The 42,348-nt window shown below is 58.2% G+C and carries 41 protein-coding genes, 1 tRNA gene and 1 riboswitch; of the genes, 18 read left to right on the top strand and 24 right to left on the bottom strand.

Features of this window, described 5'->3' with window-relative positions; genetic code table 11:
* The coding region (locus ABL922_RS08635; protein ID WP_349023808.1) for an ABC-F family ATP-binding cassette domain-containing protein at positions 1-1,781 on the top strand (1,781 nt) is incomplete at its 5' end.
* Here the strand turns inward: ABL922_RS08635 and ABL922_RS08630 are convergent.
* Positions 1,782-2,252 carry a DUF6456 domain-containing protein gene (locus tag ABL922_RS08630; protein WP_349023810.1) on the bottom strand — a complete coding sequence of 157 codons (471 nt, stop codon included), beginning with the start codon at positions 2,250-2,252 and terminating at the stop codon, positions 1,782-1,784. It lies immediately after the preceding gene.
* 143 nt (positions 2,253-2,395) lie between these two features.
* Between ABL922_RS08630 and ABL922_RS08625 the strand changes: the two genes are divergently transcribed.
* Together ABL922_RS08625 and ABL922_RS08620 are read left to right on the top strand one after the other, a co-directional pair.
* Positions 2,396-2,959: a helix-turn-helix transcriptional regulator gene (locus ABL922_RS08625; RefSeq protein WP_349023807.1), complete on the top strand. Its 564-nt coding sequence runs from the start codon at positions 2,396-2,398 to the stop codon at positions 2,957-2,959.
* Between the two features lie 124 nt (positions 2,960-3,083).
* Complete coding sequence (locus ABL922_RS08620) at positions 3,084-4,268, top strand: glycosyltransferase (protein WP_349023806.1); 1,185 nt, start codon at positions 3,084-3,086, stop codon at positions 4,266-4,268.
* Here the strand turns inward: ABL922_RS08620 and secF are convergent.
* The 3 genes from secF to yajC are packed head-to-tail and all read right to left on the bottom strand — an operon-like array spanning position 4,265 to position 7,227.
* Positions 4,265-5,245, bottom strand: coding sequence for a protein translocase subunit SecF (gene secF / locus ABL922_RS08615; protein ID WP_349023805.1), 981 nt, complete (start codon positions 5,243-5,245; stop codon positions 4,265-4,267). The two genes, ABL922_RS08620 and secF, sit on opposite strands and share 4 nt — an antisense overlap.
* Positions 5,246-5,261: 16 nt before the next feature.
* Positions 5,262-6,860 carry a protein translocase subunit SecD gene (gene secD / locus ABL922_RS08610; RefSeq protein ID WP_349023804.1) on the bottom strand — a complete coding sequence of 533 codons (1,599 nt, stop codon included), beginning with the start codon at positions 6,858-6,860 and terminating at the stop codon, positions 5,262-5,264.
* 37 nt (positions 6,861-6,897) lie between these two features.
* On the bottom strand, positions 6,898-7,227 hold the full coding sequence (yajC, locus tag ABL922_RS08605) for a preprotein translocase subunit YajC (protein ID WP_349023803.1): 330 nt from the start codon (positions 7,225-7,227) through the stop codon (positions 6,898-6,900).
* 196 nt (positions 7,228-7,423) lie between these two features.
* Between yajC and ABL922_RS08600 the strand changes: the two genes are divergently transcribed.
* Positions 7,424-7,500 (top strand) — tRNA-Pro (locus ABL922_RS08600).
* Between the two features lie 80 nt (positions 7,501-7,580).
* On the opposite strand, the gene ABL922_RS08595 is transcribed toward ABL922_RS08600, so the two are convergent.
* From ABL922_RS08595 to ABL922_RS08575, 5 genes are all read right to left on the bottom strand, one after another.
* Entirely contained in the window at positions 7,581-8,309 is a 729-nt protein-coding gene (locus ABL922_RS08595) for a hypothetical protein (protein WP_349023802.1), read from the bottom strand.
* A 132-nt stretch (positions 8,310-8,441) separates the two neighbouring features.
* Entirely contained in the window at positions 8,442-9,413 is a 972-nt protein-coding gene (locus ABL922_RS08590; protein ID WP_349023801.1) for a nitronate monooxygenase family protein, read from the bottom strand.
* A 31-nt stretch (positions 9,414-9,444) separates the two neighbouring features.
* Positions 9,445-10,221, bottom strand: coding sequence for an SDR family NAD(P)-dependent oxidoreductase (locus tag ABL922_RS08585; RefSeq protein ID WP_349023800.1), 777 nt, complete (start codon positions 10,219-10,221; stop codon positions 9,445-9,447).
* 12 nt (positions 10,222-10,233) lie between these two features.
* Positions 10,234-11,493 (bottom strand): acyl-CoA dehydrogenase family protein, encoded by a 1,260-nt coding sequence (locus ABL922_RS08580; RefSeq protein WP_349023799.1) that lies wholly within the window; start codon positions 11,491-11,493, stop codon positions 10,234-10,236.
* A 23-nt stretch (positions 11,494-11,516) separates the two neighbouring features.
* Positions 11,517-12,632, bottom strand: coding sequence for an acyl-CoA dehydrogenase family protein (locus ABL922_RS08575; protein ID WP_349023798.1), 1,116 nt, complete (start codon positions 12,630-12,632; stop codon positions 11,517-11,519).
* A 294-nt stretch (positions 12,633-12,926) separates the two neighbouring features.
* Between ABL922_RS08575 and ABL922_RS08570 the strand changes: the two genes are divergently transcribed.
* The 4 genes from ABL922_RS08570 to ABL922_RS08555 all read left to right on the top strand — a co-directional run bounded on the left by ABL922_RS08570 (position 12,927) and on the right by ABL922_RS08555 (position 16,753).
* Positions 12,927-13,469, top strand: coding sequence for a glycosyl hydrolase 108 family protein (locus tag ABL922_RS08570; protein ID WP_349023797.1), 543 nt, complete (start codon positions 12,927-12,929; stop codon positions 13,467-13,469).
* Positions 13,470-13,519: 50 nt separating this feature from the next.
* A complete protein-coding gene (locus ABL922_RS08565; RefSeq protein WP_349023796.1) occupies positions 13,520-13,933 on the top strand; it encodes a holin family protein in 414 nt (137 codons plus the stop codon).
* A 31-nt stretch (positions 13,934-13,964) separates the two neighbouring features.
* Positions 13,965-14,162, top strand: a riboswitch (cobalamin riboswitch).
* Positions 14,163-14,258: 96 nt separating this feature from the next.
* Positions 14,259-16,160 carry a TonB-dependent receptor gene (locus ABL922_RS08560; protein ID WP_349023795.1) on the top strand — a complete coding sequence of 634 codons (1,902 nt, stop codon included), beginning with the start codon at positions 14,259-14,261 and terminating at the stop codon, positions 16,158-16,160.
* Positions 16,161-16,219: 59 nt separating this feature from the next.
* Complete coding sequence (locus ABL922_RS08555; protein ID WP_349023794.1) at positions 16,220-16,753, top strand: hypothetical protein; 534 nt, start codon at positions 16,220-16,222, stop codon at positions 16,751-16,753.
* Here the strand turns inward: ABL922_RS08555 and ABL922_RS08550 are convergent.
* Entirely contained in the window at positions 16,737-17,255 is a 519-nt protein-coding gene (locus ABL922_RS08550) for a 2'-5' RNA ligase family protein (RefSeq protein WP_349023793.1), read from the bottom strand. The genes ABL922_RS08555 and ABL922_RS08550 overlap by 17 nt on opposite strands.
* Positions 17,256-17,486: 231 nt before the next feature.
* Between ABL922_RS08550 and ABL922_RS08545 the strand changes: the two genes are divergently transcribed.
* On the top strand, positions 17,487-19,433 hold the full coding sequence (locus tag ABL922_RS08545; protein WP_349023792.1) for an alkyl sulfatase dimerization domain-containing protein: 1,947 nt from the start codon (positions 17,487-17,489) through the stop codon (positions 19,431-19,433).
* 6 nt (positions 19,434-19,439) lie between these two features.
* Here ABL922_RS08545 and mltG read toward each other — a convergent pair whose 3' ends face one another.
* From mltG to fabD, 6 genes are all read right to left on the bottom strand, one after another.
* A complete protein-coding gene (gene mltG, locus ABL922_RS08540; protein ID WP_349023791.1) occupies positions 19,440-20,411 on the bottom strand; it encodes an endolytic transglycosylase MltG in 972 nt (323 codons plus the stop codon).
* A gap of 4 nt (positions 20,412-20,415) precedes the next feature.
* Positions 20,416-21,672, bottom strand: a complete 1,257-nt coding sequence (fabF, locus tag ABL922_RS08535; protein ID WP_349023790.1) for a beta-ketoacyl-ACP synthase II — start codon at positions 21,670-21,672, stop codon at positions 20,416-20,418.
* A 143-nt stretch (positions 21,673-21,815) separates the two neighbouring features.
* Positions 21,816-22,049: an acyl carrier protein gene (locus ABL922_RS08530; protein WP_115549017.1), complete on the bottom strand. Its 234-nt coding sequence runs from the start codon at positions 22,047-22,049 to the stop codon at positions 21,816-21,818.
* A 102-nt stretch (positions 22,050-22,151) separates the two neighbouring features.
* On the bottom strand, positions 22,152-22,889 hold the full coding sequence (fabG, locus tag ABL922_RS08525) for a 3-oxoacyl-[acyl-carrier-protein] reductase (RefSeq protein WP_349023789.1): 738 nt from the start codon (positions 22,887-22,889) through the stop codon (positions 22,152-22,154).
* Position 22,890: 1 nt separating this feature from the next.
* Complete coding sequence (locus ABL922_RS08520; RefSeq protein WP_349023788.1) at positions 22,891-23,685, bottom strand: crotonase/enoyl-CoA hydratase family protein; 795 nt, start codon at positions 23,683-23,685, stop codon at positions 22,891-22,893.
* Between the two features lie 3 nt (positions 23,686-23,688).
* Entirely contained in the window at positions 23,689-24,627 is a 939-nt protein-coding gene (fabD, locus tag ABL922_RS08515) for an ACP S-malonyltransferase (protein ID WP_349023787.1), read from the bottom strand.
* A gap of 232 nt (positions 24,628-24,859) precedes the next feature.
* Here fabD and ABL922_RS08510 point away from each other — a divergent pair, with 232 nt between their 5' ends.
* Positions 24,860-25,513, top strand: a complete 654-nt coding sequence (locus ABL922_RS08510; protein WP_349023786.1) for a cytochrome b/b6 domain-containing protein — start codon at positions 24,860-24,862, stop codon at positions 25,511-25,513.
* Positions 25,510-26,028 carry a hypothetical protein gene (locus ABL922_RS08505; protein ID WP_349023785.1) on the top strand — a complete coding sequence of 173 codons (519 nt, stop codon included), beginning with the start codon at positions 25,510-25,512 and terminating at the stop codon, positions 26,026-26,028. The genes ABL922_RS08510 and ABL922_RS08505 overlap by 4 nt, the downstream gene beginning before the upstream one ends.
* Here the strand turns inward: ABL922_RS08505 and ABL922_RS08500 are convergent.
* A complete protein-coding gene (locus ABL922_RS08500; RefSeq protein WP_349023784.1) occupies positions 26,025-26,846 on the bottom strand; it encodes an LD-carboxypeptidase in 822 nt (273 codons plus the stop codon). The two genes, ABL922_RS08505 and ABL922_RS08500, sit on opposite strands and share 4 nt — an antisense overlap.
* A 157-nt stretch (positions 26,847-27,003) precedes the next feature.
* Between ABL922_RS08500 and ABL922_RS08495 the strand changes: the two genes are divergently transcribed.
* The 5 genes from ABL922_RS08495 to rplI all read left to right on the top strand — a co-directional run bounded on the left by ABL922_RS08495 (position 27,004) and on the right by rplI (position 31,656).
* The gene (locus tag ABL922_RS08495) at positions 27,004-28,410 is read left to right on the top strand and encodes a Mur ligase family protein (RefSeq protein WP_349023783.1); all 1,407 of its coding nucleotides are present in this window, start codon (positions 27,004-27,006) and stop codon (positions 28,408-28,410) included.
* On the top strand, positions 28,407-30,155 hold the full coding sequence (locus ABL922_RS08490) for a bifunctional metallophosphatase/5'-nucleotidase (RefSeq protein ID WP_349023782.1): 1,749 nt from the start codon (positions 28,407-28,409) through the stop codon (positions 30,153-30,155). Before ABL922_RS08495 ends, ABL922_RS08490 begins: the two co-directional genes overlap by 4 nt.
* Before the next feature lie 140 nt (positions 30,156-30,295).
* Complete coding sequence (gene rpsF / locus ABL922_RS08485) at positions 30,296-30,745, top strand: 30S ribosomal protein S6 (protein ID WP_349023781.1); 450 nt, start codon at positions 30,296-30,298, stop codon at positions 30,743-30,745.
* Positions 30,746-30,748: 3 nt separating this feature from the next.
* A complete protein-coding gene (gene rpsR / locus ABL922_RS08480; protein ID WP_324333561.1) occupies positions 30,749-30,973 on the top strand; it encodes a 30S ribosomal protein S18 in 225 nt (74 codons plus the stop codon).
* An 11-nt stretch (positions 30,974-30,984) separates the two neighbouring features.
* Positions 30,985-31,656, top strand: a complete 672-nt coding sequence (gene rplI / locus ABL922_RS08475) for a 50S ribosomal protein L9 (RefSeq protein WP_349023780.1) — start codon at positions 30,985-30,987, stop codon at positions 31,654-31,656.
* Between the two features lie 63 nt (positions 31,657-31,719).
* On the opposite strand, the gene ABL922_RS08470 is transcribed toward rplI, so the two are convergent.
* The gene (locus tag ABL922_RS08470) at positions 31,720-33,060 is read right to left on the bottom strand and encodes a DUF4118 domain-containing protein (protein WP_349023779.1); all 1,341 of its coding nucleotides are present in this window, start codon (positions 33,058-33,060) and stop codon (positions 31,720-31,722) included.
* Between the two features lie 197 nt (positions 33,061-33,257).
* Between ABL922_RS08470 and ABL922_RS08465 the strand changes: the two genes are divergently transcribed.
* Positions 33,258-35,090, top strand: a complete 1,833-nt coding sequence (locus tag ABL922_RS08465) for a potassium transporter Kup (RefSeq protein ID WP_349023809.1) — start codon at positions 33,258-33,260, stop codon at positions 35,088-35,090.
* A gap of 332 nt (positions 35,091-35,422) precedes the next feature.
* Here ABL922_RS08465 and ABL922_RS08460 read toward each other — a convergent pair whose 3' ends face one another.
* The 6 genes from ABL922_RS08460 to ABL922_RS08435 form a co-directional block, all read right to left on the bottom strand.
* Positions 35,423-35,854, bottom strand: a complete 432-nt coding sequence (locus ABL922_RS08460) for a TrkA family potassium uptake protein (RefSeq protein ID WP_349023778.1) — start codon at positions 35,852-35,854, stop codon at positions 35,423-35,425.
* Complete coding sequence (locus ABL922_RS08455) at positions 35,847-37,247, bottom strand: potassium transporter TrkG (RefSeq protein WP_349023777.1); 1,401 nt, start codon at positions 37,245-37,247, stop codon at positions 35,847-35,849. The genes ABL922_RS08460 and ABL922_RS08455 overlap by 8 nt, the downstream gene beginning before the upstream one ends.
* A 53-nt stretch (positions 37,248-37,300) precedes the next feature.
* Positions 37,301-37,936 (bottom strand): GTP cyclohydrolase I FolE, encoded by a 636-nt coding sequence (folE, locus tag ABL922_RS08450; RefSeq protein WP_349023776.1) that lies wholly within the window; start codon positions 37,934-37,936, stop codon positions 37,301-37,303.
* A 121-nt stretch (positions 37,937-38,057) separates the two neighbouring features.
* Complete coding sequence (locus ABL922_RS08445; RefSeq protein WP_349023775.1) at positions 38,058-38,987, bottom strand: energy transducer TonB; 930 nt, start codon at positions 38,985-38,987, stop codon at positions 38,058-38,060.
* A gap of 14 nt (positions 38,988-39,001) precedes the next feature.
* A complete protein-coding gene (gene fsa, locus ABL922_RS08440; protein ID WP_349023774.1) occupies positions 39,002-39,655 on the bottom strand; it encodes a fructose-6-phosphate aldolase in 654 nt (217 codons plus the stop codon).
* 85 nt (positions 39,656-39,740) lie between these two features.
* Positions 39,741-40,421, bottom strand: a complete 681-nt coding sequence (locus tag ABL922_RS08435; protein ID WP_349023773.1) for a DUF4197 domain-containing protein — start codon at positions 40,419-40,421, stop codon at positions 39,741-39,743.
* 114 nt (positions 40,422-40,535) lie between these two features.
* Here ABL922_RS08435 and priA point away from each other — a divergent pair.
* Positions 40,536-42,348 (top strand): primosomal protein N' (gene priA / locus ABL922_RS08430; RefSeq protein ID WP_349023772.1); only part of this gene is annotated, 1,813 nt, incomplete at its 3' end.

Genomic DNA, 42,348 nt, shown 5'->3' with positions numbered 1-42,348 from the left:
CGCCCATCCTGTCCTACGAAAGCCTTTCGCTGCAGCAAGGTGCTGGCTGGCTGTTCAGCGATATCGATGTCTTTATCGGCCCGCGCGACCGGCTGGCGCTGATCGGGCGCAATGGGGCGGGCAAGACGACGTTGATGAAGCTCGTCGCCGGCATAATCGAACCCGACAAAGGCAAGCGGACAGTAGTTCCGGGCACCAATATCGTCATGCTCGAACAGGATCCCGATTTTGCGCCGTTCGACCGGCTGATAGACTATTGCCTGTCCGGCGAACGGGCTCCACCCGAGCATGAAATCCGCAGCATCGCCGATCAGCTGGGCATTGATCTGGACCGCGAGGCCAAGACCGCGAGCGGTGGCGAACGGCGCCGCGCCGCGATCTGCCGTGCGCTGGCGAGCGAGCCGGACCTATTGCTGCTCGATGAGCCGACCAACCATCTTGATCTCGCAGCAATCGAATGGCTCGAAGACTGGCTGACGCGCTATAAGGGCGCCTTCATGGTCATCAGCCATGACCGGACCTTTCTTACCCGCCTAACCCGCCAGACATTCTGGCTCGACCGTGGATCTTTGCGTCGCAACGAAATCGGTTTTGGCGGCTATGAGGCTTGGATGGAGGCGGTTTACGCCGAAGAGGCGCGCTCAGCCGACAGGCTTGACGCCAAGCTGAAGATCGAGGCGCACTGGCTCGAACGCGGCGTCACCGCGCGGCGCAAGCGCAATCAGGGGCGGCTCGCCAAATTGTGGGAAATGCGCGCGCAACGTGCCTCGATGCTCGGCCCGCAAGGCACCGCAAAGCTGGCGGCAGCATCCGACGATTCAAAGACCAAAACCGTAATCGCGGCGGAGGGCGTTTCCAAAAGCTTTGGCGATCGCAAGATTATCCGCGACTTCACGCTGCGTATCCAGCGCGGCGACCGCATTGGCATTGTCGGTGCAAACGGTACCGGCAAGACCACGCTGATCCGCATGCTGACGGGCGAGATGGCGCCCGATGAAGGCAAGATCACGCTGTCCAAGACGCTGACTGGGATCATCATCGACCAGCAGCGCAAATTACTGTCGCCCGAAAAGAAGGTGCGCGACGTGCTCGCCGATGGCAGCGACTGGATCGTCGTGCGCGGGCACAAAAAGCATATTCAGGGCTATTTGAAGGAATTCCTGTTCGACCCCAATCTGGTCGAAGCGCGGATCGGGACGCTGTCGGGCGGCGAAAGATCGCGCCTGTTGCTAGCACGCGAATTTGCGCGAGAAGCGAATCTGCTGGTGCTCGACGAGCCCACCAACGATCTCGATCTTGAAACGCTCGACCTGTTGCAGGAAGTGATCGCTGACTATGAAGGCACCGTGCTGATCGTCAGCCACGATCGTGATTTCCTTGACCGCACGGTCACGCTGACGCTTGGGCTCGATGGTTCGGGCAAAGTCGATATTATCGCAGGCGGTTATGCCGACTGGGAGGCGAAGCGCGACCGGCGCACGCAAAATGCCCCCAAAGTGCAGAAGGCGGTATCTGCACCCGCTGCCCCTCCCCCGCCTAAGGCCGCCAAGTTGTCGTACAAGGACCAGCGCGACTATGACCTGCTGCCGCAGCGGATCAAGGAAATCGATACCGAAGTCGCCACAGCTGAAGCCGAACTGTCCGACGCCAGTCTTTACACCCGCAATCCGAAGCGATTTGCGGAACTGACCGCAGCAATCGACGCATTGCGCGCCGAAAAGGATGCTGCCGAGGAACGCTGGCTGGAAGTGGCCGAGATGGTTGAGGCGCTCGCCTCTTAGTCAACCTGGCAGGCGGTAATAATCGCCCAACCGGTCGAGTGCGATGCGCAGGACCAGCTTGCCTGAACGCAGCGGCCACCCCATCGCCTTTTCTGCTACCGGCACGCCTTCGCCCGCGCAGATCACCCGCCATGCAATGTCGCTCAGATCGCGCCCCAAAGCCCCTAAAGCGCCGTCGAAACGCTGCTTGGAGTGCAATGTGCGTTCGGTTGGTGTGAAAGCAGATGGTGCACCGCGCTTACCACGCGACACGGGTGATGAGTCCCAGACCATTGTCGTGCGCGGTCCGAGATTGGCACTTTCATAATCGCCGCGCAGTTTCTCCCCCGCCAGCAATTGGCGGTCGGACAGGTGGCCATGTGCATGGAGCCAGGACAGCGGAGATTCGGACAGGTTTAACGTCACCGTCCGTCTTGGTTTCCTACTGGACGCATCTTCCACCGGATCGGGAAGCGCTCGTTCGACCAGCATACGCGGATCACGATAGATAGCGGGCTCACTGGCGGTTGCACGGCGCGACATAGGGGTTCCTTCGAATCGTTGAAAAGCCCTCTTGCCATTTGGAGAATTATGTAGGACAGTGAAAACCTATTTGGTTATTGAAAGCTGTTTTTATGCTGCATCGTATCCGCGAAGTCCGCCGCGCCAAGGGATATACCCTGTTGGATGTCGCCGAACGCTGCGATCCACCGACCACGGCACAGACCATCGGGCGTCTCGAAACCGGAACGCGCACCTTGTCGCTCGACTGGCTCAACCGCATTGCAGGCGCCTTGGGCGTTGATGCCAGCGAATTGGTGCAGCTTCCCGATCAAAAGGAGCTGCCCGTCGCTGCGCATCTGGGTATCGATGGTGTGCATGCGCCGACCAAAGCCGACACGATGGTTGCGCCACGCCTAATGGGCGAAATGGTAGGACTGCGGGTTATGGACAGCATCGGCGATTATCGCCGTGGCGACGAAATCTGGTGCGAACAAATCCCGCCCGAACGCTTTGCAGAGGCGCTCAATTGCGATGTGTTGGTTCCCCGCCCTGCTGGCCGCTTCCTGTTTGGCAGGCTGCTTGGGCGCGAAGATGGCAAGCTACATCTGCTCCCCCTCGCTGCCGGTGCCCGCCAACAGGTGGTCGCCGACCCGGCATGGCTTGCCCGCGCCGTGAAGCTGGTGCGTTCGCTATGAATTCACACTTTCATATGTTCGTCACCCCCGCGAAGGCGGGGATCCAACTCCTTCAGTTTAAATTTGAGCCACAGGAGTTGGATTCCCGCCTTCGCGGGAATGACGAGGGTTTGGGCAGTTAGGCGTGAGAGTACTTTCGCTCTCCACCCTATACCCCAGCACTGCAGCCCCCAATTTCGGGCGCTTCGTCGAACTGTCGCTCGACGCCGCAGACGTCACTGGAGAGGTAGGAATCGTCCGCATCAGCCCCAACGGACTGCCCCCCTGGCCGCTCTCCAAGCTACTCTCCGCCTATCGCGAGCGATCTAGATTGCCGCACGAAGACATATGGAATGGAAAGGTGGTGTTGCGCCCCCATTTCAGCCTTTTTCCCGGAATGACTCCGGCCCGCAACGCCGCCGCGATCGCAAAGGCCGTGCTGCCCCTCGCCTGTCGCCTGCATGCGCAGCATCCGTTTGATGTGATCGATGCCCAATTCTTCTGGCCCGATGGTCCGGCCGCGATGCGGGTCGCCGAAGCACTGAACCTTCCCTTTTCAATCAAAGCACGCGGCGCAGATATCCATTATTGGTCGACGGTTTCAGGATGCCGCGAACAGATTATTGAAGCCGCGCAAAAAGCCAGCGGATTGTTGGCGGTGTCTGAAGCCATCAAAGCAGATATCGCTATGCTAGGCATCGACGCAAACAAGATCCGGGTCCATCGCACCGGCATCGACCGCGCGCTATTCGACGTTCCAACCGAGCCGCACAATATGCTGCGTGAGCGGTTGCAAGTTCCGATCTATGAGGCGCTGCTGGTGAGTGTTGGCGCGCTCATTCCACGCAAAGGTCAGGCCTTTACAATCGAAGCGATGGTGAAACTGCCTGACGCACGGCTTGTTCTCATCGGTGAAGGCGACGACCGGGAGATGCTGGAGAAAATGGCGCATACACTGGGTGTTACCGACCGCGTCCATTTCCTCGGATCTCTGCCACATCAGGGGATCGCCCATTACCTGCAGGCCGCCGATGTCGCGGTGCTACCATCGTCCAGCGAAGGGCTTGCCAATGCGTGGATAGAGGCGCTGGCCTGTGGAACACCCTTGGTCATCACCGACACAGGCGGAGCCCGCGAAGTGCTGCATTCAGATACGGCAGGCAGAATCGTCGAACGCAATGCCGAAGCGATTGCCGCGGCAGTGCATGAATTGCTCAGTGCACCGCCCCTCCGCGAAGCGGTAGCTGCTACGGTTGCCGATTATAGCTGGGAATCGAATGGCGCCGCGCTGGTTGCGCATTGGCGCCATCTAAAGGGCAGAAAAGCTTAGACTTTGCCTTCGTTCAGCCGCTCGACCTTGCTGTCAGCAATCTTTTCAGACGGCACAAAGCTGTCCGAACTGACCCCGAACCAGATAAGGAACGGCGCCGACTGATAGATTGACGAGTAAGAGCCAACGAAAATGCCGAAGGCCATAGCGACGCTGAAGCCGAAAATAACGTCGGGCCCGAACAGCACCAGCACCACCAAAGGTGTCAGGATCGTCAAGCTGGTCATTACCGTGCGCGACAGTGTTTCGTTGACCGAAAGGTCAAGCAATGCAGGCATATCCATCTTGCGATATTTCATCAGATTTTCGCGAATACGGTCGTAAATCACGATCGTGTCGTTGAGCGAGTAACCGATGATCGTCAGCAGGGCGGCGATGGTATTGAGGTCAAACTCCATCTGCGTCAGCGCAAAGAGCCCGAAAGTCAGCGTGATATCGTGCACCAGCGCCCAGATCGCACCCATGCCAAACTGCCATTCAAAGCGGAACCAGACATACATGGCGACACCAAGCGCCGCGGCAATCAGCGCGAACAGGCCCTTGTCGAACAATTCACTCGAAACCTTGCCGGACACCGAGTCGACCCCGTCTATGCGGACTTTCGGATGGTCTTCCTTCACCTTGACGATGATTTTTTCCGCCATCTCATTGGCGAGTTCGGGTTTCTTGTCCGCGCCATCGGGCAGCTTCATGCGGATCGATACCTGATTTTCCGCGCCAAAGCGCTGGATGGTCGGATCGCCATAGCCCAACTCGCCAATGCTCTCGCGCAGCGCTTCAATCGGTGCAGTCTGTTCGCTGACGAAAGTGGTGCGGATCATCTGGCCACCGATAAAATCGACGCCGAAATTCAGGCCGCGCGTTGCCACCAAGGCGATCGAGGCGATCATCAACAGGATCGAAATTCCGAAGGCGATATTCCGCCATTTCAGGAAACCGATATTGGTATCGTCGGGAACGAGCTTCAGAAGTTTCATGGACCGAACCCTTGCCTTAAATATTCATATCTTGCGGACGATTGCGCTTCACCCAGCCTGCAACCCACATGCGGGTCAGCGTAACGGCTGTGAAAACCGAGGTGACGATGCCGATCATCAAAACGACGGCAAAGCCACGGATCGGCCCCGAGCCAAAGATGAAGAGAAGCACCGCCGCAATGACGTTGGTGATATTCGCGTCAAAAATCGCACGGCTGGCTTCTTTATAGCCATTTTCCAGCGCCTGGATAACGCGCCTTCCCTTGCGCCGTTCTTCGCGGATACGCTCGTTGATCAAAACGTTGGCGTCAACCGCTGCACCGATGGTGAGCACGAAACCTGCAATACCCGGAAGCGTGAGCGTTGCATTGAACATCGACATCACCGCGAGGATCATCGCGACGTTTATGACAAGGGCGTAGCTGGCGTAGATACCGAAACGGCCATAGGTCAGGATCATCCAGAGGAGGACGCCTGCGGTACCAATCAGCGCAGCAAGGATGCCGCTCTTGATCGAGTCAGCCCCAAGATCCGGCCCGACCGAACGTTCTTCGACGACCTTCAGGTCAACCGGAAGCGCACCCGAATTGAGTGCAATCGCTAACTGGTTGGCGCTTTCAACCGTGAAGCTGCCCGAAATCTGCGAGGAACCACCGAGGATCGGTTCGTTGATCCGCGGCGCGGAAATTACCTGTCCGTCCAATATGATGGCGAAAAGCTTGCCGGTATTCTGTTGCGTCATGCGCGCAAAACGTTGGCCGCCTTCACCGTCAAACTGGATATTGACGACGGGCTGGTTGTCCTGCGGATCAAAGCTCTGTTGCGCACCCGTAAGCCGGTCACCGGTAATGCCCCCGAGACGACGCACGGCGATATTGGGCATGCCGGTCGGATTGTTCGGGTAAGGCAGAACCTGGCTGCCCACACGCGCCTTGCCCTGCGCGGTCTGTTCGGGATCGGCACCTTCGTCGACCAGCTTGAACTCCAGCTTCGCCGTCTTGCCGATAAGTTCTTTCAGGGCTTGCGGATCCTGAAGGCCTGGCACCTGCACGACAATGCGGTCGGCGCCTTGGCGGATGATCGTCGGTTCCAGCGTGCCGAGTGCGTTGATGCGGCGATCAATCACGTCTTTGGCCGAATTCATTGCCTGATCGAGAATAGTCGTATTGCCGGTGCCCGAAGGCGAGAGCGTGATGCGATTGCCATCGGTCACGTCGATCGACCAGTCACGCCCGCCGGTGGTGTTGGCGACGATCGGCAACAGGGCTTCACGCGCGGCGTCGATCTGGGCGCTGTCAGGCACGACAAAGCTCAGCTTGCCACCTGTCCGGGTGACGCTGTCGATTGAAATGCGCGGTTCTGCGCGGCGCATTGCGGTGCGAACGCTGTCTTCCAGCGACTCCAACCGGTCACGCTCCAACTGCGCTACATCGGCTTCAAGCAATATATGGCTGCCGCCTGCAAGGTCGAGACCGAGGCTGATCGTTTCCTTGGGCACGCCATCGGGTATGCGATCAAGCCAAGTCTTCGGCAGGAAACTCGGAAGTGCGAGGAGAAGGCTCAGCACAATAAGCGCACTGAGCATCGTGACCCGCCACCGTGGAAAATCTAACATCAATTACCCCTATGGGATTGCACCGGGCCGCAAAGGCTCAGTCGTTGGCCGGTTTGGTAGCGCGGCTTTTCACGTCCGCGAGGGTCGATTTCAGCGCCTTCACGCGCACATTCGGGGCCAGTTCGACCTCGACATGGTCGTCGGCAACCTTGGTCACCTTGCCGATCAGGCCGCCACCGGTGACGACTTCGTCATTTTTCACAACCGCTTCGATCTTCGCTGCATGTTCCTTCGCGCGCTTTTGTTGCGGGCGAATAAGCAGAAAGTAGAACACAACGAAAATCAGCAGCAGCGGCAGAACCTGCACAAAAAAGGCCGCGCCGGTTGCACCACCGGCTGCGGCTGCGAATATCATGGACGATGTCATTATGGCGTTCCCCGATTAATCTTGTTGGAAGGGCAGATAGGAAGCCCTGCCGAAAATCCAAGGCGCGCGGTTACCATTAAGGATATGGACGCGCAACGGGAAAGCGTCTGACGCTAAGGCGACAAGGCCCCTTGCTTTTGGCAAACCGCCGCCATATAGGCGCGCTTCCATTGCTTGCAGCGCAGGCTTTGGCGGTCGGGACGTAGCGCAGCCTGGTAGCGCATCACACTGGGGGTGTGGGGGTCGGAGGTTCGAATCCTCTCGTCCCGACCAATTTTTCATAAAATGCTAGCTGCTTGGGCCGATTCACTTGCCGCGATTTTATGGCCAACGCTGCGCTATCCAATGTATTCCTAGCGCGTCGGCAGAGGACCACGCCCCGCAAGATATTTATCAGGCCATGTTTGACACCATTCGTAGAAAGGGTTTGCATCGCCAGCCATGACCTTGTTCCACATGACAGAGTAAGCCAATGCTTCAATCATGTCTTTGGTCAGAAGCGGTAGCGCGAGCTTGTCGCGGATAGTATTTTCTTCATAGACAAGCTGGGCCTCAACGAGTGGACGAAACCAATCGGGATCCGTCTGATCGCCAAGCTCCATGCGCGCCAAATTGAACGCATTCATGAAGTACAAATGGAGCGCACATCTTGTGTTGCAGAAATCCATCAGATCTTGTGAGTTAGCTTCTGACTCCCACTTGAATCGGGCCACCTCGTCAACATGCTCCGCTGCAAGTTCGATTTGATGGCATAGTTGCCCGGAAATGTATGGGTTAGATGAGTAGAAGGTTTGGGCTTTTTCTTCCTCAGTCATACAAAGGACCTGCAATTGAGCATAGCCCAGCACATGTTCGACAATGGCTTCTCGCACTGCCATAGCTGGATTCTCTGCTTGGAAACAATTTGCAATTCTCTGCATCAGCTCTTGAACAAACCGTTCCTTTGTCTCCTGCGATACGCTGCTTAAGACTGTTCCGCCATGGAGGTATTCTTGCGTGTGCAATTTTAGAGCTTGGGCGAAGACCGTGCGTTGGAACTTTCGTCTTTCAAAGTATTCGCGAATGCTTCCTAGCAGTCCCATGATTTTACTCCCACTTTGACGCGATCATCTTAACACCGACTATTCAAATCGCACAGTATCAAAGCAACGCCCCGCACACGGGTGCGAGGCGGAGGTATTTCGTAATTGCGAGACTGCAAACGAGCGTGAAAGCTATGCAGCAACCCGTTTCCGCACTGCCTCAGCCTGCGCCATGATGTTCTTGACCAGATCGGCACATGTCGGGATGTCGTGGATCAGCGCCTGGCTTTGGCCGCTGGTCCAGATGCCGCCGTCAGTGTCGCCATCGCGCAGCACATTTTCACGGCCGCGGACGCCCGCCATCAATTCTTTCACATCGGCAAAGGTCTTGGTCGGGTCTTTCTGGATTTCGGCAACTTGTTCGGACACCGCATTGCGGGCGACGCGCGCGGTGTTGCGCAGCGTACGGCCAACCAGCACGGTTCCGAGTTCGTCCATATCGACAATTGCCTGCTTCACATTGTCGTGAATCTTGGCTTCAACAGTTGCGCAGAAACGGGTCCCCATGTTGACGCCGTCCGCACCGAGCGCGAGAGCGGCAACAAGGCTGCGACCATCGGCCATGCCTCCCGAGGCAATGATCGGGGTGTCGGGAAGCGCATCTACGCACGCAGGAAGCAGCACAATCAGACCAACATCGTCTTCACCGGGGTGACCGGCACATTCGAAGCCGTCTATCGAGATCACGTCCACACCCTTTTTCACCGCCGACACCGAGTGGCGGACGCTGGTGCATTTGTGGATCACCTTGACGCCATTTTCCTTGAAACGCGGCAGATGGTCGGTCGGCGCGCGACCAGCGGTTTCGACGATCTTCAGGCCCGATGCGATGATCGCTTCGCGATAATCATCATAGGGAATCGGGTTGATCGACGGCAGCAGGGTGAGGTTCACACCAAAGGGCTTATCGGTCAGCTTGCGGGTCTTTTCGATCTCGTCAAACAGCGCCTGCCCGCTTTCAAACATATGCGCGGTGATGAAGCCGAGCGCACCTGCATTGGCGACAGCCGCCACCAGTTCGCCATAGCCCACGCCGGTCATGCCGCCCATCACGATAGGGGTTTCCACGCCGAACATTTCGGTGATGCGGGTCTTGATTGCCATTTGTCCTTCTCCTGATCCTGTTATTTCTGAATTAGTTACGCGCGCTCTGCCCATCGTCGACGCGGATCACCGCACCGGTGACGCATTCGGAGGCAGGCGAGACGAGATAGAGCAAAGTGCTGTCCATCTGTGCCGGGTCGCAGATACGTTTGCGCACCACATGCTGGCTGAGATCGCCCACGCGTTCGAGCATGCCATCGAGCATTTCCGTCTTGAACATGCCCGGGCAGATAGCGTTGACGTTGATGCCATATTTCGCCCATTCGAGCGACAAGGCCTCGGTCATCCGCGCGACCGCGGTCTTGGTGATGGCATAGAGTGCCGCGCCATTGCCCGAATAGCTATAATGCGCGACCGAGCTGATATTGACGATCCGCCCGGGCTTCTTCGCCGCCATCAGCCGACGGGCAACCTCGCATGAGAGGATATAGGGGGCGCGCAGGTTTACACCGAGCACCCGGTCGATCAGTTCGACCTCCATCTTGTGCGCGCGCTGCGCATCGGGAATGCCGGCATTGTTGATGAGGATATCGACTGTGCCATACGCCTTTTCCAGCGTATCGACCGCCGCGAACAACTGGTCCGCATCGGTCGCGTCCATCGAAATGCAGATCGCCTCACCGCCAGCGGCGCGGATTTCTTCCGCGACCGCTTCCAGCCGGTCGGTGCGGCGCGCCGCTAACCCGATCTTGGCCCCACAGGCAGCCAGCGTCTTCGCAAAGCGCACGCCAAGACCCGACGAGGCACCGGTGACGAGCGCTACCCGCCCGCTCAAGTCATTTGACATATTGGGTAACGGAAAGCTCATCACCTGTACTCCTTAGCGTCCGGTGGGCAGGTCTTTGAACGGCATGCTCTTGTCGACGCGGATTTCACCTGGCAGTCCCAGCACGCGTTCGGCGATGATGTTGCGCAGGATTTCGTCGGTACCGCCCGCGATACGCCCACCGGGCGAACCGAGGAACATTTCCTGGAAATCGGCATTTTCGACTGCGAGTGACGGATCGCGGATAATCCCCGCCTGATCTTGCAGATCAACCATGAAGTCGGCCAGATCCTGCATCGCGGCGGCCTGTACCAGCTTTGAAACCGACTGCTCCGGACCCGGCGTCTTGCCCTGTGACAATGCGGTCAGCGAACGCATTCCGGTGAAGCGAAGCCCTTCGGCGCGAACATAATGTTCGGCAATCTTTTCGCGAACGGTGCTGTTATTCGACAGCGGTTCGCCATTTTCGTCGCGGATTTTCTGCGCGACTTGCAAAGCCTTGATCGCTCCGCCGCCACGGGCACCGCCGCCACCGCCGACCGACGCGCGCTCGTTCATCAGGGTGATGATCGAGACGTTCCAGCCGTCATGCAGCGCGCCGAGGCGTTGGCTGTCTTTGATGCGGACATCGGTGAAGAACACCTCGTTGAAACCGCGTGCGCCCGACATCTGGTGGATCGTCTTGCACTCGACTCCCTGCGACTTCATGTCGATCCAGAACATGGTGAGGCCCTTATGCTTCACCGCATCAGGATCGGTGCGGACGAGGACGATGCCATAATCGGCATAATGCGCACCCGACGTCCAGATTTTCTGGCCGTTGATGACCCAATCGAAATCGCCATTGGCATCAACCGAGCTTTCATCCTTGATCGCGCGTGTGCGGATCGCGGCCACGTCGGAGCCACCAGCGGGTTCGGAAAAGAGCTGGCACCAGATCGTCTCGCCACGCACGGCGGGGCCGACAAAACGCTTTTTGGTTTCATCATCGGCGGTTGCCATCACCGTCGGGATGCACATGCCAAGGCCGATCGCGAATGGGCCGCCAAGCTGCACGCCCATCCGCGATTCTTCCTGCGCGAAGATCACGCTCTGGATCGTGGTGCCACCACCACCGCCCCATTCCTTGGGCCAGCGGATTTGCGCATAACCGGCAGCAGCCTTTTTCGCCTGCCATGCCTTGCAGGCATCCATCTGGCTTTCATCCTCGTCGCCGAGCGATGCGCCCTTGACGCCGCGCGGGGCATTTTCTTCGAGCCAGGCGCGCACCTTGGCGCGATATTCGGCTTCTTCGGGAGTGTCGTTGAAATCCATTTTTCTGTCCTTCCCTAAAATCCTCAAGCCGCGTTGCGGCGTTCCAACATGCTAACGAGCCGATGTTTCCAGCTGCGCGCCGATCCGGCGACCAGACCCAACTGGCGACTGCGGCGGTAATGAAGGTGGGCGTCCACCTCCCACGTAAAGCCCATGCCGCCATGCACTTGCACATTTTCACGGGCCGCGAACCAATAGGCGTCCGATGCCGAGATACGGGCACCCGCAGCCGCGATCGGCAGTTCGGGGGCATCGCTGTTAAGTGCCCATGCGCCATAATAGGCGTTGCCGCGCGCAAGCACATTTTTGGCATACATATCGGCCAGACGGTGCTTGATCGCCTGATAACCGCCAATTGCTCGACCAAAGGCAAAGCGTTCGAGTGCGTAATTCTTCGCCATTTCGAGGCACATGTCAGAACCGCCGACCTGCTCGAAGGCTATCAGAACCGCCGCACGGTCGTTGATGGCTTCAAACAAAGCAAGACCATCGCCGACTTCGCCAAGCCGCTCTACCGGCGCATCCTTGAATTCGACGCGGGCCGCTTCGCGCGAACGGTCGATCGTGATCACAGCCTCGCGGGTGACGCCGGGACCATTGAGATCGACGAGATACAGCGTCGGCTTTCCGCCTTCCTTGGCGAGCACCACGGCATGATGCGCAACTACGCCATCGGTGACGGGCATTTTGACGCCGGTCAGCTTACCTCCAGAAACCTCGGCGCTGATATTGGCGACCGAAACCGCGCCCGCCTGCTCGGCGCTGGCGATCGTGCCGATCAGTTCGCCAGTGACGACCCGCGGCAGATATTTGGCCTTCTGCTCAGGCGTACCTGCGCGCAATAGCGCTTCCGCAAAGAAATAGACGGTTGAGGCGAAGGGAACCGGCGCGACTGCGCGGCCCAGTTCCTCTGATATGCAGCAGAGCTCAAGATAGCCAAGGCCCAGCCCGCCATGCTCTTCGGGGATCGCGGCGCCCAGCCAGCCCTGTTCGGCGACCTGTGCCCAAAGTTCCGGATCAAAGCCCGGGCTGTCTTCGTCCATCAATTTGCGGACGCGATCGGGCGGGCATTTCGCAGCGAGGAACTTCCGCGCCTCTTCCTTCAATGCCAACTGCTCTTCGGAAAAATCGAAATTCATCTGCGCGCCCCTCCTAACTTGCTTGCTGCTTCGTCTGATTCTTCAATACGCCATTCAGACCGTCGGGCAACAAGATTTAATCGCGCGATTAAAAATTTATACCCCCTGTCATCCGTCTCCCCCGCGTAGGCGGGGGTCCATCACCGGTTTTGTACATTTGAACGGCAGGTGATGGATTCCCGCCTACGCGGGAATGACGAGATCCCTAAAAATCTTGTTATTGGAAATATCTCTGTCCTACATATATCCTATTTGGTTATTTCGATTCGTTCTACGAAAGGACGAACCGGAACTATGGCCAATATCGATGAACTGATTGACGACGTTATCGAACGCGAGGGCGGATATGTGAACCATCCCGCTGATCGTGGCGGCCCCACCAACTGGGGTATCACCGAAGCAGTCGCGCGGCGACAGGGCTATGTCGGCGATATGCGCGCTTTGCCGCGCAGCGACGCGGCAGCCATCTACAAAAGGCTTTACTGGTTTAAGCCGCGCTTTGACGAGGTTGCGGCACATGCCCCTGCCCTTGCCGCCGAACTGTTCGATACCGGGATCAACATGGGCACAGGAACGGCAACCGCCTTCCTGCAACGCGCGCTCAATGCCCTGAACCGTGAAGGCCGCGACTTTGCCGATCTCGCTATCGACCGCCAGATTGGCACCGCGACCATCAGCGCGCTGCAGGCATTCCTGCGCAAACGTGGCGAAGGCGGTGAAGCTGTGCTGCTCAAGGCAGTCGAGGCGCTGCAGGGCGCGCATTACATAAACATCGCCGAAGCCCGCCCTAGCCAAGAGGCCTTTGTCTATGGCTGGCTCGCCAACCGGATCGGATAATTTTGTTGCGCGACATGGCGTCAACTTTGTCAACTTCGAAAGGAACCAAAATGCCCATCATCGAAACCCTGATCGGTCCCATCGCCGCGTTGATCGACAAGCTGATCCCCGATCCCAAGGCGCGCGACGCGGCGAAGATTGAATTGATCAAGCTGCAGGGAAGTCAGGAACTGGAAACGCTCCGCACCCAGTTGTCGGCTATACTGGCGGAGGCGCAATCGCCCGACCCATGGACCAGCCGTGCGCGGCCCAGCTTTCTCTATGTGATGTACATCATCATCCTCTGGTCGCTTCCCATGGGCCTTATCGCCGCCTTCCGCCCGCAAGCCGCACTAGACATTGCAGCAGGTATGAACGCCTATCTTTCGGGGTTGCCGGAGCCGCTCTACGCGCTCTTCGGCACGGGCTATCTCGGCTATACCGCTGCGCGCCAGTGGGGGAAAGTGAAGGGGGTGGAGAAATAGGCGCTATTGACGGGCCGATATCTCCGCCCTATCCACCCTCCGCGTAACAGGTGCCCCGGGAAACCGGGGTGAAAAGGGAAGCCGGTGTCAATCCGGTGCTGTACCCGCAACTGTGACCGGCGAGCGAAGCCCAATGTGACCACTGTGCTCTTTTTGTTATTGGCATGGGAAGGTCGGGAGGAGCAAAGACCCGGGAGCCAGGAGACCTGCCTGTTGCAGCCAGTCCTTCGCCCGTGCGGGAAAACGCGGACGTTCGAATGAAGTTCTTCGGAGCTTTCCTTCGCGTGACGGCATTTGAATGCAACGTCACAGGAAGGACATTAATGTGAAAATATTGAAACTGACTGCAGCCGCACTGGCGACACTGCCGTTTAGCGCACAAGCCCAAAGCACAGCCGAGACCGAAGATGCGATCGAGGACGATGGCGGGTGCTGCAGCTTTTACTCCGAAAGATTGCCATCTCGCGACATGATTGTCGTCACAGCCACCGGCTCAGATTTGCTGTCCAGGAAAAGCGGTTATTCGGTTTCCAATATCGGCATAGACGAGATCGAACTGCGTCAGCCTTCCACCTTGTCGGACCTGCTGGCCACCCTTCCCGGCGTGACTGTATCCAACACCGGCCCGATTGGCGGCTTTTCTGCGGTGCGTATCCGCGGCGCCGAAGGGGAGCAGACACTGACTTTGATCGACGGGGTTCGCGTGAACGATCCCTCATCCCCCGGTGGCGGTTTCGATTTCGGCAACTTGCTGATCGGCAATGTCGACAGGGTTGAAGTGCTGCGCGGGCCAAATTCGGTGCCGTGGGGCAGCCAGGCGATTGGCGGTGTGGTGAATATCATCACAGCGCGCCCCGGATCGACCAATAACCGAGCGCTGCGCGCCGAATATGGCAGCAACAGCCGCACCAATCTGGTTGGCCAATATGGGATATCTGGAGACCAAATTTCAGCCAGCCTTGGCGGTGGTTATTTCCGCGACGATGGGATTTCCGCCGCGGCTAATGGCAGTGAGGCCGATGGCTATAGGCAATATGCCGCCAATGGAGCTCTTGAGGTCAAACTCAGCGACGCGGTGAGCATCGATCTGCGGGGCTATTATGCGCACAGCCGCGCGGAGCTGGATGGTTTTCTCCCTCCCCTCTACAGCCTTTCAGACACGCCCGAATATTCGACCGGACAGCAAGTAATCGGCTATGCCGGCATCAATGCCAGCTTTGGCGATTTGCAGAACCGGATCGCCCTCACTTTCAACGACATCAACCGCGACAATTTTGCCGCACCGGGAGCAGCAGCACCTGACTTTCTATCGCGCGGACGGACGGAGCGGGTCGAATATCAAGGCGATTGGCAACTCGCCCAGCCATTGCGCGCCGTGTTTGGTATCGAACATGAGCGGTCGCGATTTACAGACGGATTTGCACCTGCAGAAACCCAGTATTCAGGTGCATATGCACAAGCGATCATCGATCCTACCGACAAGCTGACCATCACGTTGGGGGCGCGCGTCGACGACCATAAAAGCTTTGGCACCAAGGCGACATTCAGCGCCAACGCCGCGTGGCGACCGTCAGCCCAAACGGTTATCCGCGCGGCCTATGGCGAGGGTTTCAAGGCACCGACCCTATATCAGCTCTTCAGCTTTTACGGGGACCCCGGGCTGAAGCCAGAAGTCGCCAAAAGCTATGAACTAGGCTTTGAGCAAGGATTGCTCGATAGCCAATTGCGCTTTGGTGCGACGGCGTTCCAGCGCCGCGCGCAAAACATGATCGACTTCGATTTGCTTATCTACCGTTACAACAATATCATTCGGTCACGCGCCAAGGGGATCGAAACCTTTGTCGAATTGCGCCCCAGCGACCACCTCAGCGTTCGTGCGAACTACAGCTATATTGATTCCGAAAAGCGCGAAGATGGTGCCGTGAACTTCGTCCGCCATCTGCGCCGTCCGGTGCACAGCCTGAATGCCAGCATCGATTGGCAAGCATCTGGTAAGTTGAAATTGGGCGCAGATCTGCGCCTCGCCAGCTACAGCCTCGATGGCTTTGGCGGTTCGGTGCGAATGGATGGTTATGTCTTGGCGGGCATTCGCGCCGCGTACGATATTAGCGACGCGCTCGAACTTTACGGTCGCGTCGAAAATGCAGGTGATACCGATTACCAGACCGTCGCTGGCTATAAAGCTTACGGCCGCAACGCCCATATCGGGCTGCGCGCGAAATTTTAGGGAATTGACGGAAGGGTAAAGCCCGCTACCGTCGGAAACAATTGGAAGGGAATATGAATATGGCAAACACTTTGCTGAACCCGAAAACCGCAGCATGGCCCGCCACCTTGGCAGGTGCAACCGTCCTCGGCAGCCTTGCGCTCGCCTGTATATTTCCTTTCGCGGCAATTGCAGCGCTGGCCGCGCTGACGCTTGACCGCCGCAGCGGCATCGCGCTGGTTGGCGCGGTGTGGGCAGCCAATCAAGCCGTAGGTTTCCTGCTGATGAACTTCCCCTGGGATGCACAGGCCGTCGGTCATGGTGTAGCGATCCTCGCTGCAACCTTGGCTGGATATGGTGTTGCTCGCCTTGCGGTCGCCAAAGTGGAGGGCAGCGTATTTCGCAGTATCGCCGCGCTCGTCTCGGCCTTTGTGGTCTATGAGGTGCTGCTGCGCGCTTATGCCCAGTTCGGCGGTGGTGCAGAGAATTTCTCCGCAGAGATCGTTTCCGGCGTCGCTATTAACGACGCCATGTGGTTCGCAGGCCTGCTCGCACTGCGCTGGATCATTGGCCAAGTGACTGGCGACAAAGCAGTCCTCAGCCCCGCCCGCTGAATTTCCAGTTCTGGATTGGTTCCCACGGGCCGCCGCGATAGTAATGCGCGGCGAGCCCTTTGATTTCCATCGACCTCGGCTCAAAACCGGCTGACAATTCAGCGAATAGCGCCTTTGCAATTGCTGGCTCGACCTTGTTCTGCACGGTAATGTGGAGGCGGGGTTTCGCCTGATCCTGCGGAGTCAGCAACCCCTGCAAGTCCGTCGCAAGTTCCTCCCGCATTGCCAGCAAATCGGGGCATTCAACCCGATAGGCCACACCGCGTCCGAGAAACATCACTTCACGCAACCAAGCATCGGGTGTCGCAAATTCATGTGCTAGACTTGCCAGTCGCGTCTTGACCTCCGGCCAATGCCCCGGCGGCAGATGGTGGAACAGTGTGATATGCGCTTGCAAATAGCTGCGCTCCGGCGGGAAATGCTTCGCCCGCAGAGCGTTTGCCCAGGCCTGGTCAGCCTTGCCCATAGTTGCGGTGACGATGATCGGCGCGGTTTCTGGCATATCGCCGGACTATGCGCTGTAGCGCCGGACTACAAGATAGGGAGATTGCCGGAACCGGGCGAGGGCTTGGGGGGGGTCTCGACACCGGCCCCGGCGGAGCGTGATATCTAGCAGGACACGCCTTCGCGGTAAAACCGACTGTCTCGCATTCACTAATCGACTTCGGCGATATCAATGAGGGTTGCAGTGCCGCGCTTTACTGACTTAGGTGTCAGTCGAGGGAGAGAATATATGCGCCTGATTCCGCTTTTGCTGCTGGGTATTGCGACACCCGCATTCGCCGCTGACCCGGCCCTGGAACCCAAACCCGCGAGCGAGGCCACAATTGCCGCGCAAAAGGTCGAGGCAGCCAGCCTACCGGTTGAAGATGGTCGCGATCTGGAATTTGCGCGGCAAGGCTTTGTCGCCACACGCGCCGACCCGATCATCCGCGCCAAGGATGGCAGGCCCGTCTGGAATCTCGACGCGTATAAATGGATGGAAGGCGATGCCCCTGCCACTGTCAACCCCAGCCTGTGGCGGCATATGACCGTCCTGCGCCATCACGGCCTCTACAAAGTTACCGACAATATCTGGCAGGTGCGGGGCTTCGACGTATCGAACATGACCGTGATCAAGGGGCAAACCGGCTGGATCCTGATCGACCCGCTTACCACGCGCGAGACCGCGGCGGCGGCGCTCGAACTGGTGAACAAGGAACTGGGTGCGCGTCCTGTGACTGGCGTTATCTACAGCCACAGCCATGGCGACCATTTCGGCGGTGCGCGCGGCGTCACCAGCGAGGCAGACATCAAAGCTGGCAAGGTGGCCATCATCGCACCTGCCCATTTCATCGAGGAAACCGCTTCCGAAAATGTGATGGCGGGGGCCGCGATGGGACGTCGCGCCAATTATCAGTTCGGCACCGGCCTGACGCCGGGTGCGCAGGGCCAGATGGGCAGCGGTATCGGTCGCGGCGTTGCGGGCGGGGAGATCACATTGCTCACGCCGACTGACAGTATCCAGAAGACCGGTGACAAGCGCGTTGTCGATGGGATCGAACTCGAATTCCAGATGGTGCCAGAAACCGAAGCGCCGGCGGAAATGAACGTCTATGTTCCCGCCGCCCGCAGTTTCTTGGCCGCTGAAATTGCAACCTGTAGCCTGCACAATGTGCTGACGCCGCGCGGCGCGAAGGTGCGCGATGCGCTCGCCTGGTCACAATATCTGGGCGAAGCGGTCAACCTCTACGCCGAACGCACTGATACGATTATGTCGAGCCATTGCTGGCCGCGTTTTGGGAAGAAAGAAGTCGAGGGCTGGCTGTCCGGGCACCGCGACAATTATCGCTTCCTGCATGATCAGACCGTACGGTTGATGAATCAGGGCTTCACCCAGACCGAAATCGCCGAGCGGCTTAAGGCACCGGCATCTCTTGCCAACCAATGGTTCAACCGCGGCTATTATGGCACCTACAGCCACAATTCGAAGGCCATCTACCAGCGCTATCTGGGCTGGTATGATGCGATCCCCGCCAATTTGAACCCGCACCCTCCCGAGGAGCGCGGCAAGCGTCTGGTGGCTGCAATGGGCGGCTCGAAGAAAGTGGTGGCCGAAGCCAAACGTGCGATGAAGGCAGGCGACTATCGCTGGTCTTCCGACCTGCTGCACCAGCTTGTTTTCGCCGAACCGAAAAATGCGGAAGCGCGCGTCTTGCTGGCCGACAGCTATGAGCAGCAGGGCTATCAGGCGGAATCGGCAATTTGGCGCAACCAGTTCCTTTCCGCCGCGCGCGACCTGAGGCAAGGGCTGACGCCGAGCATCGCCTCGCAAAGCGTCGACATGATTTCGGCGATCGCGACGCCGTTGCTGCTCGATTCCGTATCGACGCGGCTCAATCCAGAGATCATCAAAGACCAGAAATTGAAGATCAACTTTGTGATTTCGGACCGGCAGGAAAAAGCAAAGGTCAGTGTCGGCAATGCTGTGATGATCAGCGAAATGGGCGCTACCCACGATACGCCCGACGCGACCGTAACCGGGCCGCGCCAGCTTTATCTCGCTATGCTGTTCCTCAAAATGCCGCTGACGCAACTTGAAGCGACTGGGTTGAATATTGAGGGCAACAGGGCAGCGGTGGAAGCCCTGCAGGCTGCGCTCGATCCGATGCCAGCGCCTTACAACATTGCCGAGCCGTAAGCGGGGTTACATCTCCCCGCGTTCGCGGCGGATGGCGTACCATTTCTCGACATTGGCATTATGTTCTTCGAGCGTGTTGGCGAAGACATGGCCGCCCGTGCCATCAGCGACGAAGAACAATGCCTCGGTTTTTTGCGGGTTCAGCACCGCTTCGATCGCCGCTTTGGAAGGGTTGGCAATCGGACCCTTGGGCAGCCCAACCATCGAATAAGTATTGTAATCATTGACCGACGATATTTCGGACTGGCGGATGCGACGTCCCAATGGTTTGCCCTTGGTAATCGGATAGATGATTGTCGGGTCCGCCTGCAGCATCATCCCCTTGGTCAGCCGGTTCGAATAGACGCCCGCGACCATTTTGAGTTCCGATTTCCTCGACGTTTCCTTTTCGACAATCGACGCCAGCGTCACCGCTTCCTGCGGTGTTTTGACGACCGTGTCTTTGCTGCGCTTGGGCCAGAGATCATCGATCGCCTCTTGCATCGCCGCCTGCATACGCGCGACAACCGCTGCGCGCGTCTCCCCTTTTTCAAACGCATAGCTGTCTGGCAGCACTGATCCTTCAGCAGGAACCGGAATTTCGCCCGTCAGCCGGGCATTGGCCATCAGCCGCTCAAAGACCATGATCGACGGCATCCCTTCAGGCACGGTCACCATGCGTTGCACGGTCTTGCCGCCGGTCAGGATCGAGAGAATTTCAGAGTTGGAGGCGCGCGCCGGGATCAGGAATTCGCCGACCTTGATCGTGCTCGATGCCCCGAAAATCCGCGCGCGATTGATGAAGGCATCGGCGGATTTGATCGCGCCGATATCTTCCAGCTGTTCGGCTGCAGAACGAATGCTCGCACCCGGCTTGATCAGAACCGCTGTTTCTTTAGCCAATGGCCCGGCGGCATTCCAGCCATAGACAAAATTGCCTGCAATAATCAGGAACAGCAGGCCACCTGCAATCAGCAGCCCTTTGAACAGCCGGTTCATCCGATCAGATAGCCTTCATGACAAGGCTGGCATTGGTGCCGCCAAAGCCGAAGCTATTGTTGAGCACTGCCTTCACCTCACGCTTGCGCGCGACATGCGGGACAAGATCAACGCCCTCTGTGCCCTCATCCGGATTGTCGAGGTTGAGCGTCGGCGGCACAATCTGGTCGCGGATCGCGAGGATGCAGAAGATGCTCTCCACCGCGCCAGCACCGCCCAGCAAGTGGCCGATGGCGGATTTGGTGCTGCTCATCGATGCGCCGCTCAGATCGTCGCCCAATACACGCTTTACCGCCGCCAGCTCTATAGTGTCGGCCATGGTCGAGGTACCGTGCGCGTTGACATAGTCGATGTCGCCCGCCTCAAGCCCAGCCTTGCGCAGCGCCATCCGCATCGCCAGTTCCGCGCCTTTGCCCTCGGGATGCGGGGCCGTGACGTGATAGGCATCGCCCGACAGGCCGTAGCCGACAACTTCAGCATAGATTTTCGCGCCGCGCGCCTTGGCATGCTCATATTCCTCAAGCACCACCACGCCTGCGCCTTCGCCCATCACGAAACCGTCGCGATCCTTGTCATAAGGGCGGCTGGCCTGTTCGGGGCGGTCGTTGAAGCTGGAATTGAGCGCACGTGCCTGAGCGAACCCGGCAACACCCAGCGGGTTGATCGTGCTTTCGGCTCCCCCCGCAAGCATGATATCGGCATCATCATCCCTGATCATGCGTGCAGCGTCACCAATCGAGTGCGCGCCGGTAGAGCAAGCGGTAACCACGGCATGGTTGGGGCCCATCAATCCGTATTTGATCGAAACCTGACCGCTGATCAGGTTGATCAGGCGCCCATGCACAAAGTGTGGCGAAACGCGGCTCGGGCCTTTTTCAGCCAACACCAGCGATTCGCTTTCAATCCCTGGCAGGCCGCCGATACCCGAACCGATCGAGCAGCCGGTGCGCATTTTCAGTTCGTCGGACATTTCTGTCAGGCCTGCATCTTCCAATGCCTGCCCCGCGGCATCGATGCCGTAGATGATGAATGGGTCGACTTGCCGCTGCACCTTATGGTCAACGCGCTTGTCGGGATCAAAGCCCCATGGATGGTCCTTAGGCTTCACTTCGCAGGCAATATGGCATTTGTGGTCACTCGCATCGAAGCGGGTGATCATCCCGGCCCCTGATTTGGATGCCAAAAGGTTCGCCCAAGTCGTTTCGACATCGCCCCCTAGCGGCGTAACCAGACCCAAACCTGTAACAACAACCCGACGCATGTGACGCTCTCCATCGTGCAATTGGTTCGCGCCCCATTAAGGCGAGCGCGGTCAAAAAAGCAAACGGCTTTCCAGCAGGTTCACGCCTGCCCGGAAAGCCGCTTGCAAATTTCGCTCATTCAGCTGCGCAAAGCAGCCTCAACTTAGCTGTTGGCGTTGATGAAATCGATCGCGTCCTTGACGGTCGAGATCTTTTCAGCCGCATCGTCGGGGATTTCGACGTTGAATTCTTCTTCGAACGCCATCACCAGCTCGACGATGTCAAGGCTATCTGCGCCAAGATCGTCGATGAAGCTGGCTGCTTCGGTGACCTTGTCAGCCTCAACGCCGAGATGCTCGACGACGATCTTCTTTACACGATCCGCGGTGTCGCTCATTTTATGCCCCTTCTTGTTTGGGATTTGAATTTCGAAATCCGCCCCTAATGCCCAGCAAGGCGGCTGGCAAGGGGGGAGTGCTTTTGTGGCCGACGAAGCGGGTCAGAGCATCGCCATTCCGCCATTTACGTGCAACGTCTGACCGGTGACATAGCCTGCGTCTTTCGAAGCCAGATAGGCGACGGCTGCGCCGATATCGCTGCCCTCGCCCATGCGGCCCATCGGGATTCGCGCATTGAGCGCATCTTTCTGTGCATCGGGCAACACGTCGGTCATCGCGGTGCGAATAAATCCGGGTGCCACGCAGTTGACGGTGACGTTGCGACTTGCGAGTTCGGCAGCCAGCGCCTTGGACATGCCGACAAGGCCGGCTTTAGACGCGGCATAGTTGATTTGCCCCGGATTGCCCGTTGCGCCAACGACGCTGGTGATCGTGATGATGCGGCCAAAACGCGCCTTCATCATCGGCTTGGTTGCGGCACGCATCAGCCGGAAGGCGGCTTCAAGGTTGATCTTGATCACCTCTTCCCACTCCTCATCCTTCATCCGCATAGCGAGATTGTCGCGGGTGACCCCGGCATTGTTCACAAGGATATCGATCTGGCCAAGCTTTTCGAGTGCAGCCGGAACCAGCGCCTCGACGCTGTTCTTGTCGCCCAAGTTGCAAGGCACAGCGACATGGTCGCCGCCGAGCGATGCACGAAATGCTTCCAGTTTCTCGACATTGCTGCCCGAAACCGCCAGCCGCGCACCCTGCCCGGCCAGCGCATGACAGATTGCACTGCCAATACCGCCCGAAGCGCCCGTGACGAGCGCGGTCATGCCTGTAAGATCGAACATCTTATTCTCCCGTAAAAACTGGTGCGCGCTTTTCGATGAACGCGTTTATCGCCTCGTCATTGTCACGCGTGTTGTGCGCAAGGCTTTGCATCGCAGCTGACATTTCGAGGATGTTCTTGAGGTCGGCCATCTGCCCTTCACGCAACAGGCGCTTGGTCATGCGCACGGCGTGAGGGGGGTTAGCGGCGATCTTGGCTGCGATTTCGCGCGCTTTGGTCATCAAGTCCGTGTTGGGCACGACATGGCTGACAAGACCAATCTTGAGCGCCTCTGCCGCGTCGATCATCTCACCCGTCAGCGCCAATTCGGTCGCGCGGCTGAAACCAACGATGCGTGGCAATAGCCATGCCCCACCGTCGCCGGGGATGATGCCCAGCTTGACAAAACTTTCAGCGAATTTGGCGCTTTCTGCGGCCACTCGCACGTCGCACATCGTAGCGAGATCAAGCCCGGCGCCTATCGCATGGCCGTTGACAGCTGCCACCACTGGTACCTCGAGCGCCTGAAACATCAGCGGCAGGCGCTGAATGCCATATTTATAGTTCCGCCGCGTCTCGACCGGATTGCCCGAACGCAGCCCACCGCTATCGGGGCGCATCTGCTTCAGATCGCCACCTGCCGAAAAGGCCGTACCGGCGCCGGTCAGGATGACGCAGCGCACCGAAATGTCGCGATCCGCAGCTTCGAAGGCTGCACAGAGCGCGTCGACCACACCCAGATCGGAGATCGGGTTGCGCTTTTCGGGCATATTCAGGGTTATCGTCAGAATCGACCCGTCACGTTCTTGCAACAGCATGGATTAAAGCTCCTTCAGGGCGGCTTCGATGTCGTCCATCGAAATGATACTCGTGGTTGCGACCTCGTCGCCCGCGCTGCGCTTCACCATCGGTGACAGCACCTTGCCGCCAAATTCGTAGAAATGGGTCACCCCCGCGTCGCGCATCGCTATCGCTGATTCGCGCCAGCGAACGCGTCCGGTGACTTGCTCAACCAGCAGCCTGCGGATTTCATCGGCTTCGGAAACCGGCGCGGCCAATATGTTGGCGAACACAGGCACGAAAGGCGCAATAATCGCCGTTTGCCCCAGCGCATCTGCCATGCGGTCCGCCGCAGGCTGCATCAGCGGGCAATGGAAAGGTGCGGAAACCGGGAGCAGTATGCCGCGCTTGATGCCATGATCCTTGACCAGTTCGATGGCGCGGTCGATCGCGCCCTTATGACCTGAAATCACAACCTGCGACGGATCATTGTCATTGGCCACGGTACAGGTTTCGCCCTGCGCTGCAGCGGCGGCGAGCGCCTCTGCTTTCTCGATATCAGCGCCGAGCAAGGCCGCCATAGCGCCAATGCCCACCGGCACCGCCGCCTGCATGGCCTGCCCGCGCAGCTTAAGCAGCTTGGCGGCCGTCGCCAGATCGAAGGCACCGGCAGCACACAAAGCCGTATATTCGCCAAGGCTATGGCCGGCGACGAAACTGGCTTTCTCGGACAGTTTCAAGCCGCCTTCCTTTTCCAGCACGCGCAAAGTCGCGATTGCATTGGCCATGATGGCAGGCTGGGCGTTTTCGGTGAGCGTCAGGTCGGCTTCGGGACCATCGCACATCAGCTTGAACAGGCTTTGTCCAAGTGCATCGTCAACCTCTTGGAAAACCTCGCGCGCCACTGCACTCGCCCCGGCCAGCGCCTTGCCCATGCCGACAGCCTGGCTGCCCTGCCCCGGAAAGATGAATGCCCGCATGTTCGCTCCCTTATGCGTCTTGTCGTCCCCAGCCGCCTATGGCCGGATCGCCTGTGATGCAAGCAAGAGTGAGCGTCAGGGGATGATTGTTGTGAACAAAAAAATACTCGGTGCACTAGGCCCTGACAGCTAAGCAGTTGCTTAAAGATCGCATATAAGCAGCTGATGGATAGACGGCCACAACCGTCCACTCCACTTGCAACACTCACAGTTGCAAACAACGGAGTAGACCATGTCCATTGCCCAACCCGCAAAACGGTGGGACCCAATCGTCAAACTGACCCATTGGGGGGTCGCGTCTGCCGTCATCGCCAACGCCCTTTTCACCGAAGAGGGATCGGGCTGGCATGTCTGGGTGGGCTATGCGCTGGCTGGTCTGCTCTTGCTGCGCTGGCTATGGGGCTTTGTCGGCACCCGCAACGCCCGCTTTTCGGCCTTCCCGCCCAATCCGATGCGCGCCATACGCTACATAGCCGGAGCCCGAAAGGGCCAGCAAACACAGCATAGCTCACACAATCCACTCGGCACGCTGATGGTATATGCCTTGTGGTCGTGTCTGGGCGTCATCATTGCGAGCGGCATCGCCATGTCCGGTCCACCGCCTGCCAATCCAAATGTCCGTGAAGCTGGAGAGGCCTATGAGGCAACTTCCACCGAGGTGCGTAGCTATGCCGAAGAAGAAGGCGGGGAAGAGCGAGAGGAGCAGGAAGGTGGTGAATCGGGCGAAGGCGGCGAAGAGGTTCTCGAAGAAGTCCATGAAATCGCGGTCAACCTGCTCTATGTGCTGATCGCATTGCACATATTGGGTGTCCTGTTCGAAACAATACGGCATGGACGTGGAACAGTGGGAGCAATGATTCCCTTTATGAACCGAAGGAAGCCATGACGCAAACGGCCAACTCGCCTGCAACGACCGGCCCCGCAAGGGCCGGTCTCGTCGCTGTGATCGTCGGCATTCAGGCAATTGCCGCGATCTTCTTCATCGCCGACGCGATAGGCGATCTGGCGGCAGGCGAAATGGATTTTCACATTTTGGTCGAGGCGCTGATCGCCTTTGCCTTGCTGGCAGGCGTCGGCATCGGTGCATGGATGGCTCGTCGTTTGCTAGCTGAAGCGCAGGAACGCGAGCGGATATTGGCGATAGCCTCCGGCGCATTGACCGAGCATATCGAGTTGCGCTTTCGCGACTGGAAACTGACCGATGCCGAGGCCGAAGTGGCGTTGTTCGCAATCAAGGGTTGCGATGCCGCCGAGATAGCCCGGTTGCGCGGTGCCGCGCAAGGCACGGTGCGAGCTCAGCTAAGCCATGTTTATGCCAAATCGGGCGTCGCAACCCAGGCTGAATTGGTCAGCCTGTTCATCGATGATTTGTTACAGGTGGACTTGCGGAACCCGACTTAGCCAACAAGACCGAAAGGCACGATCTTGTTGGCGCTGTCATGCCCGACATCCGCTTCGCCCAGATAAGGAATGCCATAACGGTCGCACCAACGGCGAGCGATTTCCTCGGCCGTCTCTCCAAAGGGGCGATCATTTTCAGGCACATCGCTGACGCGACCGAGGCGCAGCCCGGCAAGGCCAGCGCCTTTCAAATGCTCCCCGACATGGAAGAAAGCGCGGTCGAAAGCGTAGAGATATTCGCTGACTTCCTCGACCATCAGTACATGGCCCTTGAGATCGGGCATCAGCGGCGTGCCGACCAGCATGGCGAGCGTCATCAGGTTAAAGGCGGCATATTTCTGGCCAGCTTCTATATGTGATTCCAGTGATTTGGGATTGCCTTTTACCAGCCAGTCCAAAGACCGCCTGACCGCGTCTTCACCGCCTTGGCGCCGGATGTCGGCAGGCATCGGGCCATGCACTGGCCAGCCGATACCCGCTTTGTACAGCGCCGCGAGCAAATTTCCCTGATCGCTATAGCCCAGATAAGTTTTCGACTTCGCCGGGGCCTTCAACTGTTTCACCGCAGCTTCGGCAATGCGGCAAGCGCCATAGCCGCCGCGAACGAACCAGATCGCATCATAAGCAGGATCGTTGGCGAGGCGCACAAACGCCTCGAGCCGCTGTGCATCACTTCCGGCGAAATGGCCCTGTTCGATGAAGCATTGGTCGTCGAAGACCAGAGCGGCCTCAGGATGGCTTGCCGCCGCCAGCGCGGTGACGCGCGCGGCATCGTCTCGGGTGAAGGGGGTTGAAGGTGCGCATATGCCGATTTTCAACTTGAAGCACTCCCCATCACACACCGTAGCCCTGAGCCTGTCGAAGGGCGCTTTTCAGTTACAGCGCAATACCCTGATGCGTGCTTCGACGGGCTCAGCACTACGGTTATTTTTGCCAAGCATTGCATTCTTACTAAGCAGCCAATAGCGGGGCTGGATGTCAAAAAACAAATCCTATTTCTTCTGCGGTATCGGTGGTTCGGGCATGTTGCCGCTGGCCAATATCGTCCGCGATGGCGGAGCGAAGGTCGCTGGTTCAGATCGCGCGCTCGACCAGGGACGACTCGCTCCCAAGTTCGAATGGCTGCAAAGCTTGGGTATCGACATTTTTCCGCAAAATGGCAGCGGGCTGACCAGCGCCGACCAGCTCTTAATCGCCTCCGCCGCGGTTGAGGACAGCGTTCCCGACGTTGCCAAGGCAAAGGAACTGGGCTGCGCACGCATGACACGGGCGGAGTTGCTGGCCGACTTGTTCAACGCAGCACGGCGCTCGGTCGCTGTGGGCGGTACCAGCGGCAAATCGACCGTGACCGGGATGATCGGCTGGATATTGACCGATGCGGGGCTCGACCCGACCATTATGAATGGCGGGGTGATGAAGAATTTCGTCTCGGAAGGCACACCCTTCGCCAGTGCCCGTGTGGGCCATGGCGGGATCTTCGTGTCCGAGGTCGACGAGAGTGACGGCTCGATTGCGCTTTTCCGGCCCGAAGTCGCGGTGCTCAACAATATCAGCCTCGACCATAAGTCGCTCGACGAATTGCGCCAGCTGTTCGGCGATTTCGCTGAGACCGCGAAACGTGCGATCTGGAACGCAGACGATATCGAAACCGTGGCGTTGCTCGCCCCGATGGGCTTGAAAAACGCAATCAGTTTCGGCTTTTCCGATCGAGCGGATGTGCGCGCCTTAGATGTGATAGAGATGCCGCTGGGCAGTCGGTTTACTCTCAAAGCCAATGGCCAGAGTTGGCCTGTGACACTGCAAGTCCCCGGGCGCCACAACATCGCCAATGCCCTCGCCGCTATTGCTGCCGCGCTGGCGCTCGATGTGCCGGTGGCGCAAGCCGTGCATGGCGTAGAACGCTTTGCAGGCCTCGCTCGCCGTCTCGATATTGTCGGCATTGCGGGTGGCATCACCGTCATCGACGATTTCGGCCATAATCCCGACAAGACAGCGGCGACGCTGGCCACGCTCAAGGCCTTTCCGGGGCGCATCATCGCCTTTTTCCAGCCGCACGGCTATGGTCCGATCCGCGTGATGGGCAATGAACTGGCGGGGGTATTTGCAAAGCATCTCAACCGCGATGACTATCTGATCCTGTGCGATCCAGTTTATTTCGGCGGCACGGTCGATCGCAGACTGGGCAGCCAGTCGATCACCGACGCCGTCGTCGCGGCTGGCAAGCAGGCAGAATATATTCCGAGCCGCGAAGATTGCGGCAACCGCATAGTCGAGCTGGCACAACCCGGCGACCGCATCGTCATCATGGGTGCGCGCGATGATACGCTGAGCGGTTTTGCCGCCGATCTGCTAACGCGTTTGGTAAAGGCAAGTGTCGCATGAAAAAGCTGGTCTATTTCCTTATACCATTAACGCTCTCGGGTTGCGCCAGCACCCGTATGGCGAACGAGGCAGTCGCGCCGGTCAATATCCGGATTATCGGCATCAATGATTTTCATGGGGCTCTCGATCCACCCAAGGCCACCACAGAAGTTACCAATGCAGCAGGCGCAAAAGTCCGCATCCCTTCCGGAGGAGTCGCCTATCTCGCCTCCGCCATTGACTCGCTGAAAGCTGACGCCCCGAACAATGCCGTGGTGGCTGCTGGCGACCTGATCGGCGCCTCGCCGCTATCCTCCTCGCTGTTCCTCGACGAACCCTCGATCATGGCGATGGGCATGGTGGGGCTAGAGTTTAATGCAGTCGGCAATCATGAATTCGACCGCGGCACCGAAGAGCTCTTGCGGATGCAAGCGGGCGGGTGTGAAAAATTCACCCAATCCGAACCGTGCCGCGTCGACGAATCCTTCTCTGGCGCAAAGTTCAAAATGCTCGCTGCGAACACCAAGAAGGCAGACGGAAGCACCTTGTTTCCGCCCTATGCGCTCAAGAAATTCGGCAAGGGCAAAACGCAAGTGACCGTGGGCTTCATCGGCATGACGCTGGAGGGCACCGCGAACCTGGTTTCTGCCGGACGCATCAAGGGCATCAGCTTTACCGATGAGGCTGACACCGCCAACGCTTTGGTGCCGCAACTCAAGGCAGCGGGTGCGGACGTTATTGTAGTGCTGGTGCATGAAGGCGTGAACAACAGCGGCGATATCAACAATCCCAAATGCGATGGCGTTTCGGGGACATTGTTTCCAATACTCGACCGGCTGGACCCGGCTGTCGATCTGGTCGTCTCCGGCCATACCCACCAAAGCTATGTCTGCGACTATGGTAATATCAATCCAGCCCGCCCTCTCTTGCTCACCAGCGCAGGCTCGCGCGGGCAGGTCGTGACTGGCATTGACTTGAAGGTCGATCCCCGCACCGGTAAAGTCCTGTCCAAATCCGCGCGCAATGTTGTGGTGCAAAGCGAGGCTTTCTCCAATGCGCGCGGCGATGTGCCGCTGGTTGATGGCTTCCCCGCTTTTGCCCCCCGCGCAGACTTGGCAGCGCTTGCTGGTCGCTACAGGGAGGCCGCGAAGGCAGAGGCCAATCGTGTGGTCGGCACACTAGTGGGCCCCGCAACACGTGATCGCGGCAAGACTGGTGAGAGCCTACTCGGGAATCTGATCGCCGACGCCCAGCTCGCGGCAACCGCCGGTCCCGAAAATGGCGGCGCGCAGATTGCCTTCATGAACCCCGACGGGATTCGCGCCGAAGTGGCGCCCGACAAGGATGGCCAAGTGACCTTCGGCGCGGTTTTCGCAGCCCAGCCCTTTGGCAACACCTTGATCACAAAGACGCTGACCGGGAAGCAGATCATCGAGATATTGGAGCAACAGCTCAACAATCCCGACTGGTATCGCATCCTCTCTCCGTCGAGCGGCTTCCGCTTCGGCTACGATCTGTCGCGCCCCATCGGCCAGCGCGTTTTGTTTGCGACGCTGAATGGCGTGCCGCTGGATAACAGCACGACCTATCGCGTCACTGTCAGCGACTTTCTGTCAAACGGCGGCGATGGCTTTTCAGTGTTTAAGGACGGAACCGATCCCGCAGTGGGACCAACCGACCTAGAGGCCTTCATGGCGTGGCTGTCGCGCGGCGGGGCAACGGCGCTGCCAGCACTCGACAGGGTCGAGAACAAGACGCCCCAATAGAACCGCCAAAACCCTTGCATTCCCTGCCATTCCAGCCTAATGGCGCGCCTTCGCCCGGGACTGCTCGGCCGAAATGAAGAAAGCCGGAGGGGCGCTCGCATGGGGCGACGTCAGCGATCGGTAAGAGAAGGAAGACGACCATGCCGTTGTACGAGCATGTTTTTTTGGCGCGTCAGGACCTGTCACAAGCACAGGTAGATGCGCTGGCTGAAAATGCCACCAAGATCGTCGAAGAGAATCAGGGCAAAGTCGTAAAGACCGAAACCTGGGGCCTTCGCAGCCTTGCCTACAAGATTCAGAAGAACCGCAAGGCGCATTTCGTAATGCTCGACCTTGACGCTTCGGGCGATGCCATCGCCGAACTGGAACGCCAGACCCGCATGAACGAAGATGTGATCCGTTACATGACCGTCCGCGTTGACGAGCATGAAAAAGGCCCGTCGGTGATGATGCGCAAGCAGGAACGCAGCGACCGTGGTGATCGCGGTGGCTTTGGCGACCGTCCTGACCGTGGCCCCCGTCCTGATCGTGGTGGCCCCGACCGTGGTGATCGCGAAGCTCGCGCTCCCCGTGCTCAAGAGGAGATCTGATCCATGGCACGTCCGTTTTTCCGTCGCCGCAAGTCCTGCCCTTTTTCGGGCAAAGACGCTCCGCGCATCGACTATAAAGATACCCGCCTGCTTCAGGGTTACATCTCTGAACGCGGCAAAATCGTTCCCAGCCGCATCACTGCCGTTTCGGCCAAGAAGCAGCGCGAACTCAGCCAAGCCATCAAGCGTGCACGCCATCTCGGCCTCATGCCCTATGTCGTGAAGTAAGGAGAAGACCCATGGAAATCATCCTGCTTGAACGCGTGGAAAAGCTGGGCCACATCGGCGATGTCGTCAATGTGAAGGACGGTTACGCGCGTAACTTCCTGCTTCCCAACAAGAAGGCGCTTCGCGCCAACGAAACCAACCGCAAGGTTTTCGAAGCCAACCGTGCCAAGATCGAGGCAGACAATGCCAACCGTCGCGGCGATGCTGAAAAGCATGCGACCACTGTCGAAGGCAAGCAGATCGTTCTGATCCGCGCAGCTTCGAACACTGGCCAGCTTTATGGTTCGGTTTCGGTCAAGGACATCGTCGACGGCCTGAACGCACAGGACGCGAAGGTATTGAAGGCGATGATCGTGCTCGAACGCCCGATCAAGACCCTCGGCGTGTTCGACGTCAAGGTCGTTCTGCACCCCGAAGTTGCGGTGACCGTCACCGTCAACGTCGCGCGTTCGGACGACGAAGCCGAACTGCAGAAGGACGGCGTCAACGTCATCGATCAGATGTTCGAAGACGAACAGGCTGACATCGCAGCCCAGGCCATCGAAATGGCCGAAGCCCGCGAAGCTGCCGCTGACGAAGCTGACGAAGCCGACGCTGCGCGCATCGAAAAGCTGAAGGCCGATCAGGCAGCCGCCAAGGCCGCAGAAGGTCTCTCGGCCGACGCAGGCGAAGACGAAGCCTGATAGCTTTTAACAGCCAAACAAAGAGCCGCCCCGTCGCAAGATTGGGGCGGCTCTTTTGTAGGTTCAAACGGCCAGTCTGTACCCAATGGCAGGCTCATTCATAATAAACTGTGGCTGTGACGGGAAATCTTCAAGCTTTTGCCGAAGCGCGCGTATCGCGACCCGCAAATATTCGATCTGGTCCTCTTGTGCAGGCCCCCAAACAACCCGCAGTAAGTGGGCATGGGTCAACACGCGACCGGCATGTTTCGCAAGTTCCGCGAAAACGGCATATTCCTTGGGCGTCAGATGGATCACTTCACCATTTTTCAGGACCGCACGACGGTATAGATCGATTAAAACGTTGCCCAGTTGGATCGGGCCCTCTCCTGAATTCGGGCTAATATCTAAAAGGTTATCAACATAGCGATCCAGCTTCGCCGCTTCGGTCGCGACGCTAGCGATTATCGACCGGTCACCTTCGCCAGCACGCTTAAGAGCCCTTGCGGCTGCGCCTATCGCGTTGAGACTGGGTTTGAAATCTTCACCAATCGACGCCAGCAATGATGATCTGATGGTATCGCGTTCACGCAGTTTGACAACCTCACGTGCCTCCTGTTCCAACTTGGCGCGTTCCATCGCCAGTGCAGCTTGGTCGAGCAGACTTTCCAGAAGTTCCAGTTGCGTCCCGATAACTGGGGGCGCACCATCTGCTCTCGCCAGCCCAACCGCCGCCAAGACAGCGTCAGCTGATCGGATCGGGCGGAACTGCCAATCAACCGGATCAAGCCGTCCAACCCCGCGCCCTGCGGGTTCCCCCTGAAGCAAAGTGATTGTTGCCGCCGCCAGATCACTTGGTGCTAACTGGATATCACCGAGAGTCGAGGCAAGCACTGCAGGCTGGTCGTTGTCAGCCAACAAGACCGCATTGCAACCGAACAGTTGAGCCAGTTCATTGACCACAACCTCCGAAATGCTGCGTTGGCTGGAACAAGAAAGCAGGCGTCTTGCAAAACCGGCAATGGCTGCATTTCGGGCTGCATGCGCAGCGGCCAATTGTGCCTGTTCCCGCAATTGACCAGCGAGGCGGCTTGTGACCAACGCGACAATGAACAATATCACCACTGTTGCAACATCAACGGGACTTTGTATCCGGAGGGTGTGTAAGGGAACGGTGAAGTAAAAATTATAGGCCAATGTCGCAGCGACGGCGCCCGCCAGTGACGGCCAAAGCCCCCAGTAGCTGGCCACCAAGAGTACTGGCGGGATGTAAAGCAACACGACCGGAGCAGTGCCCCACCGGATCGCCACGAGCTGCCCGATTATGGTCGCCACTGCTACCAACAGCATGGCAACTGCGTGACCGGTCAACCAAAATGCCAAATCAGGCTGCCGTGGCTCGGAAATCAGTTTCGAAATCTTCATGCCTTAAAATTGCGCCTTTGCATTGGGATAGTCGAGTATTTTTGGCGGTCTTTATGCGTCAGCTACCCAATTCCACATGGAAACTTTATGCGGTTGGCCGACACAAGGCGCGCATGGAAAAATTTCAAACCGCGCCAGATGCTGCTCTCGATTCCGTAGCACCTCATCATAATCCCAAAGAAAAACTGGGTGTACTCATGCTCGGCGCAATTGGCGTTGTTTATGGGGATATCGGCACCTCTCCGCTATATGCTCTGAAAGAGAGTTTTATTGGGCCGCACCCGATGAACGTGAACCAGTTGCATATTTTCGGCGTATTGAGCCTCATCTTCTGGTCGCTGATGCTCATCGTTACAGTTAAATATGTGTTTGTAGCGATGCGCGCCGATAACCGTGGAGAGGGTGGCTCGTTTGCCTTGCTTGCGCTGATGACGCGCCATCTTTCGGGCAGCAAATGGTCGCCGATCCTTATCATGCTGGGTGTTCTCGCAGCGTCGCTATTTTATGGAGATGCGATGCTTACTCCAGCCATTTCGGTGCTGTCTGCAGTCGAGGGCCTTACAGTTGTAGAGGCGCGGCTGGAGCCTTTGGTATTGCCAATTGCAGTCATCGTGCTCGTTGGCCTGTTTCTGATCCAGTCCAAAGGCACTGCGCGCGTCGGTGCACTGTTCGGCCCGATTGTGCTCATCTACTTCGCGACGCTGGCGACGCTCGGCATCGTCAACATTGCGACCCATCCTGAAATTATTGGTATTCTGAACCCGGTCTGGGCCGTGGAATTTTTTGTATACGATCCCAAACTGGCATTCCTGGCGATGGGTTCCGTATTCTTGGCCGTAACGGGGGCGGAAACGCTCTATGCCGATATGGGCCATTTCGGGCGTAAAGCCATTGGCATCAGTTGGCTCACGTTGGTCTATCCATGCCTGATGCTGAATTATATGGGGCAAGGCGCCTTGCTGCTTGAAACCCCCTCGGCGGTCGAGAATCCGTTTTTCCTGATGGCACCTGAATGGGCTCGGCTACCTTTGGTAATCATTGCCACACTGGCAACAATCATCGCCAGCCAGGCAGTAATTTCGGGCGCATTCTCGGTCACGCAGCAAGCCATGCAGCTTGGTTTCCTACCGCGCATGCGGACCCTGCATACCAGCGCCAAAGCAGTCGGCCAAATCTACATACCGATGATCAACTGGGGGCTTTTGCTCATGGTGTTGCTGTTGGTTCTGGGATTTGGTCAATCGACGCGATTGGCTTCAGCTTACGGAATTTCAGTCATCGGTACCATGCTGATCACCACGTTGATGCTGGCATTCCTCATCTTTAAGGTTTGGCGCTGGAACCGTTTGCTTGCCACCCTGACGGTAGGACTTTTCCTTCTGGTCGACGGAATCTACTTCGCGTCGAACATTACCAAGATTCCCGACGGCGGATGGGTTCCGCTGGCGGTCGCTGCGACCTTGTTCACCGTGCTAACCACCTGGGCAACAGGCCGCAAATTGTTGCGCGACCAATTGGCGGAATCAGCAATGCCTCTAAAGGTGTTTATCAATTCGGCGTCATCAGCACATCGAATTCGGAACACCGCGGTTTTCATGTCAGCCTCGCCAGACAATATCCCTTCGGCCTTGCTGCATAATCTGAAGCACAATCAGGTTATGCATGAGCGCGTTCTGATAGTGACCGTCAGAGTTGCTGAAATTCCTTTTGTCGATCAGGAAAAGCGCCTCGAGGTGTTGAACGCCGGAAAGGGGTTTTACCGCGTAATCGTGAACTACGGTTTCATGGATGAGGTCGATATTCCACATGCACTGGCCGGACTCACGAACATCGGCGAACCTTTCAACATCATGACCACTAGCTTTTTCCTCGGTCGACAGAAATTCATTGTCTCAAAAGACCATGCGGGAATGGCTGTTTGGCGAGAGCATCTTTTTGCATGGATGATGAAGAGTTCGGAAAGTGCGATGGAATATTTCAAACTACCGGTGAATCGGGTCGTCGAACTGGGCAGCCAGATGCATATTTGAGTTTGCCGGTTTCAATCCGTTCACTGCGGCCCATTCGAGGCTTTACACCAAGCCGAGATCGAAGGTGCACAAACTGGGATTCCTGCCGGAATAGGCCGGCGGCCCATTTGGCCACCGCTTGACTTTGTCAATTTGTTCACCTATTGTTCCTATCGCTCTTTGAAAGCCAGCGGCCCATCCGACCGGCATTGAATATCCCTGCGCTACCGCGATTGGCAGCTCCACAAGGTGACATAAGGTAACACGCAGGGGGTGGGGTAGTAGTGGAGCTTTGTAACCTTATTGGCTCACTGGCGGCGCTAATTGCCTCAGATCGACCGCAGCGATTCCTCTCACGTCCCGCACAATTGCTCCGCCAGCGCGTGGCCCATGTCGGCCTCCGGGAACACCACCTTGGAAACACCCAGCCGCGTCAGGATCAGGCCGTGCTGGCGCGTCGAGGCCTTGGCCCAGATGTCTTTTATGCCCAGTTCCTGCAGCGCGAGCACAGACAGCACACTGCCTTCCAGGCTCGCGCCGATCGCAACCACGGCATAGTCGACCTCGTTCACGCCCAGCGCGCGCAGCGCCTCTGCCTCGGTCGAATCCGCCTGCACGACATGCGGCAGGTCGTCGGCGAGTTTCTGGACGATTTCGGCATTGCCATCGATGCCGACCACCTCGTGCCCCAGTTCTACAAGGCGCAGCGCCACGGCTTCGCCAAAGCGGCCAAGGCCGATCACCGCGACATTCTTTTTCTCGGCGGTTTTTGAGCGTTTAGCCAATGAGAACCTCCTCTTTGGGATAATGGTAGAAGACCGGTTTGCCGCGCGAAGCAAGCGCCGCAAACAATGTGATCGGGCCAACCCGCCCGACGAGCATCAGGAAGATTAGCAGATATTTGCCCGGATCGGTGAATTGCGCCGTGACGCCGGTCGACAGGCCGGTGGTGGTGAATGCCGACACAGCCTCGAACATTGCGTCGCGCGCGGCGATATGCGGTGACAGCGCGACGAGCAGATAGCCCATGTTCATCACCAGAAGTGCTGCCAGTGCCACCACCGAAATGGCGCGCCGCTGATTATGCTCGCCAATGCGGCGGCCAAAGGCCTCGACATCGGGCTTGCCGCGGATTTCGGACCAGATAATCAGCAGAATGACGACAATGGTCGCCACCTTGACGCCACCCGCAGTCCCGGCACTGCCACCGCCGATGAACATCAGGATCGACGTCAGCATCAGCGATTGGTCGGTCAGCCCGCCGATATTGACGGCATTGAAACCTGCGGTGCGTGACGTGACCGACTGGAACAGGCCGTTCAGCACATGCGCATGTGGCTCTAGCGTGCCCATCGTTTCGGGATTATCCCATTCGAGAAGGATGAACAGCACAGCACCCGCGATCAGCAGGAAAGCATAGCCCAAAAGGGTCAACCGCCCGTGCAGCGAGATCCGTTTCCAGCCGCGCTGGGTCCACATGTCGCGATACACCGGATAGCCAATGCCGCCCGCGACAACCGCCGCCATGATGGGCGTCAGGAACAGCCAGTCCGAGCGGAACCCCATCAGATTGTCGCTCCACAGCGCAAAGCCGGCATTGTTGAAAGAGGAAACGGCATGAAAAAGCCCGTTCCAGCCAGCCTCACTTAAAGTCTGCCCATATCCGAGCCAAAGCCACAGGCACAGCCATGCGGCGACGGCTGCTTCGAAGGTGATCGTGAAAACAACGATGATCCGCAGCAACGGGCGGACATTGCCGGGGGTGATCCCGCTATTTTCCGCCGCCAGTCCGCGCCGGATGCCGAAGCCCATCGTCCGGCTGAACAGCGCAACGATCAGCACCGACGCGCTCATGATGCCAAGGCCACCTAGCTGGATGAGGATCAATATGGTGAGTTCACCCATTCCCGACCAGTGGTTCGGCACATCCAGTGTCGACAGGCCGGTAACGCACAGCGCCGAGACTGCGGTGAACCAGGCGTCGACAAAGGGCGTTCCCTGCCCGCTTTCGGTCGCCGCCGGAAAGGACAACGCGAGCGCACCCAACAGCGAAACAAAGAAGAAAAGCACCGGCACAATCTGCACTGGCCGCGCGAACAACAGGTTCACCAACCGGTCGAGTGTACCGACGGCGATCCGTTCAACCAGATGTTCGGGATGATGCTGTTGTTCGGCCAAAACTTTCCCCTCGCTTGCAATGCCTTACTGGCAATGCGCGGCAGGGGGAAGGATCAATAGCCCATCAGGCTCATCACTTCCTTGCGGCTTGACTGGTCGTCGAGGAAACAGCCGATCAACTTGGAGGTAATCATGTTGACGCCGTGCACCTTGACGCCGCGTCCAGTCATGCAACCATGCTGCGCCTCGATTACCACAGCCACGCCCTCGGGCTTCAGATGATCCCAGATGCAGTTGGCGACCTCTGCCGTCAGCCTTTCCTGCACCTGCAAGCGGCGGGCAAAGCCGTGGAGGACGCGGGCGAGCTTGGAAATGCCAACAACGCGGTCTGTCGGCATATAGGCGATCGACGCCTTGCCGATGATCGGCGCCATATGATGCTCGCAATGCGACTGGAACGGAATATCCTTAAGCAGCACCAGTTCATGATAGCCGCCGACTTCCTCAAAAGTTCGCGACAAATGGACCGAAGGGTCTTCGCCATAGCCAGCGCAATATTCACGCCAAGCACGGCCAACGCGGCGAGGCGTATCGATGAGGCCTTCACGGCTTGGATCGTCACCGGTCCAGCGGATCAGCGTCTTGATCGCGTCGAGCACTTCATCGGGAACGACAACCTTGCCGCTCTCGTCAATCTCGTCATCATAGTGAATATGCGCGATGGGAAACACCTTTTCGGGTCTGTTCATTAGCCTGTCCTTGCGGAGTCGAGATCGCGCAAAGTTAGGCCCAGCCCGCCTTTCTATCCTATACAGTCATTAACCCTTAAGGCGTTGTCCGCAAGGGGTTAGACGCTGGGCCGGCCTTGTTTCATTCCGGTATCTGCCAACGCACGCGGCTGGACCAGCTTGCTGGACCGCTTGCATCTGATTCTCCGCCAAACCTTGCCCTGCGCATCAGCGCCTTGCAGGTCGCTGCATCGAGGTCGGAATGACCGCTGGATTTGGTTACTGTACAAGCCGTCGGCTTGCCACCGGCACCGACTTCTAAACGGAATGCGGTAGTGCCCTGACGCTTTTGTTGCAGAGCGCGCGAAGGATAGTCATTCGTCGTCACCCAGGTTCCGGGATTGCCGAGAGGAACAGCAATGGCCGACGAAATGGTTTGGGTCGATGTTTCGATCTCTGCTGGTAGCGGTTCGATTTCATATTGAAGAGCAGGTTGCTCGACCGATTCATAGGGTATTTCGCGACTGGCAGGAGGCATAGTTTGGTCGTCACTATCGAGCGCATTAAACAGGAGAACCAAAAGGATGACGCCGACACCCAGCATATTTCGACCGATTTTTGTATTCACCAGCCAGTCCAGAACGGCACCAGTTCCACTTTGCGGGAAGTTCAAACGAAACTGTTTATACTCATCATCTTTCGCCGCTCGCTCTTCCTCCAAAGTCTTGTAGCCATCGCCGGGTACATATTCGGTCGATGTATAAGGATCGATAATTTCGACCGGTGCGGTTGGTTCCACAGCTTCGAGGGATGGCGTCGTTTCGGCGTAGGTGACCGCGCCGGTGCGCTGCAATTCGGATTCGACACGGCGAGCTTCGATGACGTGGAGATTTGCCCGCAAAGAAGCCTTCCCCTTTGCAAGCGTCACCCGACATTTAGCACACACATTTTCAAGTGGTTCCGCCGCATGCGCCGAAGATCGCATCAGATCATCGACACGATCCCGAACATCCTCAAAATCCGAGAGTGTGGCGCCGCATTCCTTGCATTTGGGTTTGCCAAAGCCAAACATCGCCACGCCTTGGGCTAGCCGATCGCCTGCCCGGTTTTCGCCCAGTCTGCAAGAAAGCCTTCGATGCCCTTGTCCGTAAGAACATGCTTGAACAGTCCTTTGATCACCGACGGCGGTGCGGTCATGACATCAGCCCCAATTTTTGCGGCTTCGAGGACGTGAATACCGTGGCGCACGCTTGCGACCAGAATTTCGGTGTGGAAGCCATAATTGTCGTAGATCATGCGAATATCGCTGATCAATTGCATGCCGTCGAAACCATTGTCATCGTGACGCCCGACAAAGGGTGAGATGAATGTCGCGCCCGCCTTTGCTGCCAGCAGCGCTTGATTGGCGGAGAAGCAAAGCGTGACATTGACCATCGTTCCGTCACTGGTCAGCGCTTTGCAGGTTTTCAGGCCATCAATGGTCAACGGCACTTTGATGCAGACATTGTCCGCAATCTTGCGCAGAACTTCGGCTTCTTTCATCATCGTGGCATGGTCGAGCGCTACCACCTCCGCCGATACCGGACCATCGGTCAGGCCGCAAATTTCCTTGGTCACCTCCATGAAATCACGACCCGACTTCATGATCAGCGACGGATTGGTCGTCACCCCATCGAGCAGGCCGGTTGCGGCCAGTTCCTTGATGTCGTCAATTTCTGCAGTGTCGGCGAAGAATTTCATGGGACGGCAGCTCTCTTCATGCGGATGGAATCACTTCTCCGCCTATAGGCAAAAGCGCCGCCGCTTGGACAGCGCTATATTGCGCTTAACGGAGCAAACCAAACACCGCGATCAGCATTGGATCATTGGTCTTTTGCGGATTGGCGCGAATGCCCTCTTCCTCTAGCCCGATGGCGGCCCAGATGGCATCGTCGGCCTTGCGGGTAATATCCTGCCCGAGTGCGGCCATATCGAAGCCCGTAACCGACTGAACCGCGCGGTTGATGACCTGATCGTCGAACAGTCGCAGGCCATCAGAAATCCCGGGCAACATCGCGTCAAACAGCGCAATCCCCATTTTGCCGCGTAAGAACCGGGATGCTGCCTGGGGACCGCCGCGGACGATTTCATCTGCGGCCTCGATGCTGACCATACGGATCGTGTCGGCAATCATCGGTGCCGCCCGTTCGGCCCCTTTTTCGGCATCGCGGTTGAGTTGGCGTTGCAGGCGGTCGCGGAAAGATTGGCTCTGGAGAAGGGCCGACAAAATTGTCGTCCCCCGCCCGCCGCCGAAGCGATCGGGCAAGGCGATGCGCGCAACCGAACTGTCCCAAAAACCTCCTGGCTGGAGCAACAGCGCAAAGGCATTTTGCGAGGCGAGCGTCAAAAGGCGCCGGATCACCTCAGCAAGGCTATAGCGCGGCCCGCCCGCACAGCCCGGCAAAGTAAGCGTTGCACCTGCGACACCGGCAAGCAGGATGTGGCGGCGTTCAAACATTACAGACATCAAGCGACTCCTCCCAAAACCCTATAACGTTCGAATATCAGAAAAATTCCGACTCTACCATGAACGGGTCGGTCAAGGCGTGACGCGGCGAAGGTCGCGCCCTATATCCGCCGGATGAATCGTCCTCGCCCTTCCGGCAAACGCGTGCGCGTGATCCTGCTGACGCAGGTGATAGGCCCGCTCGACTATCGCCTGCCTGACTGGATGGACGCCAATGTCGGCTCGGTTGTGGTGGTGCCTTTGGGGCCGCGCAAGATGGTGGGCGTAATCTGGGACGACGGCGTGTTCGGCGATGAAGCGATCGAGGAACACCGGCTGCGCAATGTGCTCGAGGTGGTCGATGTCCCGCCGATCAAACAAGGGTTGCGCAGGCTGGTCGACTGGGTTGCGGACTATTATCTTTCTAATCACGCCGCCGTATTGCGGATGGTATTGTCTTCGTCGGCGGCCTTGTCGGCAGGCGGGACGGTAACCGAATATCGACCCTCGGGTATCGAGCCGACGCGACTGACACCTCAGCGAGCGGCGGCGCTGGACGCTTTGGTCGATGCGCAGGGCTTGGTGCGTGAACTGGCCGAGCAGGCGGGGGTCAGCGAAGGGGTAATCCGTGGGCTGGTGAAGGTTGGCGCGCTCGAACCTGTCACTGTCAGCATTGATGCGCCCTTTGCAAAGCCTGATCCGGAGCATGAACATTCAGAGTTATCTGACCTACAGGAAGCCGCCGCCAAGGTGATGCGGGATGCCGTTGAGGCAAGCCAGTTCGAACCTATTGTTCTCGACGGAGTCACCGGTTCGGGCAAGACCGAGACCTATTTCGAGGCAGTAGCAACCGCTCTGAAGATTGAAAAACAAGTTCTTGTTCTACTTCCAGAAATTGCTTTGACCCAGCCGTTCCTACAACGCTTCGAGGCCCGCTTCGGGGTTGAACCTGCGACTTGGCATTCGGGCATGAAACAGTCGCAACGCCGCCGGGTGTGGCGTGGTGTGGCCGAAGGGCGGGTGCAGGTGGTGGCAGGTGCCCGTTCTGCCCTGTTCCTGCCCTTTGCCAATCCCGGATTGATTGTCGTCGACGAGGCGCATGAGATCAGCTTCAAGCAGGAAGACGGCGTGCGCTATCATGCCCGCGATGTCGCAGTTATGCGCGGGCGGTTTGAGGGCTTTCCAGTGGTGCTGGCGAGTGCCACACCCGCGCTTGAAAGCCGCCATATGGTGAGCATCGGGCGCTACAAGGGCCTCGAAATCCCCTCGCGCTTTGGAGCCGCCAAACTACCGCGCATCGAAGCGATCGACCTGACGCAAGACCAGCCTGAACGCGGCACATGGATAGCGCCAACATTGCTCAAGGCGCTTGAAGAGCGGCTGGAGCGCGGCGAGCAGAGCCTGCTGTTCCTCAACCGCCGCGGCTATGCGCCGCTGACGCTGTGCCGCAATTGCGGGCACCGCTTCGAATGCCCCAATTGCACGGCATGGATGGTCGAACATCGGCTGGTCCGCCGCCTCGCCTGCCACCATTGCGGCCATGTGATGCCGCCGCCCGATAAATGCCCCGAATGCAGCGCCGAAGACAGCCTTGTCCCCTGCGGCCCGGGGGTCGAGCGGATTAGCGATGAGGTTAAACGCTTCTTTCCCGAGGCGCGCACCATCGTTGCGACCTCGGACACTTTATGGTCGCCCGAAAAGGCTGCCGAATTTGTCGCGCTTGTTGAAAACAAGGCGGTCGACATCATCATCGGCACGCAATTGGTGACCAAGGGCTATCATTTTCCCGAGCTGACCTTGGTCGGCATCATCGACGCCGATCTGGGGCTGGAGGGCGGCGATCTTCGCGCCGCTGAGCGCACCTTTCAGCAAATCGCCCAAGCCGCCGGCCGCGCAGGTCGCGCCGAAAAGCCGGGCGAAGTCTATATCCAGACGCGCAACCCGTCGC

It is taken from the genome of Sphingorhabdus sp., assembly GCF_040079335.1.
Classification (GTDB): Bacteria; Pseudomonadota; Alphaproteobacteria; order Sphingomonadales; family Sphingomonadaceae; genus Sphingorhabdus_B.
This window is presented reverse-complemented; position numbering and strand designations above follow the sequence as displayed.

Excerpts from the sequence above, each read along its gene's own strand:
- ABL922_RS08585 (WP_349023800.1), bottom strand. The coding sequence starts at position 10,221 with ATGAGCTTTCCGTTACCCAATATGTCAAATGACTTGAGCGGGCGGGTA.
- ABL922_RS08470 (WP_349023779.1), bottom strand. The coding sequence starts at position 33,060 with ATGAAGATTTCGAAACTGATTTCCGAGCCACGGCAGCCTGATTTGGCA.
- ABL922_RS08530 (WP_115549017.1), bottom strand. The coding sequence starts at position 22,049 with ATGAGCGACACCGCGGATCGTGTAAAGAAGATCGTCGTCGAGCATCTC.
- rplI (WP_349023780.1), top strand. The coding sequence starts at position 30,985 with ATGGAAATCATCCTGCTTGAACGCGTGGAAAAGCTGGGCCACATCGGC.
- ABL922_RS08590 (WP_349023801.1), bottom strand. The coding sequence starts at position 9,413 with ATGGCAATCAAGACCCGCATCACCGAAATGTTCGGCGTGGAAACCCCT.
- rpsF (WP_349023781.1), top strand. The coding sequence starts at position 30,296 with ATGCCGTTGTACGAGCATGTTTTTTTGGCGCGTCAGGACCTGTCACAA.
- ABL922_RS08625 (WP_349023807.1), top strand. The coding sequence starts at position 2,396 with ATGCTGCATCGTATCCGCGAAGTCCGCCGCGCCAAGGGATATACCCTG.
- ABL922_RS08580 (WP_349023799.1), bottom strand. The coding sequence starts at position 11,493 with ATGGATTTCAACGACACTCCCGAAGAAGCCGAATATCGCGCCAAGGTG.
- rpsR (WP_324333561.1), top strand. The coding sequence starts at position 30,749 with ATGGCACGTCCGTTTTTCCGTCGCCGCAAGTCCTGCCCTTTTTCGGGC.
- ABL922_RS08550 (WP_349023793.1), bottom strand. The coding sequence starts at position 17,255 with ATGCCAGAAACCGCGCCGATCATCGTCACCGCAACTATGGGCAAGGCT.
- ABL922_RS08575 (WP_349023798.1), bottom strand. The coding sequence starts at position 12,632 with ATGAATTTCGATTTTTCCGAAGAGCAGTTGGCATTGAAGGAAGAGGCG.
- ABL922_RS08545 (WP_349023792.1), top strand. The coding sequence starts at position 17,487 with ATGCGCCTGATTCCGCTTTTGCTGCTGGGTATTGCGACACCCGCATTC.
- secD (WP_349023804.1), bottom strand. The coding sequence starts at position 6,860 with ATGTTAGATTTTCCACGGTGGCGGGTCACGATGCTCAGTGCGCTTATT.
- ABL922_RS08465 (WP_349023809.1), top strand. The coding sequence starts at position 33,258 with ATGCTCGGCGCAATTGGCGTTGTTTATGGGGATATCGGCACCTCTCCG.
- ABL922_RS08505 (WP_349023785.1), top strand. The coding sequence starts at position 25,510 with ATGACGCAAACGGCCAACTCGCCTGCAACGACCGGCCCCGCAAGGGCC.
- ABL922_RS08555 (WP_349023794.1), top strand. The coding sequence starts at position 16,220 with ATGGCAAACACTTTGCTGAACCCGAAAACCGCAGCATGGCCCGCCACC.
- ABL922_RS08435 (WP_349023773.1), bottom strand. The coding sequence starts at position 40,421 with ATGTCTGTAATGTTTGAACGCCGCCACATCCTGCTTGCCGGTGTCGCA.
- ABL922_RS08490 (WP_349023782.1), top strand. The coding sequence starts at position 28,407 with ATGAAAAAGCTGGTCTATTTCCTTATACCATTAACGCTCTCGGGTTGC.
- fsa (WP_349023774.1), bottom strand. The coding sequence starts at position 39,655 with ATGAAATTCTTCGCCGACACTGCAGAAATTGACGACATCAAGGAACTG.
- ABL922_RS08495 (WP_349023783.1), top strand. The coding sequence starts at position 27,004 with ATGTCAAAAAACAAATCCTATTTCTTCTGCGGTATCGGTGGTTCGGGC.
- fabF (WP_349023790.1), bottom strand. The coding sequence starts at position 21,672 with ATGCGTCGGGTTGTTGTTACAGGTTTGGGTCTGGTTACGCCGCTAGGG.
- fabD (WP_349023787.1), bottom strand. The coding sequence starts at position 24,627 with ATGCGGGCATTCATCTTTCCGGGGCAGGGCAGCCAGGCTGTCGGCATG.
- ABL922_RS08630 (WP_349023810.1), bottom strand. The coding sequence starts at position 2,252 with ATGCTGGTCGAACGAGCGCTTCCCGATCCGGTGGAAGATGCGTCCAGT.
- ABL922_RS08595 (WP_349023802.1), bottom strand. The coding sequence starts at position 8,309 with ATGGGACTGCTAGGAAGCATTCGCGAATACTTTGAAAGACGAAAGTTC.
- yajC (WP_349023803.1), bottom strand. The coding sequence starts at position 7,227 with ATGACATCGTCCATGATATTCGCAGCCGCAGCCGGTGGTGCAACCGGC.
- secF (WP_349023805.1), bottom strand. The coding sequence starts at position 5,245 with ATGAAACTTCTGAAGCTCGTTCCCGACGATACCAATATCGGTTTCCTG.
- ABL922_RS08570 (WP_349023797.1), top strand. The coding sequence starts at position 12,927 with ATGGCCAATATCGATGAACTGATTGACGACGTTATCGAACGCGAGGGC.
- ABL922_RS08520 (WP_349023788.1), bottom strand. The coding sequence starts at position 23,685 with ATGCTGTTGCAAGAACGTGACGGGTCGATTCTGACGATAACCCTGAAT.
- folE (WP_349023776.1), bottom strand. The coding sequence starts at position 37,936 with ATGAACAGACCCGAAAAGGTGTTTCCCATCGCGCATATTCACTATGAT.
- ABL922_RS08445 (WP_349023775.1), bottom strand. The coding sequence starts at position 38,987 with ATGTTTGGCTTTGGCAAACCCAAATGCAAGGAATGCGGCGCCACACTC.
- mltG (WP_349023791.1), bottom strand. The coding sequence starts at position 20,411 with ATGAACCGGCTGTTCAAAGGGCTGCTGATTGCAGGTGGCCTGCTGTTC.
- fabG (WP_349023789.1), bottom strand. The coding sequence starts at position 22,889 with ATGTTCGATCTTACAGGCATGACCGCGCTCGTCACGGGCGCTTCGGGC.
- ABL922_RS08510 (WP_349023786.1), top strand. The coding sequence starts at position 24,860 with ATGTCCATTGCCCAACCCGCAAAACGGTGGGACCCAATCGTCAAACTG.
- ABL922_RS08565 (WP_349023796.1), top strand. The coding sequence starts at position 13,520 with ATGCCCATCATCGAAACCCTGATCGGTCCCATCGCCGCGTTGATCGAC.